40 protein-coding genes and 20 pseudogenes (1 of these 60 running past the window's edge) are annotated in these 57,671 nt (G+C 60.3%); 22 read left to right on the forward strand and 38 right to left on the reverse strand.

What is annotated here, in order from left to right; all coding sequences use genetic code 11:
- The first annotated feature begins 761 nt into the window (after positions 1-761).
- Complete coding sequence (locus AC0L2P_RS27690; protein WP_473505883.1) at positions 762-1,022, forward strand: hypothetical protein; 261 nt, start codon at positions 762-764, stop codon at positions 1,020-1,022.
- A 341-nt stretch (positions 1,023-1,363) separates the two neighbouring features.
- On the opposite strand, the gene AC0L2P_RS27695 is transcribed toward AC0L2P_RS27690, so the two are convergent.
- The 4 genes from AC0L2P_RS27695 to AC0L2P_RS27710 form a co-directional block, all read right to left on the reverse strand.
- Positions 1,364-1,690: a DNA cytosine methyltransferase gene (locus tag AC0L2P_RS27695; RefSeq protein WP_473505957.1), complete on the reverse strand. Its 327-nt coding sequence runs from the start codon at positions 1,688-1,690 to the stop codon at positions 1,364-1,366.
- 116 nt (positions 1,691-1,806) lie between these two features.
- Positions 1,807-2,220: a ProQ/FINO family protein gene (locus AC0L2P_RS27700; RefSeq protein WP_473505885.1), complete on the reverse strand. Its 414-nt coding sequence runs from the start codon at positions 2,218-2,220 to the stop codon at positions 1,807-1,809.
- Between the two features lie 568 nt (positions 2,221-2,788).
- Complete coding sequence (locus AC0L2P_RS27705; RefSeq protein ID WP_473505887.1) at positions 2,789-3,301, reverse strand: hypothetical protein; 513 nt, start codon at positions 3,299-3,301, stop codon at positions 2,789-2,791.
- Positions 3,302-3,749: 448 nt separating this feature from the next.
- The gene (locus AC0L2P_RS27710) at positions 3,750-4,337 is read right to left on the reverse strand and encodes a hypothetical protein (protein WP_473505889.1); all 588 of its coding nucleotides are present in this window, start codon (positions 4,335-4,337) and stop codon (positions 3,750-3,752) included.
- A 513-nt stretch (positions 4,338-4,850) separates the two neighbouring features.
- Here AC0L2P_RS27710 and AC0L2P_RS27715 point away from each other — a divergent pair.
- Positions 4,851-5,157: pseudogene (locus tag AC0L2P_RS27715) on the forward strand (alkylphosphonate utilization protein).
- 13 nt (positions 5,158-5,170) lie between these two features.
- Here AC0L2P_RS27715 and AC0L2P_RS27720 read toward each other — a convergent pair.
- From AC0L2P_RS27720 to AC0L2P_RS27770, 11 genes and pseudogenes are all read right to left on the reverse strand, one after another.
- A pseudogene (locus AC0L2P_RS27720) lies at positions 5,171-5,493 on the reverse strand (hypothetical protein).
- A 75-nt stretch (positions 5,494-5,568) separates the two neighbouring features.
- A pseudogene (locus tag AC0L2P_RS27725) lies at positions 5,569-6,047 on the reverse strand (hypothetical protein).
- Between the two features lie 92 nt (positions 6,048-6,139).
- Positions 6,140-7,847, reverse strand: a pseudogene (locus AC0L2P_RS27730) (ParB N-terminal domain-containing protein).
- 709 nt (positions 7,848-8,556) lie between these two features.
- Entirely contained in the window at positions 8,557-9,027 is a 471-nt protein-coding gene (locus AC0L2P_RS27735; RefSeq protein WP_473505891.1) for a Ros/MucR family transcriptional regulator, read from the reverse strand.
- Between the two features lie 947 nt (positions 9,028-9,974).
- Positions 9,975-15,056, reverse strand: coding sequence for a lactate dehydrogenase (locus AC0L2P_RS27740; protein WP_473505893.1), 5,082 nt, complete (start codon positions 15,054-15,056; stop codon positions 9,975-9,977).
- A gap of 125 nt (positions 15,057-15,181) precedes the next feature.
- The gene (locus AC0L2P_RS27745) at positions 15,182-15,583 is read right to left on the reverse strand and encodes a DUF3085 domain-containing protein (protein WP_473505895.1); all 402 of its coding nucleotides are present in this window, start codon (positions 15,581-15,583) and stop codon (positions 15,182-15,184) included.
- An 11-nt stretch (positions 15,584-15,594) separates the two neighbouring features.
- Complete coding sequence (locus AC0L2P_RS27750) at positions 15,595-16,197, reverse strand: DUF1419 domain-containing protein (protein WP_473505897.1); 603 nt, start codon at positions 16,195-16,197, stop codon at positions 15,595-15,597.
- 202 nt (positions 16,198-16,399) lie between these two features.
- The gene (locus tag AC0L2P_RS27755; RefSeq protein WP_473505899.1) at positions 16,400-17,299 is read right to left on the reverse strand and encodes a DUF3991 domain-containing protein; all 900 of its coding nucleotides are present in this window, start codon (positions 17,297-17,299) and stop codon (positions 16,400-16,402) included.
- Between the two features lie 217 nt (positions 17,300-17,516).
- Positions 17,517-17,699 carry a hypothetical protein gene (locus AC0L2P_RS27760; RefSeq protein ID WP_473505901.1) on the reverse strand — a complete coding sequence of 61 codons (183 nt, stop codon included), beginning with the start codon at positions 17,697-17,699 and terminating at the stop codon, positions 17,517-17,519.
- 391 nt (positions 17,700-18,090) lie between these two features.
- A complete protein-coding gene (locus AC0L2P_RS27765; protein WP_473505903.1) occupies positions 18,091-18,420 on the reverse strand; it encodes an MFS transporter in 330 nt (109 codons plus the stop codon).
- Between the two features lie 40 nt (positions 18,421-18,460).
- Positions 18,461-18,985, reverse strand: a pseudogene (locus tag AC0L2P_RS27770) (MFS transporter); the annotation flags it as partial.
- A 158-nt stretch (positions 18,986-19,143) separates the two neighbouring features.
- Here AC0L2P_RS27770 and AC0L2P_RS27775 point away from each other — a divergent pair.
- On the forward strand, positions 19,144-19,311 hold the full coding sequence (locus AC0L2P_RS27775; protein WP_473505905.1) for a hypothetical protein: 168 nt from the start codon (positions 19,144-19,146) through the stop codon (positions 19,309-19,311).
- Between the two features lie 117 nt (positions 19,312-19,428).
- Here AC0L2P_RS27775 and AC0L2P_RS27780 read toward each other — a convergent pair whose 3' ends face one another.
- The 5 genes and pseudogenes from AC0L2P_RS27780 to AC0L2P_RS27800 form a co-directional block, all read right to left on the reverse strand.
- Positions 19,429-19,779, reverse strand: coding sequence for a hypothetical protein (locus AC0L2P_RS27780; protein WP_473505906.1), 351 nt, complete (start codon positions 19,777-19,779; stop codon positions 19,429-19,431).
- A 749-nt stretch (positions 19,780-20,528) separates the two neighbouring features.
- Positions 20,529-21,298 (reverse strand): annotated as a pseudogene (locus AC0L2P_RS27785) (TauD/TfdA dioxygenase family protein).
- Positions 21,299-21,803: 505 nt separating this feature from the next.
- Positions 21,804-22,085: pseudogene (locus AC0L2P_RS27790) on the reverse strand (DNA -binding domain-containing protein).
- Between the two features lie 258 nt (positions 22,086-22,343).
- Positions 22,344-22,592, reverse strand: a complete 249-nt coding sequence (locus AC0L2P_RS27795; protein WP_125007211.1) for a DUF982 domain-containing protein — start codon at positions 22,590-22,592, stop codon at positions 22,344-22,346.
- A gap of 197 nt (positions 22,593-22,789) precedes the next feature.
- Positions 22,790-23,068 (reverse strand): DUF982 domain-containing protein, encoded by a 279-nt coding sequence (locus AC0L2P_RS27800; protein ID WP_473505908.1) that lies wholly within the window; start codon positions 23,066-23,068, stop codon positions 22,790-22,792.
- 452 nt (positions 23,069-23,520) lie between these two features.
- On the opposite strand from AC0L2P_RS27800, the pseudogene AC0L2P_RS27805 reads away from it, so the two are divergent.
- The 6 genes and pseudogenes from AC0L2P_RS27805 to AC0L2P_RS27830 form a co-directional block, all read left to right on the forward strand.
- Positions 23,521-23,664, forward strand: a pseudogene (locus AC0L2P_RS27805) (ISNCY family transposase); the annotation flags it as partial.
- A 379-nt stretch (positions 23,665-24,043) separates the two neighbouring features.
- Positions 24,044-24,151, forward strand: a pseudogene (locus AC0L2P_RS27810) (transposase); the annotation flags it as partial.
- Between the two features lie 23 nt (positions 24,152-24,174).
- The gene (locus AC0L2P_RS27815; RefSeq protein ID WP_473505909.1) at positions 24,175-24,894 is read left to right on the forward strand and encodes a hypothetical protein; all 720 of its coding nucleotides are present in this window, start codon (positions 24,175-24,177) and stop codon (positions 24,892-24,894) included.
- A gap of 25 nt (positions 24,895-24,919) precedes the next feature.
- A pseudogene (locus AC0L2P_RS27820) lies at positions 24,920-25,411 on the forward strand (DUF192 domain-containing protein); the annotation flags it as partial.
- 31 nt (positions 25,412-25,442) lie between these two features.
- Positions 25,443-25,541: pseudogene (locus AC0L2P_RS27825) on the forward strand (alpha/beta fold hydrolase); the annotation flags it as partial.
- Positions 25,542-26,012: 471 nt separating this feature from the next.
- Entirely contained in the window at positions 26,013-26,240 is a 228-nt protein-coding gene (locus tag AC0L2P_RS27830) for a hypothetical protein (protein ID WP_473505911.1), read from the forward strand.
- A 1,143-nt stretch (positions 26,241-27,383) separates the two neighbouring features.
- Here AC0L2P_RS27830 and AC0L2P_RS27835 read toward each other — a convergent pair.
- The 3 genes and pseudogenes from AC0L2P_RS27835 to AC0L2P_RS27845 all read right to left on the reverse strand — a co-directional run.
- Entirely contained in the window at positions 27,384-32,438 is a 5,055-nt protein-coding gene (locus AC0L2P_RS27835; RefSeq protein ID WP_473505913.1) for a shikimate kinase, read from the reverse strand.
- A gap of 357 nt (positions 32,439-32,795) precedes the next feature.
- Positions 32,796-33,116, reverse strand: a complete 321-nt coding sequence (gene trxA, locus AC0L2P_RS27840; RefSeq protein ID WP_473505915.1) for a thioredoxin — start codon at positions 33,114-33,116, stop codon at positions 32,796-32,798.
- 643 nt (positions 33,117-33,759) lie between these two features.
- Positions 33,760-34,185, reverse strand: a pseudogene (locus AC0L2P_RS27845) (transposase); the annotation flags it as partial.
- On the opposite strand from AC0L2P_RS27845, the gene AC0L2P_RS27850 reads away from it, so the two are divergent.
- Positions 34,111-34,788: a hypothetical protein gene (locus AC0L2P_RS27850; protein ID WP_473505917.1), complete on the forward strand. Its 678-nt coding sequence runs from the start codon at positions 34,111-34,113 to the stop codon at positions 34,786-34,788. The pseudogene AC0L2P_RS27845 and the gene AC0L2P_RS27850 overlap by 75 nt on opposite strands.
- Positions 34,789-35,102: 314 nt before the next feature.
- Here the strand turns inward: AC0L2P_RS27850 and AC0L2P_RS27855 are convergent.
- Positions 35,103-35,590 (reverse strand): annotated as a pseudogene (locus tag AC0L2P_RS27855) (IS66 family transposase); the annotation flags it as partial.
- A gap of 30 nt (positions 35,591-35,620) precedes the next feature.
- On the opposite strand from AC0L2P_RS27855, the gene AC0L2P_RS27860 reads away from it, so the two are divergent.
- The 4 genes and pseudogenes from AC0L2P_RS27860 to AC0L2P_RS27875 all read left to right on the forward strand — a co-directional run bounded on the left by AC0L2P_RS27860 (position 35,621) and on the right by AC0L2P_RS27875 (position 38,146).
- Positions 35,621-36,010 (forward strand): hypothetical protein, encoded by a 390-nt coding sequence (locus tag AC0L2P_RS27860; RefSeq protein WP_473505961.1) that lies wholly within the window; start codon positions 35,621-35,623, stop codon positions 36,008-36,010.
- A 370-nt stretch (positions 36,011-36,380) separates the two neighbouring features.
- A pseudogene (locus tag AC0L2P_RS27865) lies at positions 36,381-37,128 on the forward strand (IS110 family RNA-guided transposase); the annotation flags it as partial.
- Between the two features lie 532 nt (positions 37,129-37,660).
- Complete coding sequence (locus AC0L2P_RS27870) at positions 37,661-37,846, forward strand: hypothetical protein (RefSeq protein ID WP_473505919.1); 186 nt, start codon at positions 37,661-37,663, stop codon at positions 37,844-37,846.
- 36 nt (positions 37,847-37,882) lie between these two features.
- Positions 37,883-38,146 carry a WGR domain-containing protein gene (locus AC0L2P_RS27875; RefSeq protein WP_473505963.1) on the forward strand — a complete coding sequence of 88 codons (264 nt, stop codon included), beginning with the start codon at positions 37,883-37,885 and terminating at the stop codon, positions 38,144-38,146.
- A 55-nt stretch (positions 38,147-38,201) separates the two neighbouring features.
- On the opposite strand, the pseudogene AC0L2P_RS27880 reads toward AC0L2P_RS27875, so the two are convergent.
- The 3 genes and pseudogenes from AC0L2P_RS27880 to virD4 all read right to left on the reverse strand — a co-directional run.
- A pseudogene (locus tag AC0L2P_RS27880) lies at positions 38,202-38,576 on the reverse strand (OST-HTH/LOTUS domain-containing protein); the annotation flags it as partial.
- A gap of 26 nt (positions 38,577-38,602) precedes the next feature.
- Positions 38,603-38,800 carry a transposase gene (locus AC0L2P_RS27885; RefSeq protein ID WP_473505921.1) on the reverse strand — a complete coding sequence of 66 codons (198 nt, stop codon included), beginning with the start codon at positions 38,798-38,800 and terminating at the stop codon, positions 38,603-38,605.
- Positions 38,801-39,258: 458 nt separating this feature from the next.
- Positions 39,259-41,064, reverse strand: a complete 1,806-nt coding sequence (gene virD4, locus AC0L2P_RS27890; RefSeq protein ID WP_473505923.1) for a type IV secretion system ATPase VirD4 — start codon at positions 41,062-41,064, stop codon at positions 39,259-39,261.
- 446 nt (positions 41,065-41,510) lie between these two features.
- Between virD4 and AC0L2P_RS27895 the strand changes: the two are divergent.
- The 5 genes and pseudogenes from AC0L2P_RS27895 to AC0L2P_RS27915 all read left to right on the forward strand — a co-directional run.
- A pseudogene (locus AC0L2P_RS27895) lies at positions 41,511-42,133 on the forward strand (transposase); the annotation flags it as partial.
- Positions 42,134-42,150: 17 nt separating this feature from the next.
- Positions 42,151-42,532: pseudogene (locus tag AC0L2P_RS27900) on the forward strand (IS701 family transposase); the annotation flags it as partial.
- Positions 42,533-42,986: 454 nt separating this feature from the next.
- Positions 42,987-43,157 carry a hypothetical protein gene (locus tag AC0L2P_RS27905; RefSeq protein ID WP_473505925.1) on the forward strand — a complete coding sequence of 57 codons (171 nt, stop codon included), beginning with the start codon at positions 42,987-42,989 and terminating at the stop codon, positions 43,155-43,157.
- A gap of 330 nt (positions 43,158-43,487) precedes the next feature.
- Positions 43,488-44,183, forward strand: a complete 696-nt coding sequence (locus tag AC0L2P_RS27910; RefSeq protein WP_473505927.1) for a Crp/Fnr family transcriptional regulator — start codon at positions 43,488-43,490, stop codon at positions 44,181-44,183.
- Positions 44,184-44,194: 11 nt separating this feature from the next.
- A complete protein-coding gene (locus tag AC0L2P_RS27915) occupies positions 44,195-44,461 on the forward strand; it encodes a hypothetical protein (RefSeq protein ID WP_473505965.1) in 267 nt (88 codons plus the stop codon).
- Here AC0L2P_RS27915 and AC0L2P_RS27920 read toward each other — a convergent pair.
- Positions 44,436-45,116, reverse strand: coding sequence for a winged helix-turn-helix domain-containing protein (locus AC0L2P_RS27920; RefSeq protein ID WP_473505929.1), 681 nt, complete (start codon positions 45,114-45,116; stop codon positions 44,436-44,438). The two genes, AC0L2P_RS27915 and AC0L2P_RS27920, sit on opposite strands and share 26 nt — an antisense overlap.
- Positions 45,117-45,513: 397 nt before the next feature.
- Here AC0L2P_RS27920 and AC0L2P_RS27925 point away from each other — a divergent pair.
- The 3 genes and pseudogenes from AC0L2P_RS27925 to tnpB form a co-directional block, all read left to right on the forward strand.
- A pseudogene (locus AC0L2P_RS27925) lies at positions 45,514-46,207 on the forward strand (transposase); the annotation flags it as partial.
- A gap of 53 nt (positions 46,208-46,260) precedes the next feature.
- A complete protein-coding gene (tnpA, locus tag AC0L2P_RS27930) occupies positions 46,261-46,704 on the forward strand; it encodes an IS66-like element accessory protein TnpA (protein ID WP_292592691.1) in 444 nt (147 codons plus the stop codon).
- A 50-nt stretch (positions 46,705-46,754) separates the two neighbouring features.
- Positions 46,755-46,958: pseudogene (gene tnpB, locus AC0L2P_RS27935) on the forward strand (IS66 family insertion sequence element accessory protein TnpB); the annotation flags it as partial.
- Here the strand turns inward: tnpB and AC0L2P_RS27940 are convergent.
- From AC0L2P_RS27940 to AC0L2P_RS27985, 10 genes and pseudogenes are all read right to left on the reverse strand, one after another.
- Positions 46,900-47,742, reverse strand: a complete 843-nt coding sequence (locus tag AC0L2P_RS27940; protein ID WP_473505931.1) for an ATP-binding protein — start codon at positions 47,740-47,742, stop codon at positions 46,900-46,902. The pseudogene tnpB and the gene AC0L2P_RS27940 sit on opposite strands and share 59 nt — an antisense overlap.
- A pseudogene (istA, locus tag AC0L2P_RS27945) lies at positions 47,739-49,251 on the reverse strand (IS21 family transposase). The gene AC0L2P_RS27940 and the pseudogene istA overlap by 4 nt, the downstream one beginning before the upstream one ends.
- A gap of 187 nt (positions 49,252-49,438) precedes the next feature.
- Positions 49,439-49,672, reverse strand: coding sequence for a DUF6429 family protein (locus AC0L2P_RS27950; RefSeq protein ID WP_292592689.1), 234 nt, complete (start codon positions 49,670-49,672; stop codon positions 49,439-49,441).
- A 720-nt stretch (positions 49,673-50,392) separates the two neighbouring features.
- Positions 50,393-51,310 carry a P-type DNA transfer ATPase VirB11 gene (gene virB11 / locus AC0L2P_RS27955; RefSeq protein WP_473505933.1) on the reverse strand — a complete coding sequence of 306 codons (918 nt, stop codon included), beginning with the start codon at positions 51,308-51,310 and terminating at the stop codon, positions 50,393-50,395.
- Between the two features lie 68 nt (positions 51,311-51,378).
- Positions 51,379-52,788 (reverse strand): TraB/TrbI/VirB10 family type IV secretion system protein, encoded by a 1,410-nt coding sequence (locus tag AC0L2P_RS27960; protein WP_473505935.1) that lies wholly within the window; start codon positions 52,786-52,788, stop codon positions 51,379-51,381.
- Positions 52,778-53,548 carry a TrbG/VirB9 family P-type conjugative transfer protein gene (locus AC0L2P_RS27965; RefSeq protein WP_473505937.1) on the reverse strand — a complete coding sequence of 257 codons (771 nt, stop codon included), beginning with the start codon at positions 53,546-53,548 and terminating at the stop codon, positions 52,778-52,780. Before AC0L2P_RS27965 ends, AC0L2P_RS27960 begins: the two co-directional genes overlap by 11 nt.
- Positions 53,549-53,563: 15 nt before the next feature.
- Positions 53,564-54,238, reverse strand: coding sequence for a VirB8/TrbF family protein (locus AC0L2P_RS27970; protein ID WP_473505939.1), 675 nt, complete (start codon positions 54,236-54,238; stop codon positions 53,564-53,566).
- Positions 54,239-54,270: 32 nt separating this feature from the next.
- Positions 54,271-55,440 carry a type IV secretion system protein gene (locus AC0L2P_RS27975; RefSeq protein WP_473505941.1) on the reverse strand — a complete coding sequence of 390 codons (1,170 nt, stop codon included), beginning with the start codon at positions 55,438-55,440 and terminating at the stop codon, positions 54,271-54,273.
- 5 nt (positions 55,441-55,445) lie between these two features.
- A complete protein-coding gene (locus AC0L2P_RS27980) occupies positions 55,446-56,261 on the reverse strand; it encodes a type IV secretion system protein (protein WP_473505943.1) in 816 nt (271 codons plus the stop codon).
- 130 nt (positions 56,262-56,391) lie between these two features.
- Positions 56,392-57,671 carry the 3' portion of a VirB4 family type IV secretion/conjugal transfer ATPase gene (locus tag AC0L2P_RS27985; protein ID WP_473505945.1) on the reverse strand. Its footprint extends 1,042 nt past the window's final position, so only the last 1,280 of its 2,322 coding nucleotides appear in the window; its start codon lies off the right edge, out of view; its stop codon occupies positions 56,392-56,394.

Genomic DNA, 57,671 nt, shown 5'->3' on the forward strand with positions numbered 1-57,671 from the left:
CGGCACCTCATTTGGTCGCGACAGACCAAGAGATAAGGGACGCCATACTCGAAGTTGCCGATGCCCTTCGGCTGTCAATAGCGGATAATGACACGTAAAGGCTGCTAAGGAGGAGGCCCTCTGTTTAGGGCTCGGTGTGCCCGGATGTTCGGTCCCGCCTCCACATCGTGGCGCGTGCCCCTCATAAGAACATCGGCTAGGACGGACGAGCATCGCGTGCCGCAGCCTTCCGACTGACCCTTCGCGGCAATCGCCGTCACGACTAAACCGAGTGCAACCGAAATGGCGAGGGCGACACCCATTGGGAGATGATGCATGCCTGCCCGCCTACCGAGCGCTTCGAAGACGGTCGATGCGTTTGGAGACGGTCCCATCACGGCCTCAAACATGCCTAACGAACCGTTATGCGGCGTCATCGGTTGAAGCGATCTGGCGAAGACGAAACCTTTAGCCGCCCTAAGTTGATCCTCATGGCAACCCATTGGTTCTCCCCTCCCGTTAACGTCAAGACCGACCTGGGTCACCTACGGGTGCAACAGTGTCGAGGGTGCCGCCGAGGAACTCATGAAGTGGACCGAGCGGGGACCTAAGTGGAAGACGGCGGTCCAAGCATCGACGCATTCGAGGACAGGGTGACCCCTGAGGAGGCGCGTAAGGCCTTCGAGGCTGCTGCCAAGGAGGAGGGAGTTCTCCGGTCTCGATACTGCATCTTGCGCTCCGGGAAAGGCAGTGTTTAGCTGGATTTTAAAAGGGCAGAATCAATGAAATACAGCTACAATTTCTACGTCGGCGGTGAAGATGAACTTATGCCGGCGCGGATCGAAACTACTTCGCCGATGCCGGAGCTTGTGGTTGGCAACAGGTTGCTCCTGACAACCGAAGGTTTCTCGCACAAAACGCATGAAATACTCGTGATCCGAGAGGTGCGGGTTGCTCTTAGTTACCTATCTGGCGAAATCAAACGCTATCAAGTGGACGTATTTAGCGACCTCGTCTCGGTAGATGATCTGCCAACGCGATGATCTTGCAAGTTAGTCTCCCTCGTACCTGTCCCCTCCCTCACACCCAGGCGTGCCGTCTTTCGCGAGATCAGCTCCAGGGGGGGTGCCGCTTGCCAGAACACAGTTCACCAGTGACGGAGACAGTATCCGGTTCGCCCGCACCGCAAAGGGAACACGGCTGGTCCGCTTCAATGCTCCTGAGAGCATCGCGCCTTGCTGCCGGTGGCGCATTGTTGGTTTTGTCCTAGCCTGGGGAGCGAAATGATAAAGCCGGTTGACATAACGGAAGAGGCAGAAGCCGAGTTCTTCAAAGCGATGAGCCAGGAGGACGCTTTGGGAGTTGTGGTTCGCGCTGGTGGTCATCAGGCCACGCGAAGGTAGCCGCGAGCGCAGGCACCCGACAACAGCTCAAGCAGGTGCGTCCCTACGGCTTTTGCCAATAGCGGTGGGACAGCATTACCTATCTGACGAGCAAACGCGGCGCCCAAAAATTGGTATCGGTCCGGGAAAGACATGAACCGGGCCGCTTCTCGGTGAGATAGCGCGCGGTCTTCGTTCGGGTGGAGGAACGGTCCTGAGGCAACATTCCCGTAGTGAGTGGTAATCGTGTAGGACGGGTACGAGGGGTCCAATCTGTAGTAGAGCGTGGTGCAATCTCGTCGGAGCTGGCCGTTGGAAACGGTCCGCATCTTCTTGAAACGCGCCGGCAGAGCGTGGACAGGGGCGCTCCGTAGACCTTGACCCTGCTTTATGTATGAAGCCAGCAATCCGGCTTGATTGGAAAGCGGGCGGCTCACATGCAGGGTCACTTCCCTTGGCGCGCCGGAGCGGCAATAGACCTGATATGCACCTTTTGGCGCCGAGGCGTACTCCCGCTTGGCTCCGGCGTTTTCCTGGTCTCTTCCTTGTTCTTGCGGACGCACAGCAAAGCCTTGGCGCTCGCCGCCTCCGCATCCGATACCTCGCCGGCCGGCTCGCCATCAAGATCGACCCGCACAGTGCCAGCATTCAGTCTCGCCAAGTACCTGGGCATGCTTGTATAGGCGCGCAGGGCTCTCCTCAATTCATCATCTGACAGTTCGCCGTCCAGCACGCGAATGTCATGATGGATGCCGATCCTAAGCGGCCTGGGCGCTTTCGGATTGAACGCCGCAGGCCACTTTGCCGATAGATGCCGGAAAAGCTGTGCGGGCGATTTCCCTCGGCTGGGGGTCGTCATGATCAAGCCTCGCCCGATTTGTTGTTTCCCAGTTCGGACCCTCCGTAGCACCCATATATGCAATGATTGTGGACGCCTGAAAAAATGGGGATTCGTCCGGCAGGGGCAAAGCAGCGCATGCTAGCTTCTAGATGAATACCGTTGCCCTCCCAATCTCCTCGCGACTTCTGAGGAACGGAAACGATCAATCGGACGACCAACCTTCCGAACGCGCAAGAACTGTCGGCCATGCCGTTTGGCAAAGGACGGCTGCGCCGAGTTAATCGCGGCAACTTGGCATGGGAAGAGAAGACAACTCCAATCAAGAAGCCCGCCGCGAAACGTTAGGCTAACGCCTAAGGTCCGGAGCTCGCCTTCTGCTCAACGCCATCACAAGGACGGCGTTGAGCAGCGTAAGGAACCTTACATCCTGATGTTGCCAAGCCGTCCTGGACGTGTCGATCTAGTACTCGATCAGGGTATGAACGAAAATGGCTTGCAGTTTTTTCGACACGCCGCCGCTCGAAAAGTTCGATGTTCGCCTTTGGCAACAGCTGCCTTGTCATGCGAGCTTCCCGTACGGCGGCGGCTATTGCAACCGATCGCTCTGAAGCTGCCCGCAGCCGCTCGTCGCTAGCCACCGCGCCCGCGCCAGGTGGGATGTCCAAGCCCGGCGTGCCCGTTCCGGCTGGCGCTCTGCGTCAATGTTCAAGATGGCTCGTGCCACCTTGCGCCAGTCGAGGCCCATCGCCTCCGACATCAGCAGGACGGCGTAAGTCTGAAAGTGCGCCACGTCGTAAGGCGTGACCTCGGCCAACTCGGGTGTTTCATTATCGATCCAGGCCTCCTCCTCAATTGGGGGCGCGTCGATGTAGCGGCCAATCGAGGCCAGGTGCGCCGCAATCTGGTAACGCAGGTGATCGCGGCTGCCGTAGCGCGCATCGATTTCGCCGAGCTTCTTGTACAATCCCCTACGCTTGTCGCGCGGAACATCGGTATCGCCCAGGGAGTAACAACTCGGACCGACGGCGCAGATATCGCAGCCCGTTGCGACCACGTCCTGCACAAATGCGGGAATGTCCTTTTCTTGCATGCGCTTCATTTCAATAGGCCTCTTCTGACTTCACATTTCCTTATCACATATCACCCAATTTGCAACCTTGCCGTGCAATCTCGGGCGTCACTCCGGTACGCGAGCACCTTTCCTCACAGCTCAGCCCAGTGAATCCGCCCCGCGCGCGCCTCGCCCCGGAGCCCGGAGCCCGGAGCCCGGAGCCCGGAGCCCGGAAGAATTATGACATCTTCCCTGTGCAGGAAGACCGACGCGCGAAGACTTCAAGATTTGGGTATCGCTCCCTTCCTACGAAGGTCCCTCGGCCGATTGCGCAGCCTGTCGGGGCAGAAGGCAAGGAAGCGAGCCCGCAAGTGTCGGAGAAGCTGCGGCTTCCAGGATTGGCGCCGGTCGCACGGTTGCTGAGGCCGGTTTACCCTATCGAACACTATGCCGACCGAGGAAGACCGGGCGAAGCCGAAGTTCCGCCCGGTGGCAGTTAGCCGAGCGCCGCCATTTGAAGGTCGGCCGCCTGCCGGTTGACTGCCTGGCGGGGGTTCTCGGTCTGGCGTTCGTAAGGCTTCCAGCCTTCACCAACGATGTGCTCGTAGGCGGCGACGGCGCCCTCGGCCGCCATGCGCAACGCGTGGGCTTGGAGGCCCATGTCGGCGGCGAACTCGCGCTTGCGCTGTGCATTGCTGTCGAAACCGACCGGACCGTCAATGTCCTCGTCGCGGGCGTCGTTGGCGAGTTTGGCCGTGGCGTCTTTAGCCTCGGTGACGGCTTTCGAGTAGAACTGGCCTGCTCCGTAGGCGGAGCCTACATAGGAACCGACGATCCGTTGCAGGTGGATCTGCATCGCCTTGTCGGAAAGTCCTTCGGAGAGTGTGTCGGCGCCATTGATCAGGCTGCGCTCATGGAATTCACGGATGCCGTCGCTGTCGAGGACGGGGGGGCCAAAGCTTTCGGAGATGAGCGTGGCCTGGTGGGCATCCGGGCAGCAGAGCCGGACCATTTCGAGGGTGGTGCCCTTGCGGAGCTGGACGACGCGGGCCTTGGTCTTGGTTGAGCGGATTGAGCTGGACATTGAGTTTACCTTTCTAGCGATGCCCTTCAGGGGATCCGGCCCTTGCCGGTCTTTCCTGCGGGTGCGGTCAAAAGGGACCGGCGGAAGCTGGACGCTTCAGGGTCCGGAGCCTGCCAGGCGAGCGAGGTTGGCTTGCGGACAAGCGGGGCCAGTTCTTCACTGGCCCTGCGGGGGACGCGGGCCAGCCTTGCCGAGATCGGCGGGTTCCGCTCCGCGGCGCGATAGCGGCCTTGAAGCGGACAGCCGCCGGTTCAGACCGCAGCAAGCCCGCCGGGAAGACCGGCAAGGGATGGACCCGGACATCGGCATGCGGGAGGAAATCACTGTTCAATTCCCGCCGTCACACGATCCGCCTGCCCGTCAGGCTGCGCCAGGGACGACAGTGTTTTGAACTTCGCCTCCTGCCGGTATAGGTGATGGGCCGCGCCGGTCCGCCGCTGCGGATCAGATTTTTGGCCTGCTCCCACGTCGGAATGACAGCGCACTGTATTCAATCCCGGGGCGAGGGCAGCAATGATCGATCACAACGACGACTACGTCTATGACGACGCGACAGGGAATGGCGACCAGCGTCGGAGTTGGCTGCCATTGCAGCTTCTGCCGGGAATATTGAAGTGCGCGATGCCGCCGGTAATGTACTGGCCGACGGCGACTCCGTCATGCTCGTCAAGGACCTCAAGGTCAAAGGCGCGGGCAGACCCTGAAGCAGGGCACGATGATCAGGTCGATCCGGCTGACCGACAATCCCGAGGAGGTCGATTGCCGGCATGATGCGATCAAGGGGCTGGTGTTGCGAACGGAGTTCGTGCGCAAGCGCTGACCAGGCTGCGGTATCAGGCGCGCATCAGGTCCGGGGGCAGCCTGGCACGCAGCAGCTCGATTGCAGCACCCTGCCTTGCGAGCTTGCGGGAGAGAGCGTCGATCTCGTGCTGCTGCCTCTCCAGTGTGATCGCTGCAGGTTGGCTCGATATCGTTCGAGAAACATTGCCGGCTCGGGACCCCCGCGTCGGTAGCCGACACATTGGGGTCTGAGCTGCGGAATGATCGCCGTCATCCGCCTTATGACCTGCCGATCGATCATATCGAGCTGGCGCTGTGTCTGGCGCCGAGCCTCCTCCATGCGAAAGAGCTGTGCGCGGCGATCGGCGACGGACATTGCCGGCGCTGCGGCCAAAAGAAACGCCCGGATAACCAGGGACCTCGTCGTCTCGTATCCGGGGAGTGGTCGCGCTCATGCTTCCGCCCTCCCCTCGACGATATCCGCGGCCACAGTATCGGCCGTCACCTCTTGGAGAACAGCTCGCGGATAGCCGTGCCGCGTCAGCCATTCGTTGGCATCCGCACGATGGCTGGCGAGATAGACCAGTTCGGCGTCTTCGTCGTCGCGGTCGAGCACCAGGGCCGAGCCGATAGCGGGCCGCTGCTTGACGGCAAAGTTGAGATCGCTGTTGACCGAAAAGCTCTGGCGAACGAGCAGTACGATGGTGCCCTGACTGCGCCATAGTCACCCTTATGCAGGGTAATGGATGCCGGCAGCGTGGTGTTGCCAACGCGGGTTTCGGCCTGCTTGCGGATCAGCCGGCCGCCGCTGTTGCGGTTCTCCCAGGCGGCGAGCTTCTTGCGATGCCGCTCGGGTGGGCGTGGGGTTCCGTCGCGATAAGTTACGATCGAACCGAGTGGAACGTGGTCATAGATCAATTGAGCCGACATGATGGATCTCCGTGTTCCTCATGGTGGAAACGAAACCGCCGCCGGCAAGGTACCGGCGGCGGGAATGCGATCGGAAGGAAGGAGGCGCGCCGCTACTCGGCGGCCGCGCGGAAGCCTTCAGCGTCATCGTCGCCGACATGCGGCGGCTCGATGATCGCATCGCCGTCGAGCTCATCCTGGTGCTGCGGCGTGCCGCCGTCCTCGGGCTGTTCCCCGGCCTGGTTCATCTTCAGCCAGGCGGTCAGCTTTTCCGGAGCGGGCGCAAACAGCGCCGACGGGTGGACAAAGCGGCGTTCCTTGAAATGCTCGACCAGGGCCGCACGCGTGTCCTTGATCTTCTGACGAGGCAGGACGGATGTATCCGCGCAGGCGGCTTCCAATGCCTGCCGCGACAGGCATGACAGGAAATCCTCTGTCCCCATGTTGGCCAGGAAGTTGTCGGCGGCGATGACGTCGCCGGCTACACGGGCGACAACGCCGCTGTCCGAGCGATTCTCCCGGCAGGACAGAACGTCGATCAGCAAGGAGCGCACGGCAATGCGTAGCGTGTCCATGTCGAAATCGAGCTTGCCCTCCTGGTCGAACAGGCGCGCGGCATGTTCGCCGAGGCCTGCGGCACCGTAACAGGAGATGTCGCGGGAACCGGATGCCACTGTCACATTCTGGCCGGCGAAGGCGAGAACGAGCAGCGCCATCAGCGTGTCATCTCCGATCGGTGCGCGCGACAGCGCCTCGTGCAGCGCGTCGGTACGCAAGTCGCCGATCATCTCCATGCCTTTGCGCGTCACGTCCGGACGCAGCTTTGCCGTAACGACGATATCATCGCCGTCGGCCTCGACGTCGGCGCCATTCTCGCCCCTGGGCTTTTTGGCCGCCGGCATGCGGTACGCGACCGATTGTACCTTGCCGTCGCGATCGAGATACATGGCGGTGTGATCGGACTTTGACGGCTTGCCGTACACGCGCTCGGCCTTGGGCGGCAGCTTCGGCTCGCCCCACTGACCGGCCTCCACGATCACGCCACGCTTGGGCACAGTGTTTGCCATCCACTCCTGCTGCGCGCCAAGGAAGCCCTCGACATCCGTCGTATAGCGGGCTGTCCTCGTCGGCCGGAGCGAACAGGTCCTCGACCCAGGCAATGCCGTAGGCCTGGGCGAGATCGTCGCCGAAGCTGGCGTCGCGCGCGTACATGCGACGCTTCGTCAAGCCCTGCGCCACGCTCCACCACGACACCTGCGGATCGGCCTTGGACGGCTTGTGCTTCTTCCAGACCTCCTTCTGCTCATCAAGCGAAGCCGAGGCGATGGTGCGCAACTGCTGCTCGTTGGGCATGTCGCCCTTTGCCATCTGGTCCAACATGGCCGGCAGAACGTTGGCGAGCAGGCGCAGCTTCCTGATCTGGCGGACGGGGAGCGCTAACGCAAGGGCGATCGCTTCCTCGGTCCAGCGCAGTGCTACCAGACGTTCGATCGCTCGCCATTGGTCGACGGGATTGAGCTGTTCGTGCGCAAGCGTCTCGGCCAACGACCGCATTGCGCCACCATCCTCGGCCCTCTCGATGACCAGGACGGCGATCTCTTCCAGACCGGCCGCGATCGCTTGCTTCACCCGGCGATGGCCGGCATCGATGACGTAGCCATTGCCGCCTTCCGTCTCCAGCGCGACGACAGGTGGCTGCACGATGCCGACGGCGCGGATGGTAGCTAGCAGCAGCGCGTCGGCCTGCGGACTGGATTTCGAGCGTCGCGCCTTGTCGGGGTTATCCTTCAGCGCACGCGGATCGACAAACTTCAGTTCCATGGAGATGCTCCTTCAAGGGGTTTGCGGACACCGCTGATCGCTGTGTCCTTCCTCGTCTTACCCGAAGACATCCCCCGGCCCGCGGAGCGGGCGGGCCGGTGCAACCACGGCCGAGCATCCCTGCCCGGCTGGCCGAGCGGGGCTAACAGCCCTGCGCAGGACGACGCGGCCCGGATCGCGAGCGGCGCGGTTGAGCGCCAGCGTCATCGGCATGCCCGATCTGCGAGCGGGTTTTTTCATCCTCCGTTTTCCTTTCCTCATCCCTTCGACGTGGACCGGGGTATGGAGATAAGCGGAAAATTTCGCACGGCAAACTGGAGTTAACGTCGCTCGCAGGTCGTTTGACGGTTCTCTGTCTCGGCGCGGCGGCTCCTTCGGGCGAGAGCCCATAAGGTTTTGTTCTATGTGTGTTCTTTCTGAAGAGAAACCCGGCTGCTAGCGGGGGACCCCGGTATTGTCCCATCTCGGGACCAAAGTGCTGGCATTGCTCTTGCTCCGGATGTGGTGCCGGTTGATCCCGGTCCTGTTCGCGTACTTTGATCAGGTGTAGGCTCGCCGGGCTTGAGGTGGTTGGGGTTTCTTCGCTCGGCGAGTTCCGCCACGCTAAGAACAAAGGCCGGCGCCCTCGCTGAAGCTTATCCGAATGGCGCCGGCCGCGGGCGGGATTGGGACCCGCCGCTCCTTGACATAGCCGAGTCGTTACGCAGCGTCAGGTAGTGACGGACACTTTGGCTTTCCGCTTCGCAGGAGCCTTCTTGGCTGCTTCCACGGGTTCAGCCTTGCGGCCAAGCCCGATGGACTTCGCCAGTTGCGAGCGCTGAGCGGCGTAATTCGGAGCCGTCATCGGATAGTCGCGCGGCAAGCCCCACTTCTCGCGATAGGCGTCCGGCGTCAGACCGAAGTCCGTGCTAAGGTGCCGCTTCAGAGATTTGAACTTCTTGCCGTCTTCAAGGCAGATAATGAAGTCTGGCGTCACCGACTTCTTCGGGTTGACCGCGGGAGTTTGCGGCTCAACGACAGGCGCCATCGGCGTACCAAGCCCGGACAGAGACATATGCACGGATGCGATTAGTTCAGGCAGGCCGGTAGCCGGTACAGGGTTCTTACTTACGTAGGCGGACACAATGTCCGCAGTAAGCTCGGCTAGTTCGCCGGCGCGGTGATCGGATTCTTCGGTCAATGTGTCGGTCCTTTTGTCTGCTTTGTCCCATTTCTATTTGAGCACTGTCCAGTACGCAACCGGGCCTGATCTATTCTAAGCCAATGATGGCGGCCGGCTTTGCGGCGCTGGGCAAGAGCGACGCCGAAATTGACGCGTTCTTTTTGGCCGCGACTAAGCTGTAGCCAATGTAACAGGCTACCCCGTCCGGTCATCTAATTCACGGGCCGATTACATGCCGATTAGCTAAATAACGGAACATCTAACGGACAAGTACGGAACCACGGCGGTTACGTCAGACCTTTGCTCGCATGACGCAAGACTTTGGTCCAGCCGTCTTATGATGAAGAACGGAAGTTGATCGGCACGATATATGGCCATCGCGCAACGGATCGATAGCAAGCTGAATTTAGGCGGCTATGGTGTGAACGCGGAAGTCGGGTCAGATCCGCTTGAAGTCCTTAAGCCCTAGGCGTATCCGCTGGCCTTCCGCGAAGGTAAGGGCGACCGATTCTAGGTCGAATGATCGGTAAGTTCTTCGCCGTTCCCAACAACACGGACGAACCACTCGCCCATGGCCTCGACTACCTAACGGACGTGTGGTTTGCGCCGCCTTTGGTGTCGTCCATCGCAACTGCCTCATGTCTGGATGGGGACAAGACGAAACAATATGACTGCTCGCCTTTCAAGCGCTAAAAGGCCGGCGCCTGCTTTTGCGGGGGGCTCTGGCAGGCACCGGCCGGACGGTCCAATCAGGTCCGCCGCAATGATCCAGTTAGCTGATTCTTGACGTTACGTCATGTGGTCTGGCTGGCCGGAGCCGAGCATGACCGAAACGTGGCACCAAGTTGGGCAAGCAGTTCGGCGCGCCTCCTGCATCGCCTGCACCCGAGCGGCCTTGAACCTTTGCCGCCGGTCAATGCTTGAGACAATGCGCGGCAGCCTGTGTTGAGCCTGTGTCGAGCCCGCTATGCGGCGGCACGCTGATCCTGGCCATCAATCGAGGACGCAAGATCGGCTTCGATTTCGGCGAGCTGCCGGCGCTTCTCAGCCAGTTCACCAGCGAATCCGAACTCGCCGCCCTGACGCGCACGACAGGATGTGAGCCTGCGCTCGGCATCCTCAAGACGCTGGCGGTATCGGTCCTGCTCGCCCTCGAAGCCGGCCAAGGCATGCTCGAGCCGGGCGATGGCGCCAAGCGGCGTGGTGGTGACAGGGAGCTCGATTTCGTGATCGGCGCCGGTGCGCATCAGTCTGGTGGCATAGCGGTAGCCGTCCTTGCCGAAGCGCTCGCCGGAATATTCGAAATCGAACCCGCCGATGGCGGCGATAGTGGTTTCGCCTTGCTGCTGAAGCTGCACGAGAGTCAGGATTTCCTTCATCAGCGCACGACCGGCGAGTTTACGCTCCGTGAACGCGTCGCCCCGGACCACCATGCTGAACCCATGGCCGGTGGTCGGCACGAGGCGCTCGATATCCTTCCCGACCTCGCCGAGGCGCCGGGTCGAGTATTCGATATCGCGCTCGGCATCGCGGATCTGCCGTCGAACGGCGTGCTCATCATCAATGTGGGCCGCGCGAAGACGCTCCAGACGGGCAATGGCTGCCTCCAGGCCTGCCTTCTGCATCAAACGCGGATCGCCCGAGGCGATCGCCTTGGCCATCGCGAACTGGCTGGCCTGCCCTCCACCTATATCCTCCAACCGCCGAATGGACGTGTCTCCGGAAAGGGCGGCCGCGATGAACCGGGCCTTGCGCTCGTTGTTCTGCCACATCTGGGCGTCCATCGATCCTTCCGTGGCGTAGGCGAAGATATCGATGACATCGTGCTGATTGCCCTGCCGCAGGATACGGCCTTCGCGCTGCTCGATCTGGGAAGGAAGCCACGGCACGTCGAGATGATGCAGCGCCTTGAGGCGGAGCTGCGCGTTGACGCCGGTGCCCATCGTGTCGGAGGAGCCGACCAGGAACCGGACCTTGCCGGCCCGCACATCACCGAACAGGCGCTGCTTGGCTTGCGCCTTCTTGAAGTCCTGCATGAAGGCAATTTCCGATGCCGGAACGCCCCTGCGGATCAGTTCATCCCTGATCCAACGATAGGCTGAGAAGCCGCGGCTTTTCTCGACGCCGATCGTGCCGAGATCGGAGAAGATCATCTGCGCTGCGCCCGCAAGCTCGAACGGCTTGCCGTCGGCGCGGACATAGCTGCTTTGCGCTGTTTCCTGCCAGATACGGAAGGCATTGCCGATGAGAGCGTTGAGCTTGTTGTCCGGCTCATTGTCATTGTCCGGATCGACCAGGCGCAGGTCGATAGCAGCGTGCCGGCCATCGGTGATCACCGAGAGCAGGATGTCGTCACCAGGTTCTGCCGGACGGTCGCGTTCCTCGATGGCCTTTATGCGGGCGTCGAGCACCATCTGGTAGCGCTTGAAGGCTGCGGACGGCTTGGCGGTGACGATCTGACGTGCGCCGGTCGAAAGCGCCGGCACCTTCACATATGCCCGAAGGTCTTCCGGCATCACGACATCCGCGAAGGAGCGGAACATGGCGATCAGCTCCGGCACGTTGACGAAGGTGGCGAAGCGCGTCACCGGCTTGTATTTGCCGGATGGCTGCAATTCGAGTTCGGTCGTGACGTCGCCGAAGGTCGAAGCCCAGGCGTCGAACTCGTGCAGGCCGCGCTGAAGCAGCGCCTCGTAACCGAGATAGCGCTGCACCGAGAACATCTCGCCAAGCGTATTGGTGATCGGCGTGCCGGAGGCCAGCACGAGCGCCCGGCCCGGATTCTTCGTCTCCACGAACCGGGATTTGACATAAAGGTCCCAGGCCCGCTGGGAGCCGTTCGGATCGACGCCCTTGAGCGTCGACATGTTGGTGGCGAAGCTGAGCTTCCTGAACTCCTGGGCTTCATCGACGATGATCTGGTCGACGCCGATCTCGGAGATGGTGAGCAGGTCGTCCTTGCGGGTCGCCAGCGCCTCCAGCCGTTCCCTGAGCCCCTCCTTCAGCCGCTCGAGGCGCTTGCGCGAGACGCGGTCGTCGCTCTCGACCTTGGTCAGCAGCGTCTCGTAGAGCTCCAACTCGTCCTGGATCATCTGTTGCTCGAAGGCCGACGGCACGCCGATGAAGCGGAAGGCGCTGTGCGTGATGATGATCGCGTCCCAAGCGGCGGTCGCCGCCCGTGACAGGAAGCGATGCCGCTTGTCCTTGGAAAAATTCGTCTCATCGGCCACGAGGATGCGCGCGGTCGGATAGAGCGCCAGAAATTCGCGGGCCGCCTGTGCAAGGCAATGGCCGGGAACGACCAGCATGGCCTTGGCGATCAGGCCAAGCCGGCGCTGCTCCATGACGCCCGCGGCAATTGTCATGGTCTTGCCGGCGCCGACGGCATGGGCAAGGTAGGTCGAGCCGGCCGAGACGATGCGCCAGATGCCGCGCTTCTGGTGCCCATAAAGAGAAAAGGCGCCGGAGGCGCCTGGAAGTTGCAGGTGATCCCCGTTGAATCTTCGGGGGGCGATGTTGTTGAAGCGGTCATTATAGACCCGCGCCAGCCGGTCAGTCCGGTCGGGATCGGACCAGATCCAGTTCTGGAAAGCGGTCTTGATCTTCTGCAGCTTTTCCTTGGCGGCCTCCGTATCCACAACATTGAGCAGGCGCTTTTCAGCATGGCCCTCCTTCACCGTGTCGAAGATCTGCGGCACCCGGCTGTTCAGCGCGTCGGCTAAGAGCTCGCCGGCATGACGGCGATCGGTGCCCCATTCGGACGTGCCGACCGCCATCCATCCTAATTGCCGCGCCTCTACGGTCCACGATGCCAGCTCCGGCATATGATGGATCCTGATCTCGGCACCCATCGTCTCCTTGACGAAGGCGACGACGTCAGCGGCTGGAATCCATGGCGCGCCGAGACGCGCGGTGATATCCGAGGGACGAAGATCGGCCGGCTGCACGCCCTGCAGCGCCGTGATGTTGCGCTCATAGGCGAAATCGAGGGCGGCTGCAGCTTCCGCGACCTTCAACTTGTCGCGGACCTGACCGGAGAGATAGGCGTCGGCCGTTTGCCACGAACCGGTCTCCGGATCGCGGTAGATGGCGTCACCCAGCTCGCCAATGACGTCATCGACATTCTCATGCAGCAATTCGGAGATGTGATCGATGTCAACATGACCGCGTTCGTTGAGCACGACGGCAAGCGCATCGGCAGCACTTGTGATGATGGGTGCTGCGGGCGGCGCGATGACGCGCTCGGTGAAAATCGGACCCGGCCGGGCGGTATTGGTCTCGAGATCGTAGTCCTCGATGGAGGCAACCAGCCAGCAATCGGGATCATCAAGGAAGGGCTGCAGGTTGGGGCGGCGATGTGTTTCGCGGACCGCCCCGGTCTCGGCGTCCTCGCTGGTGGAAACGACGGTCGTGTTGATCGGGCCGAAGGCGCGCACAAAATTCGACCAGGCGATGCGTAGCATGACTTGAGCCGGTTTCCACGGCCGGTCGAACTCCTGGGACTTCAGGACTTCACGCACGGCATCACGGATGTGGATGAATTTGCGGATGATCCGCGCGTGCTTTTCGGGGATGCCTTCGGCGGTGCGGCCCTTGCGGACCGGGACAGTGACCGGCTCGCCATCGATGATCTGCATCAGGCCTCGGCTGTTGTCGAAGAAAAAACTGCCCTCGCGCACTCCGGCGCCTTCCGGCAGGGCATCGATGACGTCGGCATTGTCATCGGCATCACGATCAATCTCGTCCGGCTCGCCGTTATAAATGGCTTGCGGAAGGAGGGAGATCGCTGCCGTGAGCGCCCGCTCCAGATCGACACCGGGATGAGGCAGGCAGGAATAGGCCTCGCCGTAAGGCCCCGAGACAGTGGCATGCGTGCCGAGCACGAAATCCCGGTGCTGCGCGAACCAGCGGTTCACGCGGATCGCGCCTTCATCCTCCGTCGCCTGGCGGACTTCCTCGATGTCGAGCCAGGAGAGATCACCTTCGGGCTCGGTCACCTTGCGCTTGCGGAAAAACAGCACGTCGACCACGACGTCCGTGCCGGCGTCGGCGCGGAAGCTGCCTTCGGGCAGGCGGATGGCGGCGATCAGGTCGGCCGTTTTGGCGATATGCTCACGCGCAGAGGAATCCGCCTTGTCCAAAGTGCCGGAGCTGGTGACAAAGGCGGCGAAAGCGCCCGGCTTCAACAGGTCGACGGACCGGGCGATGAAATAATCGTGCAGGCGCAGGCCGAGCGAGCGATAGGCCCAGTCGGAGCGAATGGTGCGATCGGAAAATGGCGGATTACCGATGGCAAGATCGAAATTCGCCGGCAGATCAATGCGGGCGAAATCGCCTGTGACGATACGCGCGCGCGGCTGCAACAGCCGGGCGATGCGTGCCGTGACCGAATCGAGTTCGATCCCGGTGACGTGTGACACATCGCGTAGCGCTTCGGGCATCAGCGCCGGAAACAGGCCCGTGCCGATGCCGGGCTCGAGCACGCGCCAGCCGAGCCGCTGCAGGCCTGACCACATCACGCGGACGATGAACTCCGGCGTGAAGTGGGCATACTGGGTGCAGCGGGTGAGCGAGGCGTAGTCGATCTCGCCGACGGCATCCTCCAGAGAAGAGCCGATCTCGTCCCAGCCTTTGCGGAAGTCGACCTCGCCGGGGCGGCGGAAGACGCCATTGGCAAGGTCGGACGCGCCGAAGCCGGTGAAGCGGATCAGCCTCTCCTGCTCCTTGAGCGTGGCCGGGCGCTCGTCCGCTTCGATCTCGGCGGCGAGCCGGATTGCGGCGATATTGTCGCGCGCGCGCTCCTTCCAGCCCCGCGCCAAGCCACGGCGATCGGCGAGCTGGAAGTTCAGGCCGCGGGCGCGGCAGGCGGTCGATGGCCGCCGCACGACTGCCGCGACCGGCATCGCGGGCGCCGGCGACGACGGATCCGGATCGTCGTCGCCGTCAGGCTCGACAGTGTCGCCAAAGGCCGTCACGCCGAGGCCGAGGCCGGAGGAAAGCGCGGTGTTGCTGAAAAGATCGATGGTGAAAGGATCGTCATGCGACATGGCTGGATCTCCTGAATGAGGGCGCACGTCGCCGTTCCGCTGGAAGGCACCAGCCGGCCGGACTTGCGCGGGATATGGGGGATTGGGATGTTAGGCGCCGCCGGACGGCGCCCGCCGACGGAGCGCTAGTCTCGCTCGATCACGAAGAGCTGCATCGAGTCCTGTAGGAACGCGATGCGCAGATGTGTGCAGCCGGGACTGGCTGCGACCAGGGCCTCAAGGCCTTCGGCGTCGAGAAAATCCACGCCGTCGTCGCCGCCGAACGTCCGGCGTTTGACCTCGAACCAGTCGTCGTTTCTGCGGGGATCGCATTCCTCGGCGTAGGCGACGAGCGGCTTCGCCCCCTTGGCGAGTTCGCCGTTGGAGCATAGGTAGACGCCGTGGTCTCCGACGAGCCAGAGGCCGGGCTTCCGGTTATCGGCGGCGGACAGTCCGAAGTGGGGATCGCGGAACCCGCCATTGGCTTTCGCGTCGGCAATGCCGCGAGCGATGACCTCTCGGAGGGCGGTGATGGTGAAGGTCAACATCATCTCACACCTCACGCCGCGATTGCGTCGGGGAGATAGCGCAAATGCACGGGCAGCTTCGCCGCGATCTCCGCAACCGTAAGGTCGTCCAGCAGCTTCAGCGTGGTGCCCTGGCGGCCGCCATAAAACATCACCGTGCGCTTGCCGCGGTCACGTTCTGGCCAGCGCTCACCGGCGTAGCCGCGATAGTCGTCATGGGTGCTCGACCAGATGTGCTCCAGGCGCTCCTCGCGGGTCATCGCCCGAACGGGACGGGTTTCGCCTTCGACGATCGCATCGCGCATCCGCTCAGGCGAGCCCTTGTCGAGCAGGTCGCAATAGCCGTGGAAATACCGGATGCGGCCATCGATGTTCAGCGCGTAGAAGATGCTCGTGATGCGGTCGGTGAGAAACTCACGCAGCGCGAACATCCCGCCTCGCATCCAGAGCGGCGGCAGGATCTGGAACATGTAGTCGTGCTCGGCCTCTGAGATCTCGAACCATTCGCCGCGGTACAAAGCACTGGCATCGTCCTGGAAACGATCCGGTCGCTGAGTATGGCGGTCGAACATGCGGAACATCTGCCGGTGATCGGCGATGCCATGATAAACCTTGCGGACGGACAAGAGGGTCATGGGTGGGCTCCTTTCAGCCTCGTCGGGCCGGAGCGCGGCTCATCCACTCGATGTCGCCATCCTCTTCCGCCCTTCCTGACCCCTCCTCCGCGGCCGCCTCTCCGTCCGGCCGGGTCAAGGGCCGCGAAGCGGGCGCAGCTTTACCCTTGACGCGGCCGGCGGGCATGCGGCAGCCAGGCTTCTTGCTTCCTCTTTTCTCCCTTTACCCGTTCTTCACCTTTGCCTTGAGTTCGGCGTTCCAGTCCTCCTCGTGCGGCCGGAGACGTTCGAAGCCGCAGCTAGCCTCGCGGGCGACCGCTTCGAGGCGAACCGCGTAGGTGTCGCCCTGCGCGTTGTTGTCCGTGGCGGCGACCAGCAATAGGCGCTCCCGCGCCGCCAGCAGCCCGATCGCCGCATCGGTGGCAGGAGCCCAGCCACCCCCGGTACTGACATAGAGGCTATCGCGCCGAGTGCTCTCGAGCGCGGCGAGACTCATGGCGTCGATCGCGGCCTCGGTGACGCAGAGACGGAGTGCATCGCAGGGGCCAAAGCGAAACAGCACCTTCGCGCCGCCGGTCGAGAAACCGCGCCATTCCGGACCGCGTTCCTCCCAGCCGGTCACAACCCCCTCCTCCCTGTGAGCGGCCCACATGCTGCCGTGAGGGCCCTCCCGCAGCAGATCATGACGGATGGCGGCGCTGATCACGGCTTCCGGAAGATGGCGGTCGTCGCGCAGGTAGCGCCATGTCGTCGATCCCGGCCAGGGCTTGCGGCGGCCGCTCCAGCGTTCGGCGACGCCGAGATCCGGCCCGCGCTTCCGGGCCTGCCTCCTCCACACAGGCTCGCGCGGCTCGTGGCCGACCAGCCGGGCGACCAGCAACTTCGCCTCCCCGAAACCCACCCCATGCAGATGGGTCATCAGCGAGAACACGTCCCCCTTCGCATCGGAGAGCGGATCGAACCAGCCATTTCCGTCATGGATTACGATGACGATCTGGTCGCCGTGCCGGTATTTGACCGCACGTCGGGTACTCTCCTTCAGGTCGATCGCGTAACCAGCCTGATCAAGTGCGGCCGCGCAGGCCACCCTTTGTCGAAGTTCATCGAGTTCGTCCTGTTCCATGTCCCTCTTTCGTGCGCCGCAGGCGCCGCCTTCGTTCAGGTTTCTTTCCCGCACCTTGCGGGACGCCTTCCGGATGCCGCGAAGAGCAAAGGCGGCAAGGGCGCGGACTGGCAATGTGTGTTTTGCACCTCGCGACGTCGCCCGCGGGCCAGCCGCGCCGCAGCTTCCCTTGCCGCCGCAAGCTCGCAAGTGGCACCTCCGGGAGGAGGAAGCCGGCTCAATGAGCCGGCCCCTGTTCAAAGGGATCGTATTCGGCGAGGGTCTCGACCTCATCGTCGTCGAGTTCGGCGCTCGGCAGGACGCCGAATTCGTCGCCGGAGCGGAAGAGCGTGACAGGGACCATGAGGGTGCGGGCGAGCTCGAAGGCGTGGTTTTGGGCGAGGGAAAGATCTTGCGACATCTGAGGGCTCCATCTTTGAAGCGGGCCAATTCCCGCTCGATGGCTCCTCAAAGGTCGGACTCCGGGCGCGATCACCGCAAAGGGAAGCCGGCGCGGCCGCAGCTTGCTAGCGGACCCCTTCAGGGGCTGATCGTGGAAGATCCGGAGCTGGACCAGGAAGCCATCTCAAGAGAGCGGGATTGGGCTGCGGGCCGAGCCCGCGTGCCGCCCGATCGGCTCGCACATTGAACACGAGCTGGACTTGGCAGATTTTCGCAGCGACGAGGTCCCTTTCCAGATGTTCGAGGTCCGAGGCGGGACACGCGCAGCAGTCGCCCACTGTCGAAGCCGAAAAGGTTGTAGTTGTCTTCGACATGCATTGCGAATGGCACGATCGAGCCTATCGCGGACATCAGCGGATTTGATGCTTCTGCCATTCCGGCTCGACAGGCCGAAATAGCCAGAGGCCACCGCAGAGCGCCGTCAGATAGACAACCGCAGCTGCCCCGAAAAAGCCCTTCGCGCCGAGCGCATTCATAATGCCGCCGGCGACGACGGGGCCGATGACGGCAGCCAGAGCATAGACAGAGGCAAGGGCGGCGGTGGCCGCCGTCAGCATCTCAGCCCGGAAGCGGTCGCCGATCAGCGCGAGCCCAGCGGTGTAGAGCCCATAATTCGCGCCGCCCCAGACCAGCATCAGCCCGGCTACGGGCCAGAATCCCATACCTAGTCCGGAGACCAACTGCAGGGTGCAGGCGAGCGATAGGCCGCAGCAACCAAGAAACCGTGCGGCCAGCCTTGTCCAGCGCCAGCCCGATCAGCGGCTGCCCGATCACCAGGCCGACATGGAACACCGCGGCGAGCAGCACCGCCTGCGAGACGTCGAAATCGCGATCGAGCATGATGACCGGCATGAGGCTAATGGCGATGGCATCAATCATCGACGCGATAAAGAGAAAGCCGAAGGCTAAAGGAAAGGCTGTGATCGCCGACACGGTGTGGCGCGCCGATCCCGGCACGACCAAGCGGCTCACCGGCCGTTCCACCGCGGCGAACGGGATTAGCGCCAGCAGCGCTATCGCGGCGCAAACTAGGAGAAGCGCGGCCGGGCGGTCGGGCATCAGCGCGATCATCGCGGGACCGAGTACGAAACCGAGGGCATTGGCAGCGGTATAGACGCCCATGATCTGCCCGCGCCGCTCGGGGGTCGCGGCGGCGCTCAGCGCCGTTTCGGCGACGATGAACATGAGACCTGCACCACAGCCCAGAATCGCGCGGGCCGCGAAGACCGGCCAGAAGTCCCGCACGCCCTTATTTCAGCACTTCCGCTCGCCTGCCCGATTCGGGTCAGCTTTCACCTCCAAACTGATTGGCGCAGCGACGTTCATATCGGGTCAGGCGAAGCTTCTTGATTGCCGCTCATCTTGTTGCTCTGGCCCGGTTAGTCGTCCTCTCGGTCTCGCGATTGGCGGAGTTGCTCCTGAGGCGCGCCGGCGAGTTCGAGGAGCGCGCAGGCTATCTCGTCCTCGGTCCAGCCGGATTCCGCTGCCCGCTCAGCCAATTCCTGAAAGGCCGCTTCCAAGGCAAGCTGGCATTGAAGGCCGCGATCCGGATGGTCGGCAGGGCAGCTTGATTCCACGATCACAACTTTTGATCGTTTCATTGCAGGCCATGGGCTCTCGCCCCTCTCCTTTTGCCACACGAGGCGCCAGCTCACGTGTTGTTGTTGGTGTGCGCCACGGCAACCGCTTCATCTTGTCAACCAGCCGCTCCAGCGATCCGGCGCGTTCCAGCTCCGCAAAGAAATGGTGCGGCGTGACGCTACCGAGCCGGTGCATCTCGGCCAGGTTCCACACAACGGATAGTCGACCATGAAATCGGATCGAGGCGAGGCCTTGGACGATTCAGCTTTGGTCAGGATGCCGCCGCCCACAAGCCGATCAGCCTTGTCGATGATTTGGCGCACCCTCGATTTCGACAGGCCATGTTCCTGCGCCAGGTCGGCGAAACTCTTGCCCTTCAGAAAGCCTTCGACCAGGGCGACATTCCTATGGACGGTCGGGCTAACCCCCCAACAGGCGCGCAGTTTTTCCAGTATCATTCCGTTCGTTCATCCGGTTGTTCGCCCCCTTGCAAACCCTACCCGGCCAAATCGGCGCTTGGAAGACACGACTCACATCATGGCGTACGTTGCTGCGAAAACTGCCAACTGACATAAACGATCAGCGACTTCTGGTCTCGGCACCGATGCGGCCGACGGTGATTATGTGAATACGAAAGATGCGGGCGATCACGACGATCGTTGTTGACCGCCGACCTCGCGAATGTCGGCTTCGACGGCACACGTCGAGGCTCGATCCATCAGGATCGGTGTCGACGATCCTATATTTGAGGAACCCAAATTCGTTTGACTCGCGCAATCGCTGTACAGCGTATCATCGCAAGCGCGGGATTGCGACATCCTGCGAAGTGCCCGCGTTGCTGGAATGGATTTTGGGGAAGTAAAAAGGCCCCTGCGCTGGGTCGCGCGCCGGGGCCTTCAGGCATGTACGAGCTACCAGCATGTCCAGTTATGATGGTGCGCTATTATAATGAACAACGGTGAATGATCGCTATCCGGGGTGCAGGCGGGCGAGATGGTGGGGCGGTGAGGGACCTGTACCGCAGCAGCGAGGCCACGAGCAGCGACCCGAGCCATGCGCCACGCTGCCGGACCTCGATTTCGGGCCAATCCTCGAGCCAGCAACTCGCCTTGCTTCTCGGAAACCATAAGGCTTTGGGGGGGCGGTTAAGCAGCGCGATATGGCCGCGGCGATACGAAGTTTAATCATCTTTCCCCTGTTCAGACGGTCAGGCTGCCTTCGCCGCCGGCTTGGCTGCCTTGACATGGGTTATACTGCGGCGACCGCCGACGCCGACCGGAACGTCACCGTCAACCGTGGCGCGACGCACAACCCGGTGCTGGTCGCCATAGTCGTTGACCGCATAATGCTGGGTAGCACGGTTGTCCCAGATAGCGACGTCGCCTACTTGCCAGCGCCACCGCACGGTATTTTCCGGGGCAGTGACGTAGGACTGGAACACCTCGTAGGTTTTGCGGAATCGCTCTTGGAAAGGCCGACGAGGCGCTGCACGAAATTGCCGAGCAGCAGCGACTTCTCCCCGGTTTCCGGATGGACGCACGACCGGATGCTCGGTCTCGTAGATCGTCGATGTGAAGATTTCCTCGAAGTGCTTCTTCTCTTCGGCTGTGGTGCGCGGGCGCACGGCTGCGTAGTCGTAGGCATTGCTATGAATAGCCCACAGATTGTCCGCCAATATTTTGAGCGGCGCCGGCAGATTCTCGTACGCGGCGTGCGTGTTGGACCAGATCGTGTCGCCCCCGTCGCCGGAATGACGACGCCACGTAGGACCGAGAATTTCGGATAGGCATCGACGAAAGTCACGTCGGTATGCCACTGGTCTGCCCTGCCACCGCCACGGCCGGAATCGAGATTGAGAATTGAGGCCGTGCCGGCTGCCGGCCCCTGCGTGGGATGAGGTACAAGGTCACCCAGACGCCGCGCGAACAATTCCTGCTCCGCATCGTCGAGATGCTCCTGGCCGCGGAAGAAGATCACCTTGTGTTTTAGAAAAAGCTGGTTGATGGCTGCTATCGCTGCGTCCGAAAGGTCTCCGCCAAGGCGGACGCCTCTGATTCAGCTCCAACACGGCTGGTCAGCGGTACAACGTCGGAGTCAGGAATGGTCTGGTTGACAATGACTGGATTGCTCATGGGGATCTCCTGATTGATCTTGGAAGGGGACAGCAAGTCACATCCGGCCAGCAGATGTCGCGCGGCGTTGAAAGTCTCATCGCGAGTCAACAGAGCTATTGAACAAGATAATCGACTTAAACATAGAAATAATGTTCCAAATTAAACCGGCTCGACGAAAGAGCCGTCTCCGTTGCTCCGGTCTCGGTGTTGAGTTCTCTCTGGGCAAGGAAACGATGTGAGATGGGGGTTTGATGGTGCAAGATCCAGCGCCGGATCAGGAAGGCCATCGCGGAAGCAACGGATCGCCTTGCTATTGGACGCCTGGACCACTCTGCTGCTGAGGAGCGCGGGCTGCCGCCCATTCTCCGTTATCCCGCGAACAATTCCTTGTACCCTGTCGTCACCATCCAGTTCGCCCGATCAAGATGGCTTCGCGCGGCTTTGCGGGCGCGCTCCGGTTACTGTACCGGATCGATGCCGAGGATCTCCTGCGCCATCTCCTCATAGCTGGCATCATCAGCGGCCGCATCCAGGACCCTCAGGTACAGCGTGTGGTGCTGCTTATCGTACGTGGTCAGGCTGTCGGACCATGGCACTTCTTCCTGGATTGCCGGTTTCGTTCCGACTTTCATGGCAGTTCGGTAATCCATCATTATTTCAGTGGGACATTCCTTCGACAGGTTAGCCAAAGCAGACAGCAATCATAGTCCTAAATGACAATCCCTGATCTCTCCGCAAATGTCCCGCCGCGGCCGTGCTTCGGGACAGCTTCAATATTCTGCCGCCCAGCCCAGGCTCAACGGCGGGAGATCCTCGAGTTCCCTCCGTGTGGACGGCGTGCACGCGATGCGCGGCAAACTTGCAGCGGTGCCGAGATGAACGAAATTCATGAGCGCGCGTCCAAGCTCTCAATCGCTGCGCAGAATCTTTGCTTCGAGCGCGGCTGCCACAAAAGCACGCCGAGCGACTGGTGGATGAGCCTCACCTCGCAACACCTGCAGACAGGCGTCCATTGCTGCCTTGCGCTTCGCGGTCTGACGATGGAGATGCCGCAGCAGGATGTTGGACGCGTCATTGACATCGAACACGACACGCTCCGAACTGTGACGGCTAACTTGAACAACGACTGGCCTTTCAAATCTGCTCGAGCCGGTCATCACTCCCCCTCTACACCCAGCGGCGACAGCCTCGCTCGCATTTATTTCCTTAGCCGAAAGATTCGGCTGCACCCTCGCAGCTAAACTTGGTCGCTGGCGTCCAAGAGATCGTCATGACGCTGTCTGGTTCATGTCGGGTGGCGCGGGATTGGCTAGCTCAATCTGGACAATGTCGCCTTGCGCCAGTGTCGCACAGTTTATGGAAGCCTACGCCTGCACCTTCCGCTGCCCGCCTTGCATGCAGCGATCCACTGCATGGCGGAGGTCGGGTCCTCCAATATCGCAACTCGCTTTGCAAAGCCGACAAAGGCATTGCTGGCAGCGTCTACCGGTATGTGCCCAGCATATGCATCACAACATGCCCTCAGGGCGGTCTCGTAGGTCAGGTCTCTGCGATCCTCGGGCCACTCATTGAGAAAATCGATAGCGTCCGCAAGACTGGCAATCTCTTGCACGATATAGCTGGCTCGCTTCACGAAAATGGGGCTGCTAAAGCCTCAGCGTTCATTCGTTCCCCTCCACCTGCTCCATAACCAATTTGCACGACCCGGGCCGCATCGACGCGCGCCGACCATTTGCAGAAATGTGCTGTCAGGGCGATGACGATTCAAGAGGAAGAAGACGCGTGATCTGCATCCTCGGTGAGCAGTTCGGCTGCGCATCACCGCGAAGTCCGGCGAAGCCTGCTCAGGCATCTATCTTCCTTCCTGGCCTGATCTGAGGAGAACATACCCCCCGGGTGCCGTCATTCTCTAACGGCGGATGAACCACACAAATTGAAAGGCCCCGTTTAACTGCCGAGCTACAATATGACCGCCTGCGAAGTGAGGGCCGCATGAACTGCCTCGATGACCGCCGACGCAACCTCGCAGCTTCGTGAGATCTGACTGGCTGACAACTATTTGCCAAGACATTCCTGATGCGGCGGCGCGTACTCCAGCTGAACATCGACATCATGTTCGCCAACAGCCCGCAGGCCAAGGGCTGCCTCGAACGCGCCAACCTGACGCTGCCGTCTTGTGAAGAAGCTACGCCTGGCGACATCAGCACGATCGACGCGGCGAACGCCTACGCGGCCGAGTTCGCTATCCCTTCGCCTCCCTCAAGCCGCGCCATCGCGTCCGCCGCATCTCGACCGAAGCCGCAATCGTCAGCGGCCTCCCGCGCGAAAGGCCCGAGGAGCGCATGTTCAAAGGCAGCGCATCGGCCTGGCACGCGCGCGCGCTCATGCTGCAGCCGGATCTGCTTGTCGCCGACGAGCGCTGGCGCTCGACGTTTCGATCCAGGCGCAAATCTGCCCTCCTTGCGACAACGCAAGGGAGAGCAAAATGACCAGCACCATTAACCTCTACAGCGGCCAGCTATGGCAACGATTTGGAGAGTGGGTCTTTCGAGACAATGTCGATGCATACAGCAGGTAACGCTTTCGCAATGCGATATGCAGGGCGACGGCGCGGCTGGATGAAGCGCTGAAGGCGTTCTTTGAGCAGCGGCTCGCCGAACCTTACCCGTACCTCATCCTGGACGCGCGCTATGAGCGGGCGCGCGAGGCCGGCGTCTCGGGCTGCTGACGCTGTCGACCATGCCGGTGCTGTTCATCGTGCGCCTGTTCTGGCTGCCGCGCGCCAAGGTCGCCTTCATGGCGGCGCATGAAACCAATTCGATCGCCAACGGTGCGCTGGCCGAAGGCAGCATCCATGGCGTGCGCACGGTACAGAGCCTGGAACGTGATCGCCTCCATCTCAGCTTCCAAAGCCTCCTGCACCACAGTCTGCAAAACTCTGCGGAAGCCGTCCTCATCCGACAACAGCAACGCTTTCAACTCGCCTCTGCTCAGTCTAACGTCTGGCTTGGTCATGGCACTCCCCTTCCACGGGAATCGGTGGTCGTAACGTCACCAGCGTGCCATGGCCGCCCCTCGCCTCAGAGCAAGGGCTGTTCTCTCTCCAAAGCTTTTTGCAGAACCTTCAGGACACTATCCGTTTTGCCGCCTGGAATTGTTCAATCGCCGGGTATCCGACCAATGTCCTTCGATGGGGAATTCCTCCGTCGCATACAGGGCTTCGAGATCATCAGTGACTGCCATGACCTTGTGATGGATGTAGGTCAGGCGGTCGGCCTCTGTCTCCTCCCTGAGCTTGCGGTGAAACAACAGCTTACTGCCCCCCATCACCGCCCGGCGGTGCTCGGCCCATCGAACCTGCCAATCTCAAGTCTAGTTCTTTCGCTTGACCATGCTCTTTTCCGAACTGCAGGTCAGCGCAGCAAAAACCGGGTTCCACTTTTTGGGATCATGGTCTAGGACGATTTCCGGCCGAGGATTTCGAATGACTCACAGGAACTGGGTGACAACGGGCGTAATTTGCGCGGCGATCGCCTTTGTCGTCGCCACAGGCGCTTTCTTCGATTCGCAGCAACCGGCTTCGGCCGACAGCCGGGCGATGATCCTTGCCGTCGACCCGCAGCCGCTGGTCGCGGTGACGAAAGGCGGCGAACGCTCTTTTTCCGTCGAAATCGCCGACACCTCGGCCGAGCACGAGGCCGGCCTGATGTTTCGCGAGGAGATGGCAGACGATTATGGCATGCTGTTCGTGTTCGAGGAGGCTCGGGATGTGAGCTTCTGGATGAAGAACACGCCGATGCCGCTCGACCTGATCTTTGTCGGTCAGGATGGCAGGATCCGGTCGATCAAGCAAGGCGAGCCGCAATCCGAGGCGATGATCTCGCCCGGCGAGCCTGTTCGTTTCGTGCTCGAGCTCAAGGCGGGCACCGCCGCCAGGGGCGGCATCGAGGACGGCGATTTGCTGCGCCACCCGGCATCGGCACTGCGCACAACTGAGCGCGCAGGATCCGTCGCAGATGCAGTCCGACGGGGCAGCGTTGCTGAACCATCTCGGCATCGAACGCGCCCATGTCATGGGCTATTCGATGGGCGCGCGGACGGCCTCAATGTCCACAAGGGCAAGATCACCAACCGCGCCGTCGCCGAAGCGCTCGGCTACGAAATGGCGGAGCCCAAAACGGCTTTAGCCGCCTGATATTCCAGGCCCGAAAAGTTTCCTCCGGCCTCGCCCGCCGGTTCCCTGCCGGCGGGTTTTTTTCTTGGCATGACTGGCAAGGGGCGTCTTCCCCCTCCCCTTTGCGCCAATCTTCCGGTGCAGCCCGTCGGGGCGAAACGCTGGTCGACGAGGAAGCTGAACGCGCAGTCCGAACCTGGAAATCGCCAGCCGAAATCCCCGGCTTTCCTGATGCGACGATCACCAGGGCCCCTCCCCGCGCGTTCGGCAGCGGAAATGTGGAGAAACCATCCTGACCGCCATTGTCGGGCTAAATCCAAATCGCCCACCTTCGTTGCAAAACTACCCTGGCAAGGGCTTTGAGGGAGTTTCGAAATTGGATTGTCTCCAGAGGATCGAGACGTTGATCGATGAGGCCAGCGTAGATGCGATCGATAAGGCGCGCGTTTTGCTGGATGAGTTCAATGGTAGGTCAGAAACACTCGCCCAAGCTATCGATGACTTCCTGCTTGATCTGATGACCCTGGTGTTTGTCGTAGAAACCACCCGCGAGAGGTTCCACAATCCGGCGCGGCGATTTGGCGCGTATGAGATTGACCAAGATCAGCCTTTTGTTGGCGTCGTAGTCTGACGTCCCGGTCAGAGAGAGGTCGCACCAGGAAGAAGGCGCCGACTGATTGTTGGCAAATCCGAGCGCACCAAACAGCTACGTTCCCTTGCGGCCGCTAGCCTGGTGGCAAAAACATGTGCGCCGAAGGACGCTACGGGACTGGCGAGCGAATTTTTGAGCCAGCACCGCGCCCGCGAGCCAGGGCCCAAGACTATGGTCGGCCTCCGGCAAGACCCCGGCGTCGAGCATCTTCGCATGCCCCGCGTCGATCTTACTTCGGAAGTATTCCCCATGCCGAGCTATTAAGGTCGGTGGCGCGCCGGATCGTTGATCGGCGCGTGCTGCATCTGCTCAAGATGTGGCGGGAAATGCCCGGTCGAAGAAACCGATGATCGAGGCCGGAAGACACGCACGGCCAAGGTGCGGGATCCGTCTCGGCCGTATTCAACAGCACGACCTTGTACCCTCCTTGTCGAGCATTTCGAGAGTGCGCGGGTAATAGGCGCTGGCGAACACGACGTCGCTGACCCGCAGCACGTTCGCTGCTTGATCGCTGCGACATCACAATTTGCGTTAAACAACGAAATCAGCGTAATAGCCTCAAGTAGAAACATCGTCACCTCTTTGCTTCCGTGAGAGATCATGTCCCAACGCGTGGAGTTGGCCCATAAAAACCAGACAGGATCAGATTTCTGTTTGACGGTTTGAGAACTCGCTCGTTTACCGATATCCCGAAGCTTTATGCGTGTGAAGCGTGTTGTACACCAGGGCGACGGAACACCCACGGGACCGAGGTTCGTGAGCTTTTATATCCGTGGCATCCCTGGTCTGGGCGGCTTATCCATATCCATGGATTGGTGGACAAGGGGTCTGCTGTGTCCCGCTGGAGCTTTTCGGGTTTAACGTTATGCTGGTTGCTCGAAGTCCCGGTGTGGATGTTTGACCGAACACTGAGTCGCGGTGGTTGGCCTTACCAATTGCGATGCCCATTTTTGCTTGCTTGCCTCCCTGCTCATCCCAGACCAACCGCCCCGCCGCACAAATTCGAATCCATCGACGCCAGGCAATGGCAGCGTGGGAAGCCGTGAGTGCACGGCCTGCCTGAAAAGCGCACGCTGGGCCTCACGTGGCCATATTCAAAGAACGTGACAACGCCGTTAAAGCTTATCGACCTCGACTTGAGCGTTCTCTGCTTCTCGGGGAAGACGCTAAATCCGCTCGTGCGTTACTGCCGGCTAGCAAAGGCTGCGGGGCGGCGGTGGAGTCGAGGGGCGGCGGCCGTTCCGCTTCACTCAAAGGTGCCGCCGGCGCCTGGATGGTTTCCGCGACGCCCTCCCCGCAATTGGGATGATCATCGTGCATGCACTGTGCTGTTGGGGACATGCTGGTGGCGGTGCCGGAAGAACCGGAGACATGTGATATCTCGGCAGCTGGCAGCGCGGCTTCTCTGTTGCTGCACAGGAGATCGTAGAGTATGTCCACGCAAATGCGCGCGTCCTTCTTGTCTTTTTGAAAGGGAGGGACCAGGGGCAATCTGATATCGGCCTTTTGGTACAACGGACTGCACTTTTCGTACAGCTGGTCAACCTTCTCCTCGCGGTTTTCGCCTTGCAGCAGCGGCTGGCTGTCGTCTTTCGTGAGGCGCTTCTTGAGCTCTTTCAGGTCGGTGTCGAGCCAGATCGAGCGCGCCTTAGTAAGGATCAGAGCTCGATTCGACTCCTCGGCAAAGCAGCCACTGCCGGTTGCGATGACGACGGGCCCTCTCTCCAGGCACTTGGCGAGCTCCTCGGCCTCCAGGTCCCTGAAGTGCCCCTCGCCGTGCTCGGCGAACATCTCTATCAAATCGCCGTGCGCGGCGGCGATACGCTTATCGATGTCGAGAAAGTCCAACCCCAACTCCTTGGCAAGCTGGGCGCCGATGCTCCCCTTGCCGCTCGCCGGCATGCCGACGAACACTACCGGCTGCGTGCCGAGGGCCGCGCGGATCTCGCCGGCTTTCGGCGATCGAGCGACCCTATCCTGTTGTCTTGCGACGCCGCGCGGCCTGGAGGTCCCTGCCACCCTCGACCTGCTGTCTCCTGACGAGCCCCACTGTAATATCTCAAAGGCACCACGGGGAATGGGGACCGGCTTGCATTCGCTCTGCGCGCGCTGGGCGAGCTCGGCCCGGTAACTGGCCGGCGTATGGAACTCGACCTCGAAGCGATAGTTCTGCGCGGTTCTGAACGCCGTGTGAACGCCGCGTAACCGCCGCGTGTCCATCTTGGTGAACCAGTTGGTGGTCTCGACCTCGCTGCAGTCCCGCTCCTCGAAGGCCAGTGCCGCTTTCCTGAAGGCGCGTGTAAAAGCCTCGTCTGGGATCTCGAAGACATGGCGCACGGCATTGGTGACCAGTTGGGCCTCTGGCGCCGCGCTCACGCTCTGGCCGGTCAACTCGTCGGCTATCCAGCCCTGCCCGCGCGACCGTTGGTCAAGATGCTGCACCTTCACCTCAATGCCGTCCTGCCGCAAAAGCTCGGCAACCGCATGCACAGTTTCGGTAATCGCGCTTTCTTGCGCTTCGGCGGGGGCGGCTTCGAGCCTGGCGCGCTCCAGGGCCTGTTCGCTGCTCAGCGTTATCCTGCTGGCGGGGTCGTCGTCGGCCGAGATTGCTATGGCGCTGGGCAGAATGCGGGTTTCGACGGCGAGTCTGATCGAGGCCTCCATGACCGAGGCCGCCAGAGTGGGGTTGTCCTCCAGATGCGCCAGGCTGCGATCGACGTCGAACCGGCCCTGGTGGAGCTTTGCCGCCTGCGCCTTGACATAGGGCGCCGACTTGAAGCCCGGCCTCCCCTCCAAGAGCCGCTGCAATTCGGCGGTTTTCTGTTTGAACACCAGCGCACCGGTATCGGACTTGTAGGCGTCCGTGCCGACCTTGATGCCGACGCTCAACAGATTGATGGCGCTTTCATGCAGATCGTCCGGTTTGTAGCCGTCGGGCCGCGGATAAATGCGCGGCTGGTAGCGGTTGAGCAGGAAGTCGATGCGCTTCCTGGCGTCAGCGGTTGCCGGATAGGATTCTCTGAGTTTCGGGAAGAGCGCGCCGGCGTCGGCGCTGACGGCAGGCTTCGCGCCGGTTGAGGCCACGGATCGCGCTAACTGCTGCTTGACGTCCGACTGCTCATGAGCCTGCTCGCTATTGAGCTGCAGGTTCCAGTCCTGGAGCTCGGCCACTAGCAACGCGGCCAGTTCGCGGGCCACCGGATGCTTGGCGTCCTTGCTGTCTTCCCCCGCCCTGGCGATGAGCTCATGGAGGGCCTGGCCATCCGGCCGATCTTCCTGCAACAGTGCGCGAATGTCGGCCTTGAGCTCTTGATGAATGCCCTCGTAGGTGCCGAAGATGGCACGCTCGGCAAACCAGCGTTGCGCCTCCAGCGGCTGCGCCAGCATGTTGCGCTGCAGGCAGCTGTAGGTCTCCAGCACCGGCCCGGTGGCCGACAGGATCTGCTTGGACCGGCTGAACTGGTAGCCGCCTTTCTCAATGGCCGGCGTGTGCGACTTCGGCGGCTTCATCGAGGTGATGCCGCGCGCCTGCAGCTGCGCGTCGAACTGGCGCACATGCTCGTAAAGGCGAGGCCGGTCGCCGATGATGACGACGGCGTCGCCGTCAAAATCGCCGTCGAGCATTTTTTGTTCGGCGCTCGGAACTGCAACCAAAGAGCCGGGCGCGAACACCTCCGTCGCCTGCAGGATGCCGACGCACTCGAGCGCGGTGTCGGCCGTGACCCGGTCCTTTTCCTCCAGCCAGCGCGAATGGCACTTTACGTCCTCGGCAGACATCACCACCCCGCGCTCGGCGAAGTCCGCCGGCCACATTTCGTCGGGCACAACGATCAAGATGCCTTTGGCAAAGAAGGTCGGATCGTCGGCGGCAAGCCCAGCCCCCGACCTGTGCGCGACGTTGAAGCTGTATTGGAAGGCCACGCACCGATCCAGGAACGCCGCGGTTCGATCGCCATCGCGCGCCGACCTGACCCGGTCGGCGGCGAACGGGCGCAGGTCGGGCTTGTCATAGGGGGAGCGTCCGACAAGCACGCCAGCGTCACGGGTCAAGGTCTTGCTCTTGCCCGTCGGCACATGCAGGCATTCGTCGCTGGACGGCACGGCGATAGCGCCCGAACCTTCGATATGCCCGCCCGTGACCGTCCGGAACAGCTGCTCGGCGGTGAGGCTTTGATGGGTTTCGAGCCAAGCCAGAGCCTTCTCGCGGGTCTCCTGTGCCACCTCGACGCTGCGCGGATAATGTTGCAGCGCCGAGGGCGGTACCGCCGATTGCCTTTTATCGGCAAAGGCGGGCATCCGCTCGGGAGCGTCGTGGCGAGCCCGGGCAATGGACGGCATGCGCTCGGCCAGTGAGGCCCTGATGAAGCCGCAGCCGTCATGCGGCCGCAAGGCGATCTCGCCGTCTCGCCCCTCGAACCGGAAGGGATGCACTGCGCCTGCGGGGCGGTCGGGCAGAAGGGACAGCTTGAAGCACCCTTCCAGCGCATAATCATGCGGGCCAATGTCGGGGATGCCCGGCGGCGCAGCAAATCCGCGGCGCTGGGTATAGTAATAGGCTTCCTTGAACGGCGCCCAGTCCCGCGACAGCTGCTCAAAGGCCGTACCCGGAGCCGTCTCGGCATAGGGGATCGCCAAAAGTTTAGCGCTTGGGGCCTCTTCGGCCGCCAAGGGCAGCTGAGAGGCAAGCTGGTTCAGGCTCTTTTTCGGCGGCTTCAGTTTGCTGCCGCCGAACAGGTCCATGCGGTAGGGCACGCCCTCCACGGTGAACGTGCGTGTCAGCATGGCGGCAGTCGGAGTTCCCTTTAGCTGCACCGCCACCACCTTCACCGCGCCCGAGGTCAAGCGGTGGAAAATGGAATAACGCAGCTCGGCTTCGCTGGTCAGCGGCCGGCCTTGGATGTCGACCACCGGCAGCCGCATCAGTCCGGCATCGCCTTGCGGCGGTCTCGGCTCGTGGTCCATGGCCTGAAGGACCCGATGGACATCGAAGCTGGCGGCTGTATGCTGGGCCTGGATCATCGATGCGTTCTGCGCCATGAAGGTGTCGAGCGCTTCGAACGGCTCCTTCGCCTCGATCTCGGCGATCACGCTCCAGCTCCTGTAGGAAAGGTCGGCGTAGATGAGGGCGCGGGCACTGTCCAGGATCTGCCTGGTCTTGCCGTGCAGCTCTTGCTGCCTGGCCTGCAAGGCGAGCTTGTCGCCGTCGACATAGGGCAGCCGGTAGTGCCTCTCCAGCACCGCCCGGGTCTTGAGCACCTGATAGATCGAAAGCGCCGAGCAGCGGCTTGCATTGGCGCCGCTGGTGCGCTCGGCCTGGCCTAGTTTGAGATGGGCATCGATCTTATGTTCCACCACCGGCTGGATGGCGTTGAGCAGGTTCAGCGCCGACGTGCGGTGCCAGCGCAACACCGGCTTCGGGCTGCGAGCTAGTGGCAGCAGGGAGGCGCAAAGATTCCCCATCGTCTCCAGGTTGTTGTCGAGCTTAAACTCGGGAGCGGCACGTAACACCTCGAGCCTGTCCAGCCCCGGCCGTGCCAGCGCACCGAGATCGTCCAACAACTGCGCATTGCCCAACGCCTTGAATATACTCGCGATGGCATGGACATCGGCCTGCGGCAGCCGATCCTCGGCTGCTTGGAGGTAGTGCGCCAGCAGCTTCAGCCGGTCCTTCAGGAAGGCGGGTTCGGCGACCTCGCCGACGGTCTCTCCCTCCTCGATACACCGCGACAGACCGTTGGCGATCCTGACTAGCGCAGGCGTGCTGAAAGTACTGAAGCGACGGCCCTTGGAACCGAGCTCGCCGGCGATGGCAACGATCGCCTTGCGTGCTTTTTCTTCTTCCGGCCACTTGCCGAAACCGTTCACCAGATTGGCCAATTCTTGATTCGAGAATCCGTCGAGATTGCCGGCGCGGGCAACCACCGCGCCGGCGATGGCAACCGTCGCTTCACGCGTCTTCTGCTGGTCCGGCCATCTCCTGAAGCGGTTCACCCAATCGGCCAACTCCGAATCCGAATATCCGTCGAGATTGCCGTCGCGGGCAGCCACCGCGCCGGCGATGGAAAGCGTCGCTTCGCGCGCCTTCTGCTGGTCCGACATTGCGTCGGAGATGCGGTGCGGGCCTCCTTCGCTATCAGGACGCCCTGCTTGTCCGACCAACTCTCCGGTGCTGCCCATTCCCTCTCCGATCCAGCAAAACGCATCGCCTAAAGCCTGTCAACAACAGGCATCATTGGTTTGAGTGCGGTCACGCGACCCGGCAACGGCATGCTTGAAAGCCGCAGCATTCACGCAGCGGCAACTGCCTCGACAACGCCGCAATGAAAAACTTCTTCGCCACTCGATCGCTCCGACAGCATCGCAAGTCCGAAAGAGGGGGAGGACTATAGCCGCTATCACAAACCAACGACCTCATCAGCCTGAAGCTCAAAGGGCTGAGCCCTGTACAAACGCCCATAAATTACTATGAACCCCACCCGCTTTACGGGGCGAATCTACGGTGTTTTCATTGCGGTACAGATTGAGCGATATCGATCAGGAAGCGTTCGAAATCCAGTTCAAAAGAGCTTGCTTCGGTTTGGCGCCGACCGAGAAATCGGCCACTTCGCCGTCCTTGAAGATCGCGAGCGTCGGAATGGAGCGCACGCCCAATTGGGCGGCGAGTTCCGGGTTTTCATCGATGTTGAGCTTGGCGACCTTGATCTTGCTTTCCATCTCGACGGAGATTTCCTCGAGGCTCGGAGCAATGATCTTGCAGGGATCGCACCATTCCGCCCAGAAATCGACGACGACGGGTGCTGCGGATTCCAGAACTTCCGACTGGAAGTTATTGATATCGACTTTCACGGTAGCCATGGCTGCTCCTTTGACCGAAGAAGATGTGTGCGGGTGCGCAGAATTTTCAATTATCAACCCAGCTCTTTGGGGCATAGGGAGCGTTGCCCTGCGACCTGAAGCCTACTTCCTGGCCCACATCCCCGACCTTCCTCCTCCCTGCGACGCAGGAGGCGCATCAGCAGATCCGCGATTAGCAAATTCACCGTGACCGCACCGGTGAATTGCGACGGCGAGTGGAGGCACTCTTTTGCGATCGACCTCATCCCTACGGTCCAGAGCCGCGAAGTTGACAGATGCGACGCCGCGTTCAAGCATGTTCGGCAGTTGACGCCTGGGCACGCACCCTTCGCGATCTGCGAAAGGATGTCCCTAGGGACGTGAGTAAGTTCATGCGGCAGCTGATTTATGTCCGCCAAGTCAACCATTGATCATATTCCTATCGCCTTCACCGCATCCACAGCTAGCATCTGCGAACGCCCTGTTGAAGCGATACGTGGTTACGCTTGTAAGGTGTTTTTCCCGGCATTTGATGGGTTAAATTGATTTTGAATGTATCAAGCTGTCGTTCGCAGTTGACCGCAGAAAAATTAGATCGTGTTCCAGGGAGGGTTTTGTCGCAAACTTTTTAAAAGGCCGCAGAAGCGGCCATCGCTGGACACAGTTATGCAGCGAGTGCGGCGAATTGCTGAAATGCCGATTGGCCACTGGTTGAAAATTGGCGCTTGCGGATCATGTGAGCCACCTCGATACCATCCAGTGTTGCTGACGCAGACTGAAAGGATTTGAAGCCCTTCATGGGGCGGGTCAGCTTCTTGATAAACCGGTGGTCCTGCTCAATCGTGTTGTTGAGGTATTTGACCTGCAGGATCTCGATCAGCCAGAACCATCCATAAAACAACAGCAGCAGCCAGTTGATGTTTTGCAATCCTGCCATGTCGATGACGACCTTTTCGGGCCAGCCATTGTTCTTAATCGTGCGGGCGAAGAAAGCGCTGGCCGCGGCCTCATCGCGGTGCTCAGACAGCATGAAATCAAGGGTTTTGCCGAATTTGTCGACAGCCCGATAGAAATAGGTCCACTTGCCTTTGGTGAGATCAAGGCGTTGCGCAGCACCAATCAGAAGTTCCGAGCACTTATTGGGAGCGATCAGACAATTCGGGCTGAATGGAGAAAGCTTGAGGAGGAAACACGAGACTCTCGTGTCACGATTGCCAAGTTCGACGTGAGTAATTCAGCTGGCACTAGAACTGCAACTGACATCATCACCTATTATGGCGTGACCGATCCGGGCTCGCAGGACGATATCAAATGGCGAGCCGCGGCGCGCGACATCAGGGCCAATCCCGACATGGTTGCCCCTACCGCCATCGAGCGCAATGACGTGACCGATCGGGACATGCAGGACGATATCAAATACCAAGCCGCGGAGCGCGACATCAAGGCTGGCATGGTTGCCCCTACCGCCATCGAGCGCAATGACGTGACCGATCGGGACACGCAGGACTTTATGAAAGAGAAAGCCGCGAAGCGCGACATCAAGGCCGGCATGGTTGCCCCTACCGCCATCGAGCGCAATGACGTGACCGATCGGGACGTGCAGAACTGGATCGGGAAGTTTGCCGAGGAGTTCCAGAACAACGCGAGGTTGCTAGATGAACGTTCTCGTCAGGAGGGAGGACGTGGGCGGTGATCGGCTTCCAAAGCGTAGGACGACCCAGGTGGCCGTAAAACTCTACCATCCGCTGGTTCAGAAACCTGGGGCAGTTCACCGCGGTACGGACATGTCCGAACCTTTGGACCAAATGCCGGCAGCAAGAATTAAAAGAAGTGGCATCGTAAACTTAACGTGCCAAGGCAAAGGAAGTACGATAATTGCTGCAATCAGGCAGCTTGAAGGCGCTTTTCGCTGATTGTGTGCAGCCATTTCACGCGATGGTGAGCGCTCATTTCATTCGATCGTGAGCAGGTATTTCATGCGATCATGAGCCGCCGCTTCGTAAGCGGTCAGCCGACAACGTCAGGCCTAAAGTTCACGGCATGAGCATTTCAATTTCGGATGCCGGCCAGCCTTGAGCGATGCGGGTCAAGGTCTGCGAGAGCCAATGAAGCGGATCGACGCTGTTCATTTTGCAAGTTTGCAGCAAGGTGGCTACCGTCGCCCAGGTTCGTCCACCGCCGTGGCTGCCGGGATGCCGGGAATAGACTATTCTTTCGCGTGATCGTCTGGGGCCTGATTGCACGCTCAACGACGCAGCGCGGCGCGGCTTCCAGTATCCTTGCCACGAACCTCGTCCTCAACCTTCCACAATTCGGTCATGGCGATGATCGAATCCGTCGCGGCCTGCGAGACCCCGCTAATGTGCAGGTCGTAGAATTTGCGCCGCAGGTGAGCCCAGCACCCGGCGAGTCGGATTGGTTCATTGCTGCCGGCTTTGACCCGTGCCTTGACCAGCTTGGTCATAGGCCGAGTAGCCATCCACTTGCAGGATACCGCTGAGCCATGGAAAGGATCATCGCCTTCAGTGCATCAACGTCGTCGGGAAGGGCAAGACCCGGTAGAACCATGGCAAGCAACAGAGCACAAAAACAGCCGCTTTCCCAATCGTTCCAGCCGCATGATTCATCTTGCCGCAGGCCGGTTTCAGCCCGTCGATAACGGCCGCCTGACCCTGGCCGGACGGATCTTTTTCCAGTCCAGCCCGGCCAGAAGCGCCATCAACTGGGCGTGGTCGAGACGCATGCGCGCGGGCCGGCAGGGGTTGCCGTCGGAGGCGGTGCTGCGCTGTGCCCTTCTCAAACAGTACCGCCAGTTGAGCTTATATGAGGTGAGCCAATGTGGAACTGTCGTCAGGGTGACATTTTTGCTTTCCGTCGGTTGTTGCGGCATCCACGGTCTGAGTCCGAATACATGACGCGGCCTCGTTGCCCGAAGCCAGATCCAGCTTGTATACGGTCGCTGTTCGAGACAGCGGCACCAACATCCCGCCTGCGGCGGCCAAGGGCTCAGGAGGACGAGACCATTCTAGCAAGCGGCGTTTGAGGCCATACTCAACTGCGGTTCGTCCCACCTGGATCCGCCAGGACTTCTCTATTCGGCAGGGTCAAGGTCAAGTACTTTCGAGTCGTTCCGCTTCTCTGGCATTTGGTGTCTTCCGCAGGGTCTTGCTTCTCTCCGGGATCGGCCCTTTGGCCCTCCCACTATGTTGGGGTGGACGGCCCCCCGCACGGCATCGATGTGCCAGAATGAGGTCGTTACAGATCTCAAGCAAATGGAGACCGTCCGTGGAACAAATTGTTCGTATTGGCATCGACACGTCAAACACATCTTCCAGCTCCATGGTGTGAACGCAACTGAGGCGCCGGCGCTGCGCAAAAAACTGCTGCGCAAGGAGTTGGTGGCGTTCTTCGATAAGCTGCCGCCGAAAGTGGTTGCGATCGAAGCGTGCGGGGGGCTCGCACCACTGGGCACGCCTGCTGCAGTCGTCTGGGCATGAGGTGAAGCTGATCCCTCCTCAATATGTCAAACCGTACGTCAAGCGCGGCAAGAACGACGCGGTGGACGCAGAAGCGCTGTGTGAGGCGATGAGCCGGCCGACGATGCGGTTTGTGCCGGTCAAGACCGCTGAACAATAGGCGGCATGCTGATCGGCCTGCGCGACCGGTTGATCAATCGCACACAGCTGGCCAATGCGATCCGCGGCTATGCCGCTGAATTCGGGCTCACTGCTGCCAGGGGATGTGCAAGATCGAGCCGTTGCTCGAGCGCATCGCGGCAGATGAGACGCTTCCGGATTTAGCGCGGGAACTGTTCGCGCTCCACGCAAAGGAATATGCGCAGTTGCAAGAACAACTGAAGACGGTTGAGGCGAAATTGATGGCTTGGCATCGGGCCGAGGAGTGCAGCCGGCGGCTGGCGCAAATCCCCGGTGTCGGGCCGATCGGTGCGTCACTGCTGGTGATGAAGACGCCGGCGCTTGGGACCTTTCGATCGGCCCGACACTTTGCCGCCTGGCTCCTAACGCCGAAGGATCTTGTTCGCTAGCGCCACGGCGGCGAGTTTTGGCGGCTTGCGCTTGAGCAGGTCGACAAGCCAGGGCGAGGCGGCAACGCCTATGCCGCCAGCCGTCGGTCACGCTTGCCTGCGCCGCCCGATAAGTTTCGGTCGCCAGCAGCGTTTCAGACATCCCGATCTCCTTGCTCCGAGCCCCAAGAATCGCAAAGCATTGGATAACAAGGACATTGCTGTCTTTGGTTGTACGATTTCGAACAGCTCTTGTTCCGACCCCAGAGTACGAAGCGCAGCAGGTGAGGCAACCGCTTCGCGGCGCGCAGTTTTTGTCCTCAGTGTCTCTCCCAGTCTGTCAACGATCCTTGGTGTCGAAAAGCCCTTAAAATGCCTACTTCCAATTCGCATCTTACTGGTCCTCATGTGTGGAGCGGCCATTCAGAGGTGGGCTCGGTTTGCAAGCAGGCGGGCCGGAAACTTCCGGCCGCCGCCGCAATCCGGCTCAGCCTTATGGAGCAGCATTTCCCTCTCGTTGCTGGGCGTGGCCCGATCGATCTTGGAACGTGTGACCGACCGCTTCACCAACAGTTGGTTCGGTGCCTGGCTGCCCGCCACGCCTTCCAACTATAGCGATGAACAGGACGGTGATGGGGCTGTTGCCTTATGCCATGTTGTGCCGGCCGATTCCCTTCGCAAGCATCAACGACTTGAATCGCCGAAGGCTGAACGATTCAACCAATGAATTGGACGCAGCGCTGGTTGTCCATGACAATCGGGCATGATCGAAGCGAAACTTCAATTCCTGCTTCGGCGGCGCGATTCAACCTGCGACGGCGCTCGGTTCACCGTGCTCGCAATAGAGCTGTCGCTCCACGACGATGTGGTGCTCGATCGCGCGTGGGCGCGCATCAACGTGCCTGCCCAGCAGCCCATCGCCGGCGAGGCGCTTGAGGCATGGCTGGCGCGAAAGATCCGACACGGAGTTGCGCCCGCAAGTGTTGACGATCAGACCGCCCGCCGTGCCAACAATGCGAGCCGTTAAGGCTCGAGCGGCCCTCAGCGGGTCCTTTTCCCGGCAGGGACCGGTTTGACACGGTTCGCATGTTTCCGCCCTCGGGATGAGCGATTTCAAATTCATTCGTCTTACGTACCAGATTGCTCAGCTTGCGAAAGCCGAAGGTGCGGGGATCGAAATCGGAGGCCAGGTTGGCCAGTTGGGTGCCGACGGCCCCGAGTGGCATCCAGCCATCCTCACTCTCCATCTAGGCGATGATTTTCTTTATGATCGGCGTGTGGCGTTGGATGATTTCAGGGGCTTGGCGGCCGATGTGGTGTCCTGACTGTCGGGTGGTGCCGTCACCGTCAGGTTCTCCGTGTAGATGAAACGGACAGGCTTGCCGAAAGCCCGGGGTCTTTTGTTCACCGAACCCAAATACGTCGACACCCCGCTCGCGAATTCGAGCGGCAAGGCGCCGGGCATGGGTGATGCCGGTCTTGGTCATGCGCCGCGCCAGACGGTCTCGCCACTCGACTGCTCGCCAAGGACCAGGCCGAAATAGGCCTTGACCTGACGTGGACTGGAGAAGCGCGTGAAGTCGCCGACCTCCGCGACCAGCACACGGCATTTATCAGCGCGATACCGCGCATTGCCTGGAAGGCATTCAACCGGGCACGGGTTCCATGCCGGGAGCAGCACCTCAATATTCCCGGAAGTTCCGGCCCGCGCTGATCCAAAAGACGGGGAGCACCTCAGGACGGTCAGGACGGTCAGGACGGGAACATGACGAAATTACAAAGCCGGACAAAACGAGGAGCAAAAAATTTAATGCGAATTTTCGACGTTGATTAACGTGGCTCATCCGAGTTTCCGCACCGTTCTCGCATGAACTATTGGCCGATGCCGCGCTCCTGCAAGGCGATGATCCGATCAAGTAGCTCGCGCTGGGGGTTCAGGGCGCGGTCTTCTTGCGGCTCCGGCATGGGCTTGGCCCGAGGGGCTTTAGCGCCCTCAAGGCCATGATCTTCGCCATCTTCCTCCAGCCATTGTTTGTCTATAGCCTCATGTACCACCCTATGTGGGGACTCCTCCTCCAAGGCTGCTTCGTCTGCCTTGTGCTCGAGCCGATGCTCTTCCGAATAGTGGTCGGCAACGTCTTAGTATTTCTCGTCCTGACCAACGTCGACGTCATCCGTAGCGAAATGGTTCGCTTTGCCCACTCCGAAAGCATGATCGGCCGCGCCGCCAGCGTCGCCTGCCTGGTCCCGCTCGTGCGCGGGTGTTGGGGGGGACTTAGCGGGCGTTCCGCAGTGTCCGATCGGCTCCGGCAAAGGGCCGGTCTGGCTCTCGAAGATGCGGCTCAGGGTGCGGTCTGAGTAATATTTCACTTTACGAATGAGCAGCGGCGGCCGGCCCTTTATGAGAACGATCTCGCTGTTCTCATCGATAAGGCGGACCTGTTCCGGTCGTAGCAGGTTGGCTCCCTGTTCCGAGAGCTGGATGTTGGCGTCGAACATACGGCTCTGGCTGAAGGACTTCGACTTGGCCCGGAAGGTATAGTCGCCGATTGACTTTGAAATGTAGGTCGGCGTCTCGTCGTCGGTCGTTGCCATGAAGACCTGCACGCCGGTGTTGCTGAGGAAATTTTCCTTGCCCGACTGTCCATAGGCACCCGTCAAGGCCGACAGGCTCTGGATGATGAACATGAACCGGCCCTTGTAGCCGGCAATGGTGGTGACGGCCGTCTCGACTGTCTCCAGTTTGCCGAGATGCTTGAACTCGTCAAGCAGAAATAGGACCTCGAATATCTCAGCCTTGGTTGGCATGGTCCGCTGCATTACCGACACGACCTGTTGGAAGAACAGGCGAACTAGCGGCGCTATCACCTCAAGGTCATCCGGATTTATGCAAAGATAGATCGTCGTCGGGTCGCGGCGCAGATCATAAATAGAGAAGTCGGATGTCGTGGTCGCTGCCTTGATCAGCGGGTCCGCCCAAAGGTTGAGGCCGCCGTCGCTCAGCACAGAAGTGTACGATGTAAGAATCTTAGTGTCGTTACCGGCCATGTTGTCGAAGATGCGCCGCGCCTCTGGGCTCTGGCACTCCTCTGCCAGTTGAGCGAAAAGCTTGTACTTTTCTCCCGGCAGCGTGAACAGGTCATAAACCGCGCCGATCGAAGGGGTGCCGCGCTCGATGCAAGCCAGAATGCCGGCGACGAAAAGATCGCGTGCGCCGTCGATAAAGCCTTCCGACCCCTTGCCCTTGGGCGCGATCAGGTTGTGAGCAAGACGCCGTGCTTCGCTGAATTGCCGCTCCCGCGGCATCGAGACGATGTCGAGGACTGGATTGTAGCTGTGTGTGCGGCCGGCCCGGTCCATCGGGGCGAGCTTGAAGATTCGGTCGCCACGGGCTTGTCGCGCGCGAGAGGTTAGTTCGAACAACTCTCCCTTGACGTCGAGCGCCAGCACCGAGCCGTTAAAGGTCAGCAGTGTGGGAATAACAACACCGACGCCCTTCCCGGCGCGAGTCGGCGCCACCACCAGGCTATGTGGTTGATCACCATTGCTTAGATATTGCCCGGGCAAGCACGGACCTATTGTCTTTCCAAAGATCGGTCCAGAAATCCTTTGGTAGGGCATGATATAACCGGCCTTTTTCATCTCGCCGAAGCGGGCCCAGCGGGCTGTGCCATGGTGCTGTGGCTTGAACACGATGATAGCCAGAATGAACAAAGTGACGGCGACGGTGAGGCCGGTGATCATTAGTCCATGATAGAAGACTGGCCTCACATCGCCGTTGTAGAAGGGCGTTTCGTACCAGAAAGCAAGGATGTCGAAGCCCTGGATAGCTTGCGACGTGACGCCATGTTGGAAGTTGGCATAGGCGCTCGCTAGGAACAGTCCCGCGACCAGCGAGAACGCCCCGCCGAGCAGAACGGTATCCCTCTTCTGGCGTGAGTCCACGGCTCGATTATCCCCGTCCGGTACAGGCTACAGCCCCGCGCGTCGAGGCCCGCTCTCTTGGCTGCGTCATCACGGCGTTTCGTTGCTTCAAACTAGCCATTTGCCTGTCTTAACCGCGGCTGCCTGGGCTCGCGCTGCAGCCATCCTAATTCTAGTGAGGTTGTCGCTGGAACTCTCACTCGATGACGCATTTACGTCTCTAGCATTTCGTCGGTTGTCGTTGTCCACGAATGTCTTATCGTTGCCAAATTTACCTTGTCGGCTGGGAGGTTGCGTTTGTTGAGATCTTCTTGACCCGCGTCGGGGCCACTCGAGTTCTTATCGGTGTTATGCATGTATTTTGAATGGTCAACCTATTTTGTGTTACGTCTGAAAAATCAGGAATGCCGTTTTAAAGCGCCAAGGCGGCTGAACCGCACCTTCTGTTGTTGCAGCCATGAAGACAGATAACCACCGTTGTTTCCTTTCCCCATCCCGACACACTCGATCCCCTGTCATCGGTTCTGCGCGAGGGCGCCCGGCGGCCTTCTGGCGCAGGCCGTTGAGGCGGAAGCCGATGCATTCCTGGCCGCCATGGCTGACGAGCGCCTGGCCGATGGGCGGGCCCGCTTGGTACGCCACGGGCATGGTCCTGAGAGAACGATCAAGACGGGGATCTGCCCGGTTGCGGCGAGCCGTGTCAAGCTGCGCGACCGGGCCGCGGAGCCGGCGACGACCGCATCACCTTCACTTCGGCGATCCTGCCGAAATGGGCGCGGCGGACGAAGAGCCTCGACGCGCTGCTGCCGGTCCTTTACTTGCGTGGCATCTCGACCGGCGATTTCCAGGAGGCGCTTGCCGCGCTTCTCGGCAAGGACGCACCGAACCTGTCGTCGTCGGTGATCGGGACGGCTGAAGGAGGAGTGGCAGGCCGGCTATAATCGCGGGCAGCGCGGACCTTTCGGCCCGCTATTATGTCGACATCTAGGCCGACGGGGTCTATCTTCACGCGCGCATGGAGGATGATGCCGCCTGCTTGCTGGTTGTCATCGGCGCGACGCCGGAAGGCAGGAAGGAACTGGTCGGCTTCTCGCGATCTCGTGCGCCGCTAAAGTGATTGAAGCGCTGGGCGACGCGGACGGGGTGCTGGTGGTCGATGAGACCGGCTTTGTGAAGAAGGGGGATCAGTCGGTCGGGGTTGCGCGGCAGTAATCGAGCACAGCGGGGCGGATCGAGAACTGCCAGATCGGCGTGTTTCTGGCCTATGCCAGCCGCTTTGGGCAGGCGCTGATCGATCGGCGGCTGTATCTGCCGCAAGCTTGGGCCACGGACTGCGCGGCGCGTCAGGGCGCAGGTGCCCGAGGAGATAGCCTTTGCCACCAAGATCGAGATCGCGCGGGAATTGATCGCCGCAGCGCTCGATGCCGGCGCGCCTTGCCGATGGGTGCTGGCGGACGCGCTCTACGGCGGCGATTATCGTCTGCGTTTGGCGAGTGACCCACGGCGCGACATTCGTCCCGAAAAAGACAGGAGAAGAAGGCGTCATACTATGCCATATCTCAAATGTAGCCTATTAAAACGCAATCTCACCGGTAACATGTTGACGTCGTGGGAAACCGGATATATGTTTAGCTCTCCTATACAGTTCTTTACAATCACCTCGCGGAGTTACGATACTCACTCTTATAACGAAGATTGGTATCACGATGTACCACGCTAAGCTTCTTTGTAGTATATTGTTCTAACTCGCGCTTGGCGCAGGCGCGCTAAGTCCGATCCGAATGGCGGGCACAACGCCGAATCCTCCCCTCGGGAGCCGCGACTCGGGACCGAGTCATAGCAGAAAAAACTGGCCCAAAAGGACCAATGACAAGTTCGACCTCACAAGCAATGGGCCTCAAACGAACATCCCTTGGATAATACAGGAAATTCAGAGGCAAGGCGTGAATGAGACGCTATACAATCAGCCCACCAACCGCCTGACTGGAAGAGACGCCATCGCTGCAGCCATGGCGCGGCACGACGCCAAAACCAAAGACGCCCCCAAAACCTTCGATGCGAAATCAGTCACCGGACATGCAGACAAAAGCGGCTTTGAACAGGGGGTACAATGAGGAGCGTACACGCCGACACCTTCGTGTTTAGCTTCTGAATCCTCTACAATGATGGTCGAGTAGCTCAGCCTCAGCCATTGGGCTTTCGCTCATAGATCTGGCGTGCGGCTTTCCCCCACCCCGGATCTTCATCGCCACAAGGACCTTGACCGCCCCCGTCGCGTCCAATCACCAGGTCGCCTTCAGTGCTCGAAGTATGGCGGCGACCGTATCTCTGGCCGCCTTGGCGCGATTGTCGCTGGCGCCACGTCGCCGGCGTGCCGCTTCTAGTTGCAGCGCATTGTGGGCGCGAATGAACTCGCGGACAATTGAGGAATCAATATAACCTAAATGAGCATAAGCCTTGCCTCCTGGCGTTCCTTTCCGATTTTTCGAGACTTCGATGACAAAACCCTCACCGCGCTCGCCGGTATCTCAAGCTATCGCAGATGGCCTCCAAACACCGTTATCTTCCTTCGAGGTGATGGGGGAAACTATATGGCTGGCGTGATCTCTGGACGTATCAAGCTATCTCTGACCACAGCACAGGGCCGTCAGTTGGTGCTACGGCAACTCGAAGCTGGGGAACTGTTCGGCGAGATGGCCATGCTTGACGATCAGCCTCGATTTGCTGACGCCACGGCGCAGGTGGCCTCCGAAGGTTTCGTCATTGCTAGGAGGCCTTTTATGGACCTGATCACACTTTCGCCGAGGGCCGCCGGCGCGACAATCGGTTATCTCTGCGCACTATTGCGGGGCACTACCGAGCAGTTGGAAACCATCGCCCTTTATGACCTCAATTCCCGGGTCGCTCGTTTTCTTCTCGCAACGCTCAGGAGGGTCCACGGTAATGAATTGCCACCAAGCGCGAGTCTCAAACTATCGCTCACTCAGTCCGACATCGCAGAGCTTTTGGGAGCAAGTCGGCCAAAAGTCAATCGGGCAATAATAGCGTTACAGAAGGCAGGCGCCATTGGGCGCATCAATCAGATAATCGAATGCAACACGGGCCACTTGCACCGGATTGCTGAACTAAGCGAGAATTAAAAGCTGTCAGGATGAGGCTGCTACGAATTCATCCATCTTCTGCAGGTGTTCAGCTGAGCCAGCGCGCGATCGAGCCGGTGATCGGCAATCCTGATGCGCTCGCGGCTGCCGTCGTTGGCCGCCTCAACAGCTTCGCCGAGAGGAGACTTGCCGAGGAGTACGCACACGCGATCAGCCACAGGCAGCCTGCCGCAGGGCTTGACGGCCAGCACCGCCATACCGACAGCATCACTGGCATCGATAACCCGGCGCTTAAGCCCGCTCAGCCGGAATACTGAATTCATAACCAACGCCACGCACCGTTCTTATCAATTGCGACGCGCGCGCATTTACTTCGAGCTTCCGGCGCAAGCGGAGGATCTGAACATCGATGCTGCGATCAACAATATTCTCGTGGATCCGGGTGGCCCGTTGCAGGTATTTTCGCGAGAGCGGCCGTTGGGCCGCTTCGACGAAAGCAACTAGGAGCGCATATTCTCCTTTTGTCAGAGCCACCACCGCGCCTGAAGGCTCACGGAGCTGGCGAGTCTTCAGGCATAGCGACCATCCCCCGAAAAGCCATCTTCCCGATTGTGTTTTTCGATGGTTTTCTTGGGGCCGAACCACTATATCGTTATCGCCCCGGCGGTTGCCAATCAAAATGATCGGGACGTTCCCACGGTTGCGGAGATTACGCAATATTTGGGGGCCATTGTCCTGGCCAAAATCCAAATTGACGACGATAGCGTCCGGCTTCAGCTTTTCGTAGATCGCTAACGCTTCTGTGTGCTTATCCGCCACAGTGGTTGACAAATTGCTGGCCCGCAGGTGTTCTTCCATGGTTTGGATAAGCGCGGGGTCATCGTCGACTATAAGGACGCTTCTGATCTTGCTGGCCTTGCTCATGACGCGCAACCCCACCTTGTCGCTCCTGGTCTGATCGTAACTTTTCAACGATAGCTCGCTTCCTGAGCGCGTTGAGTACAGAAGCTGCCTAGAGTTTGCACAGCCGCGGGCCTGCAGCAGTAACCGAGGGAACTCGATCCAGCAATACTCGATTGTTCGTAGCCCGTCCCGTTCATGAGCCTTGTGGTTCGAGCGCCGCTGAGCCTCCTCCTGCCAAGCGGCTTCGCTGTTGCCGGTCTTATTTCGCGTCCGTGACGCTTCCGTGCCTCGGCGTCACGGGCAGAACGGCAGATTCACACGGGGCAATAGGCCCGCCGACGATGTGGGTAATCGGAGCCAGACCGGATGGTTATATTTGATACCAGCGGTGCCGATTTCTGACTCGCTCCCCCGGATTCCTCCGCGACCCGATTTATGATTCTTTTGGGGCGAAGGGGATTCGCCTATGGGATCAGCCGTTCAGTTGCGGACATACTATTCGGCCTCGGAGCTTCGCCGTTGGCACGGGCTTCGAAGGACGCGCGGCAGAGCAGCCGTTTGCTTTCGCTGGCGGCGGTGCTTGACGGCATGAGCTGGGCGGACGCTGCCAGGATCGGCGGAATGGACCGCCAGAACCTTGCACGATTGGGTGCATCGCTTCAACGAAGCCGGGCCGGATGGGCTTCTGGATTCGTGGTGGAGTGGCCCCACATCGAGGCATTTAAAAAAATTTCCCGCGCACGCTGAAGGCCCATCTGGCCGACCTGCCGAAAGGCATATGGGTGGAGATATGGTTTCAAGATGAAGCCCGGATGGGACAGAAGAACGGCTCGGTTCGGCAATGGGCAAAACGTGGCACGCGTCCCCGACAGCCCGCCGACCAGCGCTAAGAACGCCTAATTGTTCGAGCCATCTGCCCGGCACGCGGCAAAGGGCTGCCCTGGCCTTGCCGCATGCCGACACCGAAGCCATGCAGCTCCACCTCGACGAGATCAGCCGCCAGTCGCCAAGGGCGCGCATGCTGTGCTGCACATGGATCGCGCTGGATGGCACACAACGGCAAATCTCGACGTGCCGGAGAACATCACGCCGATCTTCCTGCCGTCGCGATTCCCCGAACTCAACCCGGTGGAAACCTCTGGCCATACCCGCGCTCTAACGTAAGCACCCGGTGAGGACCGCCTTGTTTGTGAGGAGGTGAAGCGCTGTTGTCGTGGTTGAATTCAATGACCACGATGCAAGCAGCGAGGATAGCCACGTGTCCATTCATCGGATGGAGATTGTGAGTGGGACAGGCCGGCGTCGGAGTTGGTCGACGGCGCTGAAGGAGCAGCTTGTCTCAGAAACGCTGGAGCCCGGGGTCACGGTGACCGAGGTGGCGCGCCGCCATGATCTCGATCGGTCGCTGATTTATCGCTGGCGTCGCGCGTTTGGGGTGAGACGCGCTCGTGCGGCCGGCGCCTTTCTGCCGGTTGAAGTCGTCGACGACGCCGCGGCAGCGACAGAATCTTCGCCGCCAAGGATGACCAGTGCTCCTGCGCCGGGTGCGGGGCGGATCGAGATCGAGTTCTCTGATGGTTATCTCGTGCGGGTCGACAATCAGGTCGATGACAACGCTCTTGCCCGTGTTCTGCGGGTTCTGGCGCGCCAGGGATGATTCCGGTCCCGACTGGCGTTCGGGTGTGGCTGGCCACTGGTCACTCCGACATGAGGAAGGGCTTTCCGTCGCTGGCTCTGCAGGTCCAGGAGGTGCTCAAGGGCGATCCCTTGAGCGGCCATGTGTTCTGCTTCCGCGGCCGCAGGGGTGATCTTTTGAAGGTCATCTGGCACGACGGCCAGGGGGCGTGCCTGTTCACCAAACGACTGGAGCGGGGACGCTTTTTGTGGCCATCGCCGGCCGACGGCGCGGTGACGATCTCGACTGCCCAACTCGCTTATCTGCTCTCCGGGATCGACTGGCGAAACCCGCAGGAAACCTGGCGCCCGACGTCGATGGGATAACGGTTTTGTCTTTGCGATCGGGGGAGGATGTGATTCGCTCGGGCCTGTGAAATCCGCCCTTGATTCGCTTCCGGTTGGCGGTGATGAGCATGGAGCGCCGCTCGTAACGGGCGCTGATGAGCTCGAACAGCACGCTGGTCTCAGCCTGATCCTTGGTGACATAGGCGAGGTCGTCGAGGATCAGCAGGTGGAAGCGGTCGAGTCGGTTGATGGCGGCTTCGAGGCCGAGTTCGCGGCGCGCGACCTGAAGCTTCTGGAAGAGCTCGGTTGTTCTGGTGAAGAGCACCCGCCAGCCATTCTCGATAAGGGCGAGGCCAGTGGCCGAGGCGAGATGGCTCTTTCCGCCACCGGGCGGGCCGAACAGAAGCAGGTTCGCTCCCTTCTCGAGCCAGCTGTCGCCGGCGGTGATCGCCATCACCTGCGCCTTTGAGATCATCGGCACCGCCTCGAAGGCGAAAGTGTCGAGGGTCTTTCCCGGCAGCAGGCGAGCTCCGGCGAGATGGCGCTCAATGCGGCGTCGATCGCGTTCGGCCAGCTCGTGCTCGGTGATCGCGGCGAGAAAGCGGGCGGCGGGCCAGCCTTCCTTGTCGGCCTGTTCGGCAAACTGCGGCCACATGACCTTGATGGCCGGCAGGCGCAGCTCGTTGAGGAGCAGGCTCAGCCTTGCGGCATCGACGGCGTTGTTGGTCTTCATGCCGCGTCTCCCGTCAGGCTGGCGCCAATCAGGGCTTCATAGGCGTTGAGCGGGGCAAGGCGCACGACGACATTCGGCAACCGGGAGGGATCCGGCGCGAACCGTTCCGGCAAGGCCGCCATGTCGGGCAATCGGCGCGCCTGCAGCGAGGCGTCCAGTTGATCGGCCAGTTCCCTCTCGCAGCCGCGCTCGTGCGCAATGGCGAGAAGGTCCACCATGATGCGGCAGGCCTGCCGCTCCGGCAGACGATCCATGAGCATGTCGAAGGTTCGCCGATACGCCTCGCGCGGAAAGAGCTGGTCGCGATAGACCAGGTTCAACAGCGCCATCGGCTTGCGGCGCAGCGAATGGATGACGTGCCGGTAATTGACGACCTGGTCGTGTTTGCCGGATGGCGAGGCCCGCCCGCGCGGCAGGGTCATGAGCTGCGTGCCGCCGATGAAGATGTCCAGCCGATCGTCGAACAGCCGCACGCTGAGCCGGTGGCCGATCAGGCGTGAAGGCACGGTGTAGAACACCTTGCGCAGCGTGACGCCGCCCGATGAGGTGACGCGCACGGTGACCTCCTCGTAGTCGGATGTGCGCCGGACAGGCAGCTCCTGGAGCTCGGTGCGCTCGATGTCGATGCGCTTGGAATTGCGGGCGTTGACGCGGCTGACGATCTCGTCGACGAAGCAGCGATAGACGACCAGATCGTCGAAATCACTCGATCCCCTCATCAGCAATGCGTCGTTGATCGCCCGCTTGAGATGGCCGTGAGAACCTTCGATGGAGCCGTTCTCGTGCGCGATGCCGGCATTGTTGCGGGTCGGCGTCATGCCGTAATGGCCGCACAGTTCTTCGTAGCGATGCGTCAGGTCCGCGCGGGCACCTTGTCCAGGTTGCGGAACGCCGCCGACAGGCTGTCGCTGCGGTGCTCGCGCGGCACCCCGCCGAGCAACCAGAGTGCGTTCTGCAGGCCTTCGGCGAGCGCAACGAAGCTCTCGCCGCCGAGCACGACATGGGCATGTTCGAAGCCGGAATAGGCGAGCCGGAAATGGTAGAGACGGTGATCGAGCGGCTGTCCGGCGATGGTGACGCCAGCGCTGCCCATATCGGTGAAATCCGACAGGCCGAGGCGGCCGGGTTCGTGCGCTTGCCGGAAGATGACTTCCTGTTCCTCGCCATGGACAGGCGCCAGGATCGGACGCGACGCTCGATCGTGCGGCGAATGGCGTTGCCCAGCTCGGGATGACGCCGCAGCATCTCCTCGAAGATTGCGACCGGCCGGATTCCCGGCGCGGACCGCAGCAGCGGAACGATCTCGGCGTCAAAAATGTCGGCGAGCGGATCGGGGCGGCGCCGTTGTCGCGGAACCTTCCTCTGCGAGGGCAGCCTCGAATCCTTCTCGATGCGATAGGCCGTGGCCGTGCTGATCGACGCCTTCGCCGCCGCGACGGCCGTCGTATGGGTCTGCCGGAACTTCATGAAAAGCCTCATTTGGTGATCGGTTACGTGGCGGCCGGGCACAAAGTGATTCCTCCAATCGGAAAACCACCGGCATACCCGGTCGGCCGCGATCACCAGACAACGCTCCGAAAGGAACGCCGCCGGCGGCTTGAAACTGCGGTCGGGCTACGCCCTCCCTACGTCTCAAGCCGCCGGCATTCTCATCCTGATTGACGCTGCGCTCTCACTTTGATTGCCGCGCCGCACCTTATGGCCTCGGCCGCGTGAACAGCGCGCGGAACAGTTCCTCCGAACGCTGAAGACCTTCGTCCGTCAGGACCAAGGACTTCGCCTTGTTCACAGGGTCTGCAATCAGCCCCTTCCGATGCAGCCGATCCGTCACATTCCAATCGAAGCTCTTCCAGGCGCATCGTTCATTGTGCAGCGTTAGCCAAAGCAGCGCCAAGACCGCATCGTCGATCTTGTCCGTGTCGATCTCCATCCGCCCAGTCTAGCACAGATCGCGCGTCTGCCGCGGCCCAGACCGGATGGTTACGCTCCAACTGGCTCTCAAACTCTCAAACCGAGTCTTCGACCCCTACGACGCCATCATCGACGCGGCGTGCGAGGCCGGCAGAAACTCCTCGCAAATCCAGAAATCCTCACGTCAATCGGAATGAGGCGGTGGGCGCATGTCGTCGGTCAATCATCATGACCGCTGGTATGACACGGCTCGTCCTCCTGTGATGAGGACGGCTCGAACCGCCCGAGCAGCCCCGGACGCGCAGTGTAGGGCGAGCCACTTCACCGTCTTACGCTGCTTCGCTGCGGTGTCCCGAATGGTCCTGCTCTCCTTCATCGACAGACCTTCAGCAACAGCCGAGAGGCGCAGGCATGGCGCAACCTATGGCCACCGCGATGAGCAGCGTCGATCCCCGACGCCAAGCGCGACAAATCTGCGGCTCGCGAGATCATAGATACTCCCCGCCTTCGCTCCTTCAACGGCCGACGAGGCGCTTGCATAGGTTGGCGATCTCGTCTCGCTGACTGTGGTCTTCGGCAGGAGCAGCCGCCCCGCCCTGCAGTTCCACCGCCACGCATCGCGGACCTCGGAACGAAAAACGGCTCGTCGCGGCCCGCCACGCTGCGAGGCCGAGTATTAAACAAAGCCTTCCGCCCACTTCAGGCACCCGTTACGCACGCCGTTGCGGTCCTGCCCGGGCTACGAGGGCAAATACACTTCCAGGACACCACGCCTGCCACTGCGTCGGCCCACCTGAACAACCAGGTCAATCGTTCTTTTCGCATAGTTGACAATATCGCCATGGGACATCTGCACGCCAGAGCGCATCACCATGAGTGCCAGCCTGTCGAATGCAAGTTCAGGACTGTCTGCATGGACGGTTGTTATCGCGCCAGGATGGCCGGTATTGATCGCCTCAAGAAAATCAAAAGCCTCGATGCCACGAATTTCGCCGAGAATGATCCTATCGGGGCGCATTCGCAGACAGCTTTCCAGCAGCTTCGACGGGCTGCGAGCAGATTTCCCCTTACGGTCAGCGATTAGCCCCACCTGGTTCTTGTGTGGTGGGCAAAGCTCCTGCGCATCCTCTATGGTGATAATCCGCTCAGAGGGATCTGACATTGCCAGCAATGCGCGCGCGACCGTGGTTTTGCCAGACGACGTGCCGCCTGAAATCAGAATGTTAAACTTCTCGTCAATCGCCTGTCGGAACAGACCTTGCAGGCTGCCGGCCTTAGCCATATTGGCAACTGTCCGGCGGCGGTCGCGACGGTTGGCATCCACGGTGATCTGCCCGCCGTCAACGAAGTCGATATCGGCACTTTCCAAAGTTCGCGTCAGATATTTGCGGATCGACAGGGACACGCCTTCTTCGATAGCAGGCTCGACCACCACCTGCACGCGCTGCGAACTACCCCAAACCATAACGCGGCCTGAGACGATCGGGTGAAACGCTCCCAACGTGTTGCGCGTCTCTCCGGCCAGCTGTGCTCCAAGCCGCTTGATGGCATGCGCCGACAAGGCCACATCGATCTGATGCATATGTACCGATCCGGCTTCCTCGACGAAAATGGACCCGTCGGGGTTGATCACCAACTCATTGATATTGTCATTCACGAGATAGTCCCGGAGCGGACTCAAGTACTGCTCCACATATGAAATGCCGCGACTGGGCCGATAAGGATTCATCTAATAACGAGATCTTGATTGACGAACACTCGGATTTCCTCGCCCTGCGGGATAGCAAGGACGGGAGGCAGCGAGAGGTATTTTTCCAGTATACCCTTACCTTGATTGCTAAGTGCTCCGCCGATACTAGATACCGCTTGGCCCCCAGCGTTGTTGTTGCTTAATCCAGCACCTCCAGTATTGATCGTCGCGCCACCTTCTCTGGAAGACCTGTTGCTGCCGGTCGGAGCAGGAATGACCGAGGGCAAAGCGGTGATGGCGCTGATGAGAACAGCTGCACCTATCTTTTTGCCGTAGCGGTTGTCCACATTGCCTTTGGTACCGGCGCGACCGAGGAGGTCCGTGCCTGTGGAGCCCAACGCCATTGATTTGCCGTCGGGAGTGATGGCCCGGTTCCATGCGATCAGCACGCGTTTTTGCTCGATATCCGTTTCGTTATTGAAGGTGCCTATCAGGCTTGTCCCTGCTGGCAGCAGAATGCGAGAACCGTCAAAAGAGAATACCGGTTCGATGATCTGAGCGCGGATATTTCCCGGCATTTCTGTATCAATGGCGGTTTCAAGCACTGCCGAGATTATCGTGCCCTGCACGACGGTAAACGATGGATCAGCGAGAGCACGAGACACTGAGGTCCTTGTTTCCGAAACGGCTGCAGAGGCAAGAAAACGATCGTTCGCGCTCAGATTTTGGGGAATTTGTGGCATACCGCCAACTGCTGCGAGATGTGCCTCAGAATCGTCCAAGACTACGCCATTCGACTCTCTTTGCTTGGTGTTGATTTCTTCCTGTTGGCGACGCCTCTCGGTGTCGAGCTTGGCGGCATCCTCAAAGCGTTTGCGCTCTACTTCCAACCGCGAGGCCTCGGCACGCAGACGCGCATCTTCGGCCTTCGCGTTCTCGCGCTCCTCGTGAAGCTTCTGCGCCATTTCTTTGTTGTGGCGCTCCAGCAGTTTCTTGACGTCAGCGAGTGAAAAGTCCGAGCCAACGTTGGACCGGCGGGCCAGTGCATCGATCTCCTTGCGTAGCTCATCAAGTCGCTTGTTTATCCCAGCGTTGCGATCGGCCTCAGTCTCGCCGACTGCAGGCGGCTCGGGAACTAGAAAGTCCAGATGCTGAGGGTTCGTGGGCGCGCTTCCGACAGTCAGGTCAATCTCCGAAGTTTTTTCCTCATCGTCACCTCCCAAGCCGAGGATTTTCAGAGCTTGTGTCGGCCCGAAAGTCACCACGACCGCGACGACGACACCGGCCAGCAGTATGGCAGCAACAACCACCCTGCGGTTACTTCCGCGCTTTAATTTACCCATCTGCCGAGCTCGGCGTTCCTCGATCAGTTTTTCCCGTTCCACCGCTTTTTGTTCGGCATTGTGGTCGGGTCGATGGTCACTTTCGCCCGATTTATCCGGCACGCCTCAATCCGTTCCTCGCTGGTTTTGCCGTGTGCACGGCGCTTGCCTTGCCCACGCAGACAGTGTCATCGCCGATTCGCATCACCCAATAGTCGCTGGTGCCGTCGACGATGATATGGTTGCCGTCTGTGCGCGAATTGGCCAGTTTCTCCTCCCGGTCATGACCGACCTTAAAAATTGCCGGCCGTGGCGCGCCCTTGGGCAGGACGAAAGTCGTCTGCAACGTATTGTCTCTCACCGCGAGCGGACGGAACTGCGCATAACCCGAGACCATGTAGTCGTGCTTTATGGGACCGCCTTGGCTGCGGCTCTTGTCCAACGTCTTGAACCTATCAGGATAAGTAAAGACTGTCCGGAACGCTTGGTCGGCTCTTGTCTTCATCCCTGCCTTTACCTCGCCTACTGACCGTAACTCGAACGTATAAACGCGCTGGTCGGTGTAGATTGTCATATTGGTCAGCGCTTGGTCGATAATAGGCTTCAAGCTGACCACATTGCCCATTTTGAGCTTGACCACTTCCCAGGATGCGCTATCGCCGATGAGAATTGATTCGACATTCTCCCCTTCAGCGAACTGGACAGCTGTGACTGATTTCAGGTAAAGGTTAAGTTTGTAGACGTTGTTCTCATCGTACACATAGCGTTTGATGCGCGCGTCTGATGCAAACCCCACCGGTGATTGCTCTGCCATCACTGGATTTATCAGTGCTACGGCAGTGATTACTGAAAGTAATTGAATCAGGAACACTGCTTTTACCATTGTTTCCTCAGAGCTTTAGTTGGCGGTTTCCGCATCGATCCGGTATGACGAGACATTGAAGCCAAGCGGATTTTTCCAAACCGACTCCAAGGTGGCGTTTTCTTGTGGTTTGAACTGGTAGCCGACCGTGGCGATGAAACTGCGTTGGACAGTGTCGCGTGCATTTTCTTCACGATACTTAGTGATGCGCACACGAGCGAGATCAGCTGTGCTGGGCTGGTTCGAGGGAGTCAGGGAGACAGATTTGACCACAACTCGCACTCGAACGTCGTTGCCGTAGAGTGTGGGCGGATACTGTGCCGAATTCGAGCGCCAGGTTTGGGCGAGAGTTTCCGCGGCATTGTCGGATGAGCGGGCCATGACGTCAGGAATGCGGGTGCTGTTATCGGCTGGAGCGTAGGTTTCCCGGTCGACAACATAGGAGACGAGTTCCGCCTGAAGTACGGCCTCCTGCTGTTGGAGCGAGGCAGGCCGCACCTGGACGATCTTTTCTGCCTCGCCAGTGGTCTTGTCAACCAGCACCACATAGGGCTTGATTTCTTTGAGCGGCAGCACGACTAGCAGGGCTACCAGCGACAAAAGACTCGCGGCGACGGCACCAACCGCGATTTTCGCCCAGTTGTTGCGCTGCTCGCGAAGGCTGAAAAAGACCTCGTCTTCAAATGCATGTTGTAATGCTTGTTCAGCCACACGTCTCTCCTGTTGTTCCGCGCCTCGGACAATCAGCGGTAAAGATTGATCTGTTCGGGAGACAAGGTTCGGTTGCTTGATCGAGAGGAACTGCCGGGACGGCGAGCAGCAGTTCCGGCACCATCTGATTTCAGCGATGACTGTCCGATCATGCGGCGAGCAAGACGCTCATCCCGACGCTGTTGCCGCATATGGGCGCTTTGGCGCATCGCGCTGATCGCCGACCGCACTGCCCCGCCCGTCGAAGCGCCAGCGGCACGTGCGGTGCTTGCTGCATTCGCGCCGTCTCGCAATCGTTGACCGCTGGTGTGAAGTTTCATTGCAGCAGCTTTGGCCATGGAAGCTGCGGCACCGGCCGCGCCGGCGCCGACAGCGGCAACCGATGCAGAGGCTAGCGTGCTTGCCATGGTCGGGATCATGAACAGAAGAACGGTCGCCGCGATCATGATGAAAACGAAGTCGAACTCATCGTTCGATGTCGCATAGATATCACCGGCGACATACAGTACAAGAGTCATCAATGAGGCCGTTAGCAACGGGATAACTGCGAAGCCAACCGTGAAACGGGTCCAACTCTCGAAATGCTGCTTCGTTTGAGGCATCATCAGCATGATGATGGCCAGAGGCGCCAGGCTGATCGATACTGCGAGGCCTATTTTTCCGACTAGCACAATAATAGCTGATGCGGCGGTAAAAAAGAGGCCCACAGCCAGGATGAACGTGCCCACGAAGATGCTTCGAAATGCCTTCGCGAGCTTCCAGATTGAAATGTTCGAAAGGTGATCATGGGCAATTCGCATGATGGCGTGGGAGAACTCATCCATTGCCGAATATGTGTCCTTTATCCGTGCTGGATCGAGAACAGTGGGATCCTTAGTCCGTATCGCTGCTGCAACCCCCTGCATCATAAGCGCACCGTAGTCACCCGGCACCTCCACGAGCATTGTATAAATGCCTTGGAAATTTACCCACACACTGGCAAATGAATAAATAAGTATATAACGCAGCCCCCATTGTAGGTATGTCGAGTAATTAACAGGCTGGAACTGGATTATGTGATTCACAGCGATAAACAACAGCGCCACCAGCGCTATAGCGCCAAGTAGCGTTCTGATTGGGCCAGCGGTTGATTCGAAAACTGTCTGAACATAATCGACAAGCGTCGTATCGATTATATCGGCAATCGTTGCAATCACGCCCATAACGATTACCTGTTGAAGTCTTTAAGATCACGGATGCTCTCCGGCTCGGCGGAATCCGCTCCTGATGCCATGAAGTACGATCCTGCCAGCGAAGCGATTGCGGCTTGGGTGCGCAGTGTTTCGTTGAGTTGCTGCGCGATTTCGATCATCACGCGTGTGTTGATGTCGACGCTGGTTTTCAAGTCGTTACTAGATTCTAGTGCAGTGATATAGCCGTTGATCCTGCCCATGCTCGCATTGGCGCGCTTATAGGAATCCTCTGCGGTAGAGGCGGTAACCGCGCCTTGAGCCGATGCATGGGCGATAATAACCTTATCGAGGAGTTTGTCATTTCGAAGCGCAAATGCGTTGTCCAAGCGGTAGCGGTTGATAAATCCGGTAAGCGCTGCCTGAACGCCTTGAGGCCCAACCGTCCCGCCGCCCAAAGCAGCGTCGGCCATCTCCCGCAAACCTGGCCCTCCTTCACGGGCCGCGACGTCTGCCTCGCCATTGTTGACCGGGAACGGCTTTGGGCCTGATATGGCAGCACGCTGCGCTTGAGCCGCATCGTTGATCCGAGTCATCAGGTTTTCAGCTGTGACTGCGGACGCAAAGAGTTGTGCGATCCCACCGCCTATCAACCGGGACATTTCAACCATAGACGTCAGCAACTCGAGAGCATTCTCGTCGAAGGTTGCCTGCGCGCCAACCGGCGCCGGGGGGAGCGCTCCAATAGGGGGCAGGGGTAAAGGCGTGATCTGGGTTTCTCCGGCGTAAACCAGCGGACCCGTGGCCGCAAGCAAAAGGCCAGACACAACGATAGACTGGACAACGACATTCATGTGACGGCTCCTTCGGTTTGGTAGTCAATGACTTCCCAGGTGCAGACGCAATTGTTCTCCCGCACCGCGGGAACGGATTGGCAGGCCGGAAGGGGGACAAGTGTTAATGTAAGAAAAATCAGGGTACGTTTCATTGAAGCATGTCCATTTGAAAGTTTGGCCTGTCACGCCATCCTGCAGGCGCTTTTTCCCCACGGCCGCCTCCCAATATTTCGATGCCCTTACCGATCGCCCCTAGCGCGAAATCAAGAACGACACTGTCATCGCCCGATTTCAACAGCACGAGATGGTTGTCCACGTTGGTTGTCTGAAGGAACGCGCTTTCGGTCGGCGTGAGGTTGAGCGGCGCGAGTTCGGTTTCGGTGTTGTAGGAACTTGGGTAGACTAGACGCGTAACGGCGCTCTCCAGTATGCCTGCGCCGGCGGCGCTATTGGCGATGTGCGACACACGCTGGGTCAGGAGAACGACCGCAACGTTTTTCTTGCGCATCGTTAGCATCCAGTCCTTGAGGCGCCGTTCGAAGTACGAATCGTCAAGCAGCTTCCAGCCTTCATCAAGAACCAGCAGAGTTGGAGCCTCGTCTTCTACGAGCCGTTCCACGCGTCGAAAGACATAGCTGAGCCACGCTGTGCGGAGGGTGTCGTTATCGAAAATTTCCGTGAGGTCAAATGCCGTGATCCGATTGTCGAAAGCGAGCGAATCGACCCCCTTGCCGCCAAACAGCCAACCGAACTGGCCAGTCTCGTCCCACCGGCCAAGTCGGTTATAAAGGTCGCCATCATCGTCAGTCGCACGCAACTGGCTGCGGAACTGTGCGAAATTCTGCAGGCGAGGGTCAGCCGTTGCATTGGCCTGAACGGCATCGTGGAGTGCCTGAAGCTGCAGCGGACTTGATGGTCCGCCCTCATTGTTAGCCAATGCGGCAAGCCAATCGGATAGCCACGCTACGCCGCGATTATCTGCCTCTGCAAGCATAGGATTGAAGCCCGTTTCCTGCCCCATACGCACCGAGGAATATGTTCCGCCCATGGCGCGGACCGCCATCTCGAAACCATTATCCTTGTCAAAGATGATAATTCGAGTGCCAAGCCGTTGGGCTTGGCTAAGCAGAAACGCGGTACCAAGTGTCTTGCCCGACCCGGTTTGGCCAAGCACGAGCGTATGGCCGACGGTGCGCTGATCTAGCTTCCCCGGCAAGTGGAAGCTGAAGCGGAAAGTCTCGCCGCGCGCTGTTGGGAAGATTGTCACGCAGTCGCCCCAAGGACATTGCTCCGGTGGGTTGCCTTTCGGCAAGCCGTGCATTGCGCAAAGTTCTGCGAAGTTCTGGGAAGAGATCATTGCCGCTCGTGTGCGGTATCTGAAATTCCCCGGATGTTGAGCGAAATAGACGGCGCGGGCAGAGAAGTTCT

Source organism: Mesorhizobium sp. WSM4836 (assembly GCF_055811815.1).

Excerpts from the sequence above, each read along its gene's own strand:
- AC0L2P_RS27875 (WP_473505963.1), top strand. The coding sequence starts at position 37,883 with ATGATCGAAGCGAAACTTCAATTCCTGCTTCGGCGGCGCGATTCAACC.
- AC0L2P_RS27710 (WP_473505889.1), bottom strand. The coding sequence starts at position 4,337 with ATGTCCAGCTCAATCCGCTCAACCAAGACCAAGGCCCGCGTCGTCCAG.
- AC0L2P_RS27795 (WP_125007211.1), bottom strand. The coding sequence starts at position 22,592 with ATGACCGGCTCGAGCAGATTTGAAAGGCCAGTCGTTGTTCAAGTTAGC.
- AC0L2P_RS27755 (WP_473505899.1), bottom strand. The coding sequence starts at position 17,299 with ATGGAACAGGACGAACTCGATGAACTTCGACAAAGGGTGGCCTGCGCG.
- AC0L2P_RS27815 (WP_473505909.1), top strand. The coding sequence starts at position 24,175 with ATGCCGGTGCTGTTCATCGTGCGCCTGTTCTGGCTGCCGCGCGCCAAG.
- AC0L2P_RS27760 (WP_473505901.1), bottom strand. The coding sequence starts at position 17,699 with ATGTCGCAAGATCTTTCCCTCGCCCAAAACCACGCCTTCGAGCTCGCC.
- AC0L2P_RS27745 (WP_473505895.1), bottom strand. The coding sequence starts at position 15,583 with ATGTTGACCTTCACCATCACCGCCCTCCGAGAGGTCATCGCTCGCGGC.
- AC0L2P_RS27910 (WP_473505927.1), top strand. The coding sequence starts at position 43,488 with ATGAGCATAAGCCTTGCCTCCTGGCGTTCCTTTCCGATTTTTCGAGAC.
- AC0L2P_RS27965 (WP_473505937.1), bottom strand. The coding sequence starts at position 53,548 with ATGGTAAAAGCAGTGTTCCTGATTCAATTACTTTCAGTAATCACTGCC.
- AC0L2P_RS27975 (WP_473505941.1), bottom strand. The coding sequence starts at position 55,440 with ATGGGCGTGATTGCAACGATTGCCGATATAATCGATACGACGCTTGTC.
- AC0L2P_RS27915 (WP_473505965.1), top strand. The coding sequence starts at position 44,195 with ATGAGGCTGCTACGAATTCATCCATCTTCTGCAGGTGTTCAGCTGAGC.
- AC0L2P_RS27940 (WP_473505931.1), bottom strand. The coding sequence starts at position 47,742 with ATGAAGACCAACAACGCCGTCGATGCCGCAAGGCTGAGCCTGCTCCTC.
- AC0L2P_RS27835 (WP_473505913.1), bottom strand. The coding sequence starts at position 32,438 with ATGGGCAGCACCGGAGAGTTGGTCGGACAAGCAGGGCGTCCTGATAGC.
- trxA (WP_473505915.1), bottom strand. The coding sequence starts at position 33,116 with ATGGCTACCGTGAAAGTCGATATCAATAACTTCCAGTCGGAAGTTCTG.
- AC0L2P_RS27950 (WP_292592689.1), bottom strand. The coding sequence starts at position 49,672 with ATGGAGATCGACACGGACAAGATCGACGATGCGGTCTTGGCGCTGCTT.
- AC0L2P_RS27980 (WP_473505943.1), bottom strand. The coding sequence starts at position 56,261 with ATGAATGTCGTTGTCCAGTCTATCGTTGTGTCTGGCCTTTTGCTTGCG.
- AC0L2P_RS27750 (WP_473505897.1), bottom strand. The coding sequence starts at position 16,197 with ATGACCCTCTTGTCCGTCCGCAAGGTTTATCATGGCATCGCCGATCAC.
- AC0L2P_RS27780 (WP_473505906.1), bottom strand. The coding sequence starts at position 19,779 with ATGATACTGGAAAAACTGCGCGCCTGTTGGGGGGTTAGCCCGACCGTC.
- AC0L2P_RS27690 (WP_473505883.1), top strand. The coding sequence starts at position 762 with ATGAAATACAGCTACAATTTCTACGTCGGCGGTGAAGATGAACTTATG.
- AC0L2P_RS27740 (WP_473505893.1), bottom strand. The coding sequence starts at position 15,056 with ATGTCGCATGACGATCCTTTCACCATCGATCTTTTCAGCAACACCGCG.
- AC0L2P_RS27700 (WP_473505885.1), bottom strand. The coding sequence starts at position 2,220 with ATGACGACCCCCAGCCGAGGGAAATCGCCCGCACAGCTTTTCCGGCAT.
- AC0L2P_RS27705 (WP_473505887.1), bottom strand. The coding sequence starts at position 3,301 with ATGAAGCGCATGCAAGAAAAGGACATTCCCGCATTTGTGCAGGACGTG.
- AC0L2P_RS27695 (WP_473505957.1), bottom strand. The coding sequence starts at position 1,690 with ATGCGGACCGTTTCCAACGGCCAGCTCCGACGAGATTGCACCACGCTC.